Origin of the sequence: Salinicola endophyticus (genome assembly GCF_003206575.1) — a bacterium.
GTDB lineage: Bacteria > Pseudomonadota > Gammaproteobacteria > Pseudomonadales > Halomonadaceae > Salinicola > Salinicola endophyticus.
This window is the reverse complement of sequence record NZ_PZJO01000005.1, coordinates 1-56,836: the sequence shown is the minus strand read 5'-3', so window position 1 is coordinate 56,836 and position 56,836 is coordinate 1. Positions and strand designations below refer to the sequence as shown.

Sequence of the window (56,836 nt, the reverse complement as noted above, 5' to 3'; positions counted from 1 at the left end):
GAGCGCGGTCTCGTGCAACGTGTCATCGCCCCGCGCCAGCGCGGTGGCGATCCGCTGCCGATCTTCGGCGTCGAGTGCCGGCATGGCATCTGCGTGGGTCGTCATCTCCCCTCCTCGTCTTGCCCGGATCGTTACCCGGCCCACGCATCGCCTGGAGCCACGGCGGAAGTGTCCGAGAACGTCCTGGTGGACGTTGTCAGGCATTCCCCTGAAGCCCAGTTTCTGCGTAGGATGAAAAAAACCTGTTCGATCGGTCAGGCGCCCAGCGCGGCAGCGCCACGCCGCCGCTCGCCGTCGATCCCCCCGACAATACAATACGCTTGCGAGGATAACGCATGAGCTTGAACGTTCTGGTGATCGGTGCCGGCATGGGCGGGCTGACGGCCGCGCTGGCGCTCAAGCACCGCGGACACCAGGTGGCCGTGGTCGACCGGGTCGCCGAGCTGCGCCCGGTGGGCGCCGCCATCTCGGTGTGGTCCAACGGGGTCAAGATCCTCAAGGCACTCGGCGTAGGCGAGGCGCTGGAACACGTCAGCGGTGATATGCAGCGCATGAGCTACTACACCCGCGACGGCGCACAACTCACCGACTTCAGCCTCGCCCCGCTGTATGCCGAGGTCGGCCAGCGCGCCTGCCCCGTGGCCCGCGCCGCGCTGCAGCAGCTGCTGCTCGATGCGGTGGGCGCGGAGGCCGTCACCCTGGGCACCGCCTGCACCGACTATCGCCAGGATGCTTCCGGCATCACCGCGCACTTCGACGACGGCAGCGAGCGCCACGCCGATCTGCTGGTAATCGCCGACGGCACCCATTCGCGACTGCGCGAACAGGCGCTGGGCCGGCCGGTGCCGCGGCGCTACTGCGGCTACGTCAACTGGAACGTGCGCGTGCCCGCCAGCGAGGATCTGGCGCCACTGCATGACTGGGTCCAGTACGTCGGCGACCACCAGCGGGTCTCGCTGATGCCGATGAGCGGCGATCCGGCGCACCCGGAGTTCTACTGCTTCTTCGATGTCCCGCTAGCCGCCGGCAGCGACAACGACCCCGCCCGCTACCGCGAGGAGCTGGCGCACCACTTCGCCGGCTGGGCGTCACCGGTGCAGCGGCTGATCGCGCGCTTCGACCCCGCCGCCATGGCGCGGGTGGAGATTCACGACATCGCCCCGCTGGAGACGCTGGTTGCCCCCAGGGTGGCGATACTCGGCGATGCCGCCCACGGCATGGCACCGGATCTGGGTCAGGGCGGCTGCCAGGCGATGGAGGACGCCTGGGTGCTGGCCGAGTCGCTCGAGGCCAGCGGCCACGCCATCGCCGAGGCGCTTGCGCACTACGACGCCGCCAGGGTGGCGCGGGTGGGCGACATCGTCAGCCGCGCGCGCAAGCGGGCCGAGACGACCCATGGCGCCGACCCCGCCGCCACCCGGGCGTGGTACTCAGAACTCGCCGCCGAGGACGGTCGCCATATCATGGGCGGGATGAGCAAGACGATCCTCGGCGGGCCACTCGGCTAAGCCCGCAGCGGCATCGCCCAGACCCGCTGGCGGCGATCACCGGCGGGTGTAGGCGTCTATCGTGGGTCGTGGCTCTCGATCGGGCGCGAAGCGCCAACGGCCGCTCAGGCCTCGCGGGATAGCAGGTCGAGCGCCGCGATTCGCGTCTGCTGACGCTGGCGCTGGCTCTCCTCGAGCCCTTCGAAGTCGAACAGCTCGCGATCGGCCAGCTGCGAGGGAGCAACGTTGGTCACCGCCTTGAACATCGTCTCCAGGCGCCCAGGGTGCTTGGCCTCCCACTCCGCCAGCATCTCCTTGACCACCTGGCGCTGCAGATTGGGCTGCGAGCCGCACAGATTGCAGGGGATGATGGGGAAGGCCATCTGCCGCGCATACTCGGCGATATCCGCCTCACGGCAGTAGGCCAGCGGGCGAATGACGATGTTCTTGCCGTCGTCGGAGAGCAGCTTGGGGGGCATCGACTTGAGCGTGCCGCCGTAGAACATGTTGAGGAACAGCGTCTCGAGCATGTCCTCGCGGTGATGGCCAAGGGCGATCTTGGTCGCGCCGATCTCCTCGGCAAAGCCGTAGAGCGAGCCCCGGCGCAGACGCGAGCAGAGCGCGCAGGTGGTCTTGCCCTCCGGGGTCTTCTCCTTCACCACCGAATAGGTGTCGCGCTCGAGGATATGGTAGGCGACATTCTTGGTGGCGAGATAGTCGGGCAGCACGTGCTCGGGGAAGCCCGGCTGCTTCTGGTCGAGATTGACCGCCACCAGCTCGAACGCCACCGGGGCGTTGCGCTGCAGGTTGAGCAGGATCTCCAGCATGGTGTAGGAGTCCTTGCCGCCGGACAGGCACACCATCACCTTGTCGCCTTCGTGGATCATGCCGTAGTCGATGATCGCATTGCCGACCTGGCGGCGCAGGCGCTTCTGCAGCTTGTTGAATTCGCGTCTGGCCTTGGCAGACGCATCGGCCTCGGCAGTCTCTGCCTGCCGGCTATCGAGGGGATCGCTGGCTCGTTGCATGCTTCGCTCTTTCGCGCCGCTGCCCGCAACACGGCAAGGATCGCCGGTCGCCGCTGGACGCGGGTGTCATTCGTGGGCTCGTGGGGCGCCTATGCTAACACCGCCCCGGGCGGCGGCGAAGCGCTGGCGTACCGATCACCGACGACCAGCGCGAGTGGCGGCAACGGCGCTCAGATCACGTGCATCACGCCCAGATAGCGCACCGTCACCCCCACGAACAGCACCGCGATACCCGCGCGCTGCAGCTTGAACTCGGTCGGCGTGAGCACCATTCGTCGCTGCCAGAACAGCAGCACGCCGCGCAGATCGCGGGTGCGCCGCACGTAGCGCAGGTAGCTCACCCCCACGACCAGCAGCCCGAGCAGCAACAGGCCATTCTCCATCCAGTTCATCGTTGCCTCCTCGTGTTGTTGGCGTACTCATTGTCGGTATCGTCACTGTTGGCATCGTCGACCAACGACACCGCCCCGGTGCGCCGGGGCGGTGTGCGGTCAGACTTCGGTTCAGTGGTCGACCGCGGCGCCGGCACCGCGCGGCACACGGATCTCCTCGACGATCTGCTGGATCTCCGCCGGCGGCGGCGCGGTGAAGCGGCACACCACCAGCGACACCACGAAGTTGAAGATCATGCCCAGGGTGCCGATCCCTTCCGGCGAGATGCCGAACCACCAATGCTCGGGGCTGTTCATTTCCGGCGCTACGAACTTGAAGTAGACGATGTAGCTGAAGGTGAAGACCAGCCCCACCAGCATCCCGGCGATCGCCCCCTCCTTGTTCATGCGCTTGTAGAAGATGCCCATCAGGATCACCGGGAAGAAGCTCGACGCCGCCAGCCCGAAGGCGAACGCCACCACCTGGGCCACGAATCCCGGCGGGTTGATGCCGAAATAGCCGGCGATCACGATCGCCACCGCCGCGGCGAGGCGCGCGGCCAGCAGCTCACCCTTCTCGGAGATGTCCGGCTTGAGCTGCTTCTTGAGCAGGTCGTGGGAGATCGCCGACGAGATCACCAGCAGCAGCCCGGCCGCGGTCGACAACGCCGCCGCCACGCCCCCGGCAGCGACCAAGGCCACCACCCAGGCGGGCAGATTGCCGATCTCGGGGTTGGCCAGCACGATGATGTCGCGGTCGATATAGACCTCACCGGGATTGTCGGTGGGGGCGTTGCTCAACAGCCGCTCGCCGTGGATGCCACGCTCGCCGGTATAGACCGGGGCCCCCTGGAACGGATCGCCGGCGGACATCTGTACCTCGCCGTCAGCGTTCTTGTCGTTCCACGCGATCAGCCCCGAGTTCTCCCAATTGTGGAACCACTGCGGCAGCGACTCGTAGGCGGTGTTGTCGACCGTCTCGATCAGGTTGACCCGGGCGAAGGCGCCCACCGCCGGCGCGCTGGTGTAGAGGATGGCGATGAAGAACAGGGCCCAGCCGGCACTGACCCGCGCATCGCGCACCCGCGGTACGGTGAAGAAGCGCACGATCACGTGGGGCAGCCCGGCGGTGCCGCACATCAGCGCCGCGGTGATGAAGAAGACATCGATGGTCGACTTGGTGCCCGAGGTGTAGGCGCTGAAGCCGAGTTCGGTCACCAGCTGGTCGAGCCGGGTCAGCAGATAGACCCCGGTGTCGTTACCGGCGGCGTCGAGCAGCGTGGCGCCGAAGCCGGTCTGCGGCAGGATATGCCCAGTCATCATCACCGAGAGGAAGATCGCCGGCACGGTGAAGGCGAAGATCAGCACGCAGTACTGCGCGACCTGGGTGTAGGTGATGCCCTTCATGCCGCCGAGCACGGCGTAGAAGAACACGATCACCATGCCGATCGCCACGCCGATGTCGACGTCGACCTCGAGGAAGCGGGCAAAGACGATCCCGGTACCGCGCATCTGCCCTGCCACGTAGGTGAAGGAGACGAAGATGACGCAGATCACCGCCACCGTGCGCGCCACGTTGGAGTAGTAACGGTCACCGATGAAGTCCGGCACCGTGAACTTGCCGAACTTGCGCAGATAAGGCGCGAGCAGCATCGCCAGCAGCACGTAGCCGCCGGTCCAACCCATCAGGTAGACCGAGGCGTCATAGCCCGAGTAGGCGATGATCCCCGCCATCGAGATGAACGACGCCGCCGACATCCAGTCGGCCGCGGTGGCCGCACCGTTGGCGATCGGCGAGACGCCGCCGCCGGCGACGTAGAACTCCTTGGTGGAGCCGACCCGCGAGGCGATCGCGATGCCGATGTAGAGGACGAAAGAGCCCCCCACGAAGAGATAGGTCAGTAATTGAATATCCATCAGGCCTGTCCTGTGTGTTGGTTCTTGTTGGTTGCGATAGATGTCCAATTACTGCTCTTCGACGTCGAACTCCCGGTCGAGCCGGTTCATCTTCCAGGCGTAGACCACGATCAGCACCAGGAAGGCGTAGATCGCGCCCTGCTGGGCGAACCAGAAGCCGAGCTTGAAGCCAAAGACGTGAATCGTATTGAGCGGCTCGACCAGCAGCACGCCGAAGCCATAGGAGACGATGAACCAGATCACCAACAGCGTGGCGATCAAGCGTATGTTGGCCTTCCAGTAGTCCTGTCGGCTCTTTCCCTTCATGAGACTCCCCCTCTCGCTGCTCGAAAGCGCCCCCCGCCCACTGGGCGCACACGGGTGCGTCCTGCCCGATTTGCGTGCCGATCGCCGGGCGCGCTGCTGAGCGCTCGAAAATCAACGGCTTGTCGGGTTCGGCGACACGAGTGCAGCCTATGTCAGAGGGGGCTTGCGGGGGCAGGCTGACTTTAGTCGAGGGGTGACGGGCGGCTCGACGCATTAACGTTTTCTTTATTAATAACAGTCATGTAGAGAATTCGTTCAGACATTGAACCTTGGTCTATCAGGCCAAAGCATGAGCGTCCGAGGCGCGGGCATCGCCCGCGTCTGTCACACTAGACGCCCTGCACGGCGCCAGGGCGCTGGCGAGGCGCGCCGTGGCAGGCGATCATAGCGGGGGGCGACCCAAAGGGAATCACACGGGCGCGGAGGCGCCCGGCGCAAGCGGGGAAACACATGTTCGAAGGCGGCTTACTGATCGTCGTGGCACTGCTCTACGTGGCCACGCTGTTCGCCATTGCCTGGCGCGGCGATCGCCACGCCAGGCGCCACGGGCCGGCCAGCCGGCGGCCGATCGTCTACAGCCTGGCGCTGGCGGTCTATTGCACCTCCTGGACCTTCTACGGTAGCGTCGGCCAGGCCGCCACCTCGGGCTGGTCGTTCGCCAGCGTGTTCATCGGCCCGGTGCTCACCTTCCTGCTGTTCTGGCCGGTGATCACCAAGATGATCCGTGTGGCCAAACGCCAGAACGTCACCTCGATCGCCGACTTCATCGCCTCGCGCTACGGCAAGTCGCAGTCGCTGGCCGCCTTCGCCAGTCTGATCGCGCTGGTCGGCACGCTGCCCTACATCGCACTGCAGCTCAAGGCGGTCTCCACCGCCTTCCGCGTGATGACCAGCGACGGCCACTCGGTCAAGGCGCCGATCGTCGACGACACCGCCTTCTATATCGCCATCGTGATGGCCGTCTTCGCGATCCTGTTCGGCACCCGCGATACCAACGCCACCGAGCACCATGAGGGGCTGATCCAGGCGATCGCCTTCGAGTCGGTGGTCAAGCTGGTGGTGTTTCTGGTGCTCGGGGCCTATGTCACCTGGGGCATGTTCGACGGCCTCGGCGACCTGCTCGGCCGCGCCGACACCTATCTGCAGCTGCAGCAGCAGCTCACCGAGCAGAACTTCGACACCAGCTTCTGGACCCAGACCCTGCTGGCGATGCTGGCGGTGTTCTGTCTGCCACGCCAGTTCCATATCACCGTGGTGGAGAACACCAACACCGACGACGCCAAGCGCGCGCGCTGGTTGTTCCCGCTCTACCTGGTGCTGATCGGGCTTTTCGTGCTGCCATTGGCGGCGGCCGGCCTGTCGCTGTTCCCCGGTGAGAATATCGCCCCCGACAGCTACGTGCTGGCGCTGCCGATCGTCGCCGACCAACCTTGGCTGGCCATGCTCACCTTCGTCGGCGGGCTCTCGGCGGCCACCGGCATGGTGATCATGGCGGCGGTGGCCAATGCGATCATGATCTCCAACGAGATCGTGCTGCCGGCACTCTTCCGCCTGCGCTGGTTCGAGGAGAAATCACGCGACTACGGGCGCCTGGTGCTGCTGGCGCGGCGTATCACCATCGTCGCCATTCTGGCGCTGGCCTACCTGTTCTACCAGCTGGTGGCGGAGTACAGCTCACTGGCCGCCACCGGCCTGCTCTCGCTCTCCGCCGCCGCCCAGTTCGCGCCGGCGCTGCTCGGCGGGCTCTACTGGAAGCGCGGTAACCGCCTCGGCGTGGTCACCGGGCTCAACGTGGGCTTTGCGATCTGGGCCTACACCCTGCTGATGCCGGCACTGATCCGCGCCGGCCTGCTGCCGGAGGCGTGGCTGGCCGGCGGCCCGATGGGTCTGGCGTGGCTGTCGCCGCTGCACCTGTTCGGGCTCAACGTCACCGACAGCTTCGCCCACGGGGTGATGCTGTCGCTCGGCTTCAACCTGTTCTTCTATATCTTCATCTCCCAGCTGACGCCGCAGCGGGTGGTCGAGCGCATTCAGGCATCGCTGTTCGTCGACAGCATCGAGACCCGCCAGACCACGGTCAACCGCCCCTGGACCGGGGCCACCACGGTGGGCGATCTCAAGGTGCTGTGCGAGCGCTTCCTGGGCCAGTCCCAGGTCGAGCGCGCCTTCGATGACTACGGCCGGCGCAACGCCAAGCCGCTGGAGAACAACGCCCGCGCCTCGATCGATGTGATTCAGTTCACCGAGCGCCTGCTGGCGTCGGTGCTCGGCGCCTCGTCGGCGCGCATCGTGGTCAACTCGGCGCTGCAGGGCCGCGGCATCGGAATCTCGGACGTGATCTCGATCGTCGACGAAGCGTCGCAGGTGCTGGAGTTCAACCGCGCCCTGCTGCAGGCGACCATCGAGAACATCAACCAGGGCATCGGCGTGGTCGACCAGAACCTCAATCTGGTGGTGTGGAACCAGCGCTACCTGGAGATCTTCCGCTTCCCCGACAACCTGATCCGCGTCGGCACACCGATGGAGAAGGTGTTCCGCTACAACGCCCACAACGGCGAGTACGGCCCCGGCGACCCGGAGGAGCACGTCGAGCAGCTGATCGAGAACATCAGAAGCGGCCAGCCCCACCGCTACGAGCGCTACCGTCCCGACGGCAGCGTGCTCGAGGTGCTCGGCAATCCCATGCCGGGCGGCGGCTTCGTCTACACCTACCAGGACATCACCCAACAGAAGCGCACCGAAGAGGCGCTGATCCGCTCCGAGAGCAATATCCGTATCTACACCGACAACGTGCCGGCGCTGATCGCCTACTTCGACACTGATTGCCGCTATCTCTTCACCAACCGCGCCTACGAGGCGGCGATGGGCATCGACCGCAACGCGGTGATCGGCGAGCGCGTGCAGAACGTCATGCCAGCGGCCGCGGCGCGCCAGCGCGGCCCCTGGATGCGCCGCGCGCTGGACGGCGAACGGGTCAACTTCGAGATCTCGCTGGATGACGGCGACGGTGGCGTGCGCTACATGCTGGTGACCTACACGCCCCACTTCGGCGAAGGCGGGCGGATACTCGGCTTCTTCGCGCTCTACCAGGACATCACCGAGCGCCGTCTGGCCGAGATCGCCCTGCGCGAGACCAACGAGAATCTCGAGGAGCGCGTGCGCGAGCGCACCCAGGCGCTGTCCAAGGCCAACGCCGCCCTGCGTCAGGAGAACCGGGTGCGCGCCGAGGCGGAGCAGGCCCTGCGTCAGGCCAAGCAGACCGCCGAGGATGCCAACGCCTCCAAGACCCGCTTCCTCGCCGCCGCCAGCCACGATCTACTGCAGCCGCTCAACGCCGCACGGCTGTTCACCTCGGCACTGGGCCAGCAGGTGGCGGACGGCGACCACCGCCGCACCATCGGGCATATCGACAACTCGCTGCAAGCCGCCGAGGAGCTGCTGGGCACCCTGCTCGACATCTCCAAGCTCGATGCCGGGGCGCTGACACCGCGCCGCAGCCAGTTTCCGCTGGCCGACATCCTGCGCCCGCTGCGCGCCGAGTTCGAGGTGATGGCCGACGACCGCGGCCTCGACCTGGACATGGTCACCACCGGCCTGTGGGTCGACAGTGATGCCCAGATGCTGCGACGCATCATCCAGAACTTCCTCTCCAACGCCCTGCGCTACACCCAGCAGGGGCGCGTGCTGCTGGGCTGCCGCCGGCGCCATGACCGGGTGGTGATCGAGGTATGGGATACCGGGCCCGGTATTCCCGACTCCAAGCTCAGCGAGATCTTCCAGGAGTTCCGGCGCCTCGATCAGGCCTCACGCCACAAGGAGAGCGAGCGCGGGCTGGGGCTCGGCCTCTCCATCGCCGAGCGCATGAGCCGGGTGCTCGATCATCCGATCCAGGTCCGCTCCAAGGTCGCCGCCGGCACCGTGTTCTCGGTCTCGGTGCCACTGGTGGCCGGGCGTCGGGGTAGCCCCAAGGTGGAAGAGAGCACGCCGCGCCGCAGCGGCAACAAGCTGATCGGCACACGCATACTGTGTATCGACAACGAGCGCCTGATCCTCGAAGGCATGAAGGCGATGCTCGAGGGCTGGGAGTGCGAAGTGTTCACCGCCACCTCCATCGGCGGCGCCAAGTCGGCGATCCGCAACATGGGCGGGGACCCCGACGCCATCCTGGCCGACTACCACCTCGACAACGAGGTGACCGGGCTGATGGCACTGGAGGCGCTGGAGGAGCTGTGCGAACAGAGCGTGCCGGGGATCGTGATAACCGCCGACCGCACCGAAGAGGTCGCCGACGAGATAAAGCGCGGCGGCTACCAGCTACTGCTCAAGCCGGTACGCCCGGCCGCCCTGCGCGCCCTGCTCACGCGGACGCTGCAGGCCTCGCGGGCGACACGTGCCACGGGTGACGAGAGCCCCTGAGCCAACGGCACGCTGAAACGAAGACGCGCCGCAGATGGCGGCGCGTCGGCATAGCTCGAAAGAATCAGCTCCAAAGAATCAGCGCGAAAGGATCAGATCGACAGAATCAGCTCGAAAGGTTGGCGGTTGAGATACCCGTCTCGCCACCGGGGGTTGCGAGACGGGTTCTCGGGCCTGAGTTCGGGATTAGAAACGGTAGGTCGCCTGCACCCCGAACAGGTTGAGCGAGTTGTCGTACTCGGCCTGGTAGGAGGTGCCGTTGGCTTTCTGCTGGTCGACGTCGGCACGATGTTCCCAGATGTAGCTGTAGGCGGCATCGATGGTCAGGTCGGGAATGGGTGTCCAGCCGGCACCGATCGAGACCAGGTTACGGTCCGCCGTGGGCACGCGCGGGGTGCGATGGGCATCCTTGACCGGTGACTGGTCATAGGCGATACCACCGCGCAGGGTCCAGGCCGGATTGACCTTGTAGGAGAGACCGGCGGCGTACTGCCAGGTGTCGCGATAGTCCTGCTGCTCGTTGATATCCAGCCCCTGGCTGTTGTCGACCACCAGCTGATCGAAGCGACTCCAGCGGATATAGGTCGCCCCGGCCATCACCGTCCAGCGGTCGTCGATCTGGTGGGTGACCGAGAAGTCGATGGTCTCGGGCAGGGTGATGTCGAGTGAGGCATCGCCGGAGCTGTTGAGGAAGACCGCGCCCCCCGGGCCGACCCCGCCGAAGACGTTGGAGGCATCGACATCGCCGGTGAGGTGGTAGTCGACCTTGGAGCGGTAAGTCAGGCCCAGGGTGGTGGACTCCACCGGGCGGTAGATCAGACCGATGTTATAGCCCCAGGCATCGTCGTTACCCTTGACGTTGACGGTGCCGTCACTGGAGGCGGCTGGGTTGAGCGGGTTGGGGGTCTTGCTCTCCAGCTCGCCCTTGATGTGGTTGTAAGTCACCCCGAAGCCGATGGCGAACTTGTCGTTGAAGCGATACGACAGCGTGGGCTGGGCGGTGATGACTTCCAGATCGCTGTAGTTACCGAAGTAGCGTCCCTTGAAGTCGTCGCCGTAGTCGGTGACCAGGCCGAACGGCGCATAGACGCCGAGACCGAAGCTCCAGCGGTCGTTGATCGGTTGTACGTAATAACCGAATGGCACCGCCTTGTGCGGAATCATGTCGCCGTCGGTGCTGCCCTGGGTGCCGACCACGCCTGCAAGTGTCGGCTGGGTGCCGCTGTCATTGCTGATGTCCGAGCTGGCATCGATGTAGTGGGTACCCGCGGTGACCTGAGCGCGGTCGAGGAACGACATGCCCGCCGGGTTGCCGAAGACGATGGAGCCGTCCTGAACGTTGGAGGAGCGTCCGGCCCAGGAGGTGCCCTGGCCGCTGACACTCTGTTCCTGAAGCTGAAAGGCGCCGGCCATGGCCTGACTGGAGGCGGCGGCACTCACCAGCGCGATGGCCAGCGACAAACGGTTATAGCGAAAAGACATGGCTTGTTCCCCTCTCCCAGTGGTCGCCCTTGCGCTTGCGCGTCTGGCGATCATCGCCGAAGGCGCGGTTTTCGCACTCCCTCAGCACTATTTTTCCCATCCCTTTGTCACTCAGCGCCGCATCAGCGTCAATGCGCAAACGGTCGTTTTAATCGCATTTTTGACTTCTCTTTAGTCGTAATACGAATCGCTATGTCGCTTTCGTCCTCCTTGGCCCCTGGCGGCGCCCTCCCCGCCTTGCCGGCACCGACCAGGAGTGATAGAGGCTCGCCTTGACCCATGTGTAAGACCTAGGTTTTACACTGCTGTCGAAAAGCGAGCGAGGAGCCCACGATGAAAGTCACCGAACTGGCGCGAAGCGCCGGGGTCACCGCCGAGACCGTGCGTCACTACACCCGCCAGGGCCTGCTGACGCCGCAGCGTGATCCGGACAACGGCTATCAGCTCTACGACCAGCGCGACCTGGGCCGGCTGCGATTCATCCAGCGCGCGCGCACCCTGGGTTTCAGCCTCAAGGAGATCGCCGAGATTCTCGACCAGGCCGACCAGGGCGATTCGCCATGCCCGCTGGTGCGCGATCTGCTCGCCGCGCGGCTGCCGCGTATCCATGCCCAGATCCGCGAGCTGCAGGCGCTGGCCGAGCGCATGGAGCACGCCCTCGAGGATTGGTCGCAGATGCCCGACGGTGCCCCCGACGGGCACAGCATCTGTCGCCTGATCGAACACACGTCCGACGGCGCCCACGACTGCCAGGCCGCGCCGGGGAGGTCCGTTTGAACCGCTATCGTTATCGCGTCGATGCCATGCACTGCCAGGGCTGCGTCAAGCGGCTGCGCGCGGCAGTCGGCGCCGTCGACGGTGACGCCACCCTCGACGCCGACCCGGCGCAGCGCGAGCTGACCGTCACCACCCAACTCGACGAAGCACACCTGCGCCAACTGCTCGACAGCGCCGGCTATCCAGCCTCACCGCTCGACGAGACCCGCGAAGCAGCGAGCGATACGGCGCTCACCCTGCAGGTGCCGGCGATGCACTGCCAGGGCTGCGTCAAGCGCATGCGCGCGGCGATCCAGCAGGCGGATGCCGCCGCCGAAGTCAGCGGAGAACCGGACCAGCAGCGGCTGCGCGTGGTCTCTGCCCTGCCCGCCGAGCGCGTCGCAGCGCTGCTGACGGAGGCCGGCTATGCGCCGGCGCCCTCCACCGCGCCGGCCCAGGGCCAAGCGACAGCGCAAGACGAGAAAGCGACAGCGCAAGATGAGAAAGCGGCAGCGCAAGATGAGAAAGCGGCAGCGCAAGACGCAACCGCGGTGACCGCGCAGCCCGATACGGCGACCGGCACTCAGACTGCCCAGCCCGCCCCGCAACGGCTGGCGATCGGTGGCATGACCTGCGCCGGCTGCGTCAACGCGGTACAGAAGGCGCTCGCCGCCACCCCTGGGGTGACCCGCGCCCAGGTCAACTTCGCCAGTGAGACCGCGCAGGTCGGCGGCAGCGCCGATCTCGAAGCGCTGATCACTGCGGTGCGCGGCGCCGGCTACACGGCGACGCCGATCGCCGATCTGCGCCAGGCCAGCGCCCAGCGCCAGCGCGACAACCGCCGCCAGTGGCGCCGCCATCTGCGCGAGGCGTGTGTCAGCCTCGCCCTGGGGATACCGATGATGCTGGCGATGTTCGTCCACCAGCCCCGCCTCGAGGGCACCGAGCGCTGGGTCTGGATGGCCCTGGGGCTAGCGACGCTGGGCGTGCTCGCCAGCGCCGGGCGGCGCTTCTTCGAGGGTGCCTGGAAGGCCTTTCGCCACCACCAGGCCAACATGGATACGTTGATCGCCCTCGGCACCGCCGCAGCCTGGCTCTACTCGATGACGGTGGTGCTGTTTCCCGGTCTGATCCCGCCGGCCTCGCGCCATCTCTATTTCGAGGCCTCGCTGATGATCGTGGGTCTGATCGGCATCGGCCAGGCGCTGGAGCTGCGTGCCAAGGGGCGCAGCAGCCAGGCGCTGTCGCGGCTGCTCGATCTGCAGAGCCGCACCGCGCGGGTGATTCGTCAGGGCCAGGAGCGCGAAGTCGCGATCGAGCGTGTGCAGGTGGGCGAGCGCATCCGGGTGCGTCCCGGCGAGCGCCTGCCGGTGGATGGCGAGGTCGAGAGCGGCGAGAGCCATATCGACGAATCGATGCTGACCGGCGAGCCCGACGCGGTGCGCAAGGGCCCCGGCGACAGCGTCAGCGCCGGGACGGTCAACGGCCGCGGCAGCCTGGTCTATCGCGCCACCCAGGTGGGTGACGACACCCGCCTCGGACGTATCGTCGATCAGGTCGCCCAGGCGCAGGAGTCACGCCCACCGATCGGTGCCCTGGCCGACCGTGTCGCCGGCATCTTCGTGCCCAGCGTGATGATCATCGCGGTGCTCACCGCACTCGCCTGGCTCAACCTCGGGCCAGCGCCGCAGCTGGTGCACATGCTGGTGGCCGCGACCACGGTACTGATCATCGCCTGCCCCTGTGCGCTGGGACTGGCGACCCCGATCTCGACCATGCTCGGCATCAGCAAGGCCGCCGAGCACGGCGTGTTGATCCGCGACGGCGAGGCGCTGCAGACCGCCAGCCGCCTGAGCATGCTGGTGGTCGACAAGACCGGAACCCTCACCGAAGGGCGCCCGCGGGTGACCGCCAGCCACTACTGGCAGACGGAGGCGCGCGCCCAGGCGGCCGTGGTCGCGCTCGAGCGCGGTTCGGAGCATCCGCTGGCAAGCGCCCTGCTGGCGCATCTGGGCGACGCGCGCGAGACGCCGGCGGTCAGTGCCTTCGAAAGCCTCACCGGGCGCGGCCTGGTCGCCAACCTGGCGGGCAGCGGTCAGGCACTGCTCGGCAACGCCGCGCTGATGCACGACCACGCCATTGATATCGAAGCGGCGGCGGAGACCGCCGAGAGCTGGCAGCAGCAGGCTGCGAGCGTGGTCTATCTCGCCCTGGACGGCCAGCTGGCGGCGCTCTTCGCAGTCCGCGACGCCCTGCGCGAGGATAGCCGCGCCGCGGTGACACGGCTGCGCCAGGCGGGGCTTAAGGTGGTGATGCTGAGCGGCGACAATACCGCCGCCGCCAGCGCCATCGCCCGCGAAGCGGGGATCGACGAAGTCCACGCCGAGCTGCTGCCGGGAGACAAGCAGGCGGCGGTGGCGGCGCTGCAGCAGCGTGGCGAACGTGTGGGTATGGTCGGCGACGGCATCAACGACGCCCCGGCGCTGGCCCAGGCAGATGTCGGCTTCGCCATCGGCCAGGGCACCGACGTCGCCATCGAGAGTGCCGGCATCACGCTGATGCGCGACTCGCTGCACGGAGTGGCCGATGCCATCGCCATCAGCCGCGCCACGCTCACCAACATCAAGCAGAATCTGTGGGGGGCGTTCGGCTATAACACCCTCGGCATCCCCATTGCCGCCGGCGTGCTCTATCCGCTCACCGGGATGCTGCTGTCGCCGATGCTCGCGGCGCTGGCGATGTCGGCCTCCTCGGTCACGGTGGTCGCCAACGCCAGCCGCCTGCGCCGCTTCACCCCGGGCGGTGGCACGCCCTCCGATCAGGAGCGACACTGATGCTGATACTGCTCAATACGCTGGGCCTGGCGCTCATCGTCTTTATCGTTTGGTGGTTCTGGCTCAAGGGCTGAGCGCCAGCGCCCCGTCGACCCACAGGAGACCCCATGTCCTCCGCGTCCGACACCTCCAGCAACGGCGCACCGCCGCTCGACGGGATCGTCGAGAGCGTGCTCTACACCGCCGACAAGGCCCGCGCCCGGGCGTTCTTCGAGCGCGTACTGGGCCTGGAGCCGCATCTCGCCGACGAGCGCTTTCTCGCCTACCCGGTGGGCGCCAGCATGCTGCTGGTGTTCCAGCGCGGCGAGACCGACACCACGGTGACGCTGCCCGACGGCATGGGTACGATTCCTCCCCACGACGGCGCCGGCCGCCAGCACGTGGCGCTGGCGATCGGCGCCGAGCAGTTGCCCGCCTGGGAGGCGCACCTCGACGCCGAGGGCGTGATCATCGAGGGGCGCACCCGCTGGCCCCCGGGCAGCGAAAGTCTCTACTTCCGCGATCCGGACGGGCATCTGATCGAGCTGGTGACACCGGGGCTATGGCCCTGCTACTGACGCGTACCGCTCAGTTGCGGCTGACCCCGGTATAGCGCCCCGGCCGGTGGTTGAGGGTCAGAATGCCGCTGAGCACCGCCGCCCCCAGAATCGAGTAGAGCACGTTGCTCACCGGTAGCACGGCGAACGCCGCCAGCATCACCAGGCCATCGAGCCCCAGTTGCACCTTGCCCGCGCTCCAGCCGTAGCGGTCATGCAGGTGCAGCGCGAGGATATTGAAGCCACCCAGGCTGCCGCGGTGGCGAAACAGCGAGAGCACCCCCAGTCCGATCAGCGCGCCGCCCATCAGCGCCGCGAACAGTGGCGTCACCGTCCCGATCTCGACCCAGTCACCGATATGCCAGCTGAGCCAGGAGAGCAATGCGATGGCGGCGAAGGTCTTGAGCGTGAACTGGTGCCCGATCCGCTGCCAGGCGAGCCAGTAGAACGGCAGATTGACCACGAAGAACACCGGTCCGAAAGGCCAGCCGGTGGCGTAGCTGATCAACAGCGCGATCCCGGCCGTACTGCCGATCAGAATCTGGGCGTGCTGATAGAGCACCACCCCGAGCGCGGCACAGGCCGAGCCAAGCAGAATGGCGAGTACGTCTTCATGCATCCGATGACGGATCTGTGGGCTGTCCATCGAGGGTTCCCTTGGCGTTGGATGGCCATCGCCGTGGCGCGGTGGCGCCGCCGGCCTGGCGGGGAGCGCGGCGCTTGTGGCGCTGCTGCGTCTCTCGCGGTGCGCGAGGCGGCTCATGATAGCGCCAATGCCGGCGGGGTGGTGGATCTCGTAGGGGCGGAGCAGCGCCATGCAGGTGGGCACGGCGGGCTCGACAGCGATGATCGTGGAGAGACGACGGTGTCAGGCCGCTCAGGCGCTCAAGCGTTCGGCGTGTTCGACCATCAGTTGCAGCGACTCGCGCCCTTTCCAGCGGTTGCGCGAGAGCTTGAAGCCGCAGCGTACACGGTCGCCGACCGCGATCGGATGCGCGGCCCCCGGCGCCAGGGCGCGGAACCAGATGGCGCGGGTGACGCTGGCATCGCGGGAGAGCTCCAGCATCAGGTGGTTGCCCTCCGCCCCCACCGCACGCAGTTGCTCGACGTGAAAGGTCGCCTCGAACAGCGGCGCCTCGAATTCGCGCCCATAGGGTGCCAGCGCCGCCAGCTCGTCGAGGGTGGCCAGTGACAGCTGCGCCGCGTCCAGCTCGCCGTCGGTCCATACCACCGGATAGAGCTCACGCCCGCCCAGCTGCTCGCCCACCGCCTGCAGGAAGGCATCGCGGAAACGCTCGAGTTCACCCAGCGGCACCCCCACACCGGCGGCGCCACGGTGGCCACCGAAGCGCGGTAGGCTCTCCGGCGCCAGCTCGTGAACGCGCTGCAGGGCGTCGCGCAGATGCAGCGCCTCGATCGAGCGCCCCGAGCCGGTGAGCATCTCCGGCGCAGTGGCCGGGGTGAGCACCAGGGTCGGCCGGCCGTAGGTCTGGACCAGGCGCGAGGCGACGATCCCCTGCACCCCGGCATGGCCCTGCGGCAGGTGGATCACCAGCGCCGGCGGGGCCTCGGCCAGCTGCGTCAACGCCAGCCCCCGGGCCTGCTCGACCATGTCCGCTTCCAGCGCCTTGCGCGCCTGGTTGTCGTCGTCGAGCACCTGCAGGTGGCGTCGGGCCAGGTCGTCGTCCGTCGCCAGCATGAAGTGCAGCGCCGCGTAGGGGTCATCGAGACGCGAGCGTGCGTTGATGCGAGGCCCCATCTGGAAGGCCAGGGTCTCGGCGTCGAACGGCACGCTGTCACTCCCCAGGCGCTCCGCCATCACCCGCCAGCACGGCGCCTGCATGCGATTGATCAGACGCAGGCCGTAGGTCACCACCGCACGGTTGGCGGCACTGCCACCCAGCGAGACGCAGTCCGCCACCGTGCCCAGGGCGACGTAGGAGAGCCAGGGGGCGAGCTTGGGCGTCGACCCAGAGAGCACGCCCTGCTCGATCAGTACTGCCCGGGTGAGCGACATCATCAGCCACGCCACCATGCAGCCGGCGATGGTCTTGTCGGGGTAGTCGCAGTCGTCGCGGGTGGGGTTGATGGTGGCGTAGGCCGAGGCCGGCGGCCCCGCCTGCGGCAGCGCATGGTGATCGGTCACTACCACGTCGATGCCGGCGTCACGCAGGCGGGCGATACGCGGCTCGTCGGAGGAGCCGCAGTCGGCGGTGACCACCAGCGTCGGCCGCGGCTTGAGTGCCAGGGTGCGCTCGACCAGCGGCAGACTGATGCCGTAGCCATCGTTGATACGGTGGCCGATCAGACTGTGCAGGCGGTTGGCAGGCACGCCGAACAGCTCGGTCAGCGCGCGCAGGATCACCACATGGGAGGTGATGCCGTCGACGTCGTAATCGGTGAGGATGCCGATGTGCTCGCCTTCGCTCACCGCCCGCGCGATCCGTTCGGCACCGCGGCGCGCATCGGCCAGCCGCTCGGGATGGCTGAGATGGCGCAGGGCCGGATCGATCAGCGCCTCCAGCGGCCCTGCATACCCTGCCAGACGTCCGGCCAGGACCCGCGCCTGCAGCTCGGAGAGCCCGGCATCCTGGGCGCGTCGATAGAGCGCGGCGTCGCGCTCGCGTGGGAGCAGGCGCGGACGGGTGAGTTCATCGAGCGATGACCGGGAAAGATCGGGGTCCAAGCAGCCTCCTGGCATGATTACCCTGACGCGGCACCTCTAGCTCAGGTGAGCGCGATCATGACGTGCTGGCGGTAGGCGGGACGCGACTGCAGCCGCGCGTACCAGGCTGCCAGATGCGGCAGGTCGGGACGCTCGATATCCATTTCGAACCACGCATAGGCAAAGCAGCCCAGCGGGATGTCTCCCATACCCCACGCCGTCCCCGACAAAAAGGGCTGTTCGGACAGCGTCCGATCTACCCTGCCGAGTAGCGTGCCGCAGGCAGCCAGCCCTTCTTCGAGCGCCTTGTCGTCGCGCTGCTCCGCCGACAGGCGCACCGTATTCCAGAACACGGCCTTGAAGGGGGAGGCCAACGACGAGGTCGTCCAGTCCATCCACTTGTCGGCCTCGGCACGCGCCGCGGGATCCGCCTCATGCAGGGAGCCGCGCCCATATTTGGCGCACAGATAGCGCACGATCGCGTTGGATTCCCACAGCACGAGGTCGTCGTCCTGCAGGCAAGGGATCAGACCGTTGGGATTCATGGCCCGGTAGGCGGGTTCGTCGACCACGCCATAGGCGCCGCCCGCATCGATTCGTTCGAAGGGCAGCGCCAGCTCCTCGGCACACCACAGCACCTTCTTGACGTTGGTCGAGTTGGTGCGTCCCCAGATCCTCAGCATGATCCCTATCCTCGCAGGATTGGACCGGGCGCGTCGGGCACCCGCCCCCTCGTTTGCGCCGCTATCAGCGGCGATTGTCGGCGACGAAGCGCTGGACCGCAGCGAGCTCCGCCGGCAGCACGCTGTAGCGCTCTTCCCGCGCCAGCAGGTCATCCATGTGCGGCGGCAGCGGGGCGCCGGTGAAGCCCGCCTTGACCACCGCCTCGGCGAACTTGGCCGGATGCGCGGTGGCCAGGGTGATCATCGGCGTGGCGCGGTCGGCACGCACCCGCTCGACGGCGCGATAGCCGGTGGCGGTGTGCGGATCGAGCAGCTCCTTGGTGCGCTGGTGCGCCTCGCGGATCACCTCGAGGATGGTGTCGTCATCGACGCTGAAGCTCGAGAACTTCTCGCGCAGCCGCGCCAGCGGCGCCTCGGCGAGTGCCGCCGGCTCGCGCTGGAAGCGTTCGAGGAGCTCGCGTACGGCAGTGCCGTCGCGTTCGTAGGCGTCGAACAGCAGCCGCTCGAAGTTCGACGACACCACGATATCCATCGACGGCGCCAGGGTGGCGGCGAGTTCACGCTTGGAGAAGTCGTTGTCGGCGAGCGTGCGGTGCAGGATGTCGTTGGCGTTGGTGGCGATGATGAACTGCTTCACCGGCAGCCCCATCTGACTCGCCATGTAGCCGGCGAAGAGGTTGCCGAAGTTGGCCGAGGGCACGCAGAAGCTCACCTCGCGATGCGGCGCACCGAGGGCGACCGCAGAGGCCACGTAGTAGACGATCTGGGCCATGATACGCGCCCAGTTGATCGAGTTGACCGCCACCAGGCGGGTGCCGTTGAGGAACGCCTGATCGGCGAAGCTCGCCTTGACCATCGCCTGGGCGTCGTCGAAGTTGCCCTCGATGGCGATATTGAAGACGTTGTCGGCGAGCACCGTGGTCATCTGCCGCCGCTGAACCTCGGAGACGCGGTTGTGCGGGTGCAGGATGAAGATGTCGAGATGATCGCAGTGACGGCACCCCTCGATCGCCGCCGAGCCGGTATCGCCGGAGGTCGCACCCATGATCACCGCACGCTCGCCGCGCTTGGCCAGGAAGTGATCGAGGATGCGCCCCAGCAGCTGCAGCGCGACGTCCTTGAACGCCAGCGTGGGGCCGTGGAACAGCTCGAGCAGGAAATGATTGGCGTCGAGCTGGTTGAGCGGCACCACCGCGTCGTGGCTGAAGGTGGCGTAGGCGTCATGGACCAGACCGCGGAAGGTCTCGTCATCGATCTCGCCGCCGACGAAGGGCTGCATCACCTGAAAGGCGATCTCCGCATACGACAGCCCCGCCATCCCCGCCAGCGTCTCCGCCGACAGCTGCGGCACCGTCTCCGGCACGTAGAGCCCGCCATCGCTGGCCAGACCGGTCAACACCACTTCCTCGAAATTCAGCGCCGGCGCCTGCCCGCGCGTACTGATATAACGCATATTGGTTTCCACTCGGTCCTGGGCTGCTAGCCCGTGCTGTCAGTCGCGACTTATTCCTGCTCGTCCAGGGACTCGACCCGAATCCGCGTCACCGGACCGGCGATATCGGCCAGCGACTCGAGCTGGCGAATCGCTTCGTTCATGTGCTGCTCGCGGGTGCGGTGGGTCATCAGAATGATCGGCACCAGCTCACCCTCGGTGGCCTCTTTCTGGATGATCGCTTCGATCGAGATGCCGTGTTCGGAAAGGATGGTGGCGACCCGCGCCAGCACCCCGGGGCGATCCACCGCCAGCAGCCGCAGGTAGTAGGCGGTGACGATATCCTCCATGGGCAGGATCGGCAGCGCGTTGGCCTCGTCGTTGACCCCGCTGAAGGCCAGGTAGGGCACCCGGTAGTGGTGCGCGGTGGTGATGTCGCGGGCCACGTCGAGCAGGTCCGCGACCACCGCCGAGGCGGTCGGCTCGGCCCCGGCACCAGCACCGTAGTAGAGCGTCGGGCCGGTGGCGTCGCCCATCACCGCGATGGCGTTCTTGACCCCATGGACATTGGCCAGCAGGCGCTCCTTGGGGATCAGGGTCGGATGCACGCGCAGCTCGACGCCGCTGTCGCTGCGCCGGGTGATGCCCAGATGCTTGATGGTGTAGCCGAGGTTGTCCGCCTGCTCGACATCGTCCGCGGTGATCCGGGCGATACCCTCGGTGTAGGCGCGGTCGAACTGCAGTGGCACGCCGTAGGCGATCGAGGCGAGGATGGTGAGCTTGTGAGCGGCGTCGATACCCTCGACGTCGAAGGTCGGGTCGGCCTCGGCATAGCCCAGGGCCTGGGCCTCGGCGAGCACGTCCTCGAAGGCCCGGCCCTCGTCGCGCATATGGGTCAGTATGTAGTTGCCGGTGCCGTTGATGATGCCGGCGAGCCACTGGATACGGTTGGCGCCCAACCCCTCGCGCAGCGACTTGATCACCGGGATGCCACCGGCCACCGCCGCTTCGAAGGCGACGATCACGCCCTTCTGGTGAGCGGCACGGAAGATCTCGTTGCCATAGACCGCGATCAGCGCCTTGTTGGCGGTGACCACGTGCTTGCCATGCTCGATGGCGGTCATCACCAGCTCGCGGGCGACGTCGTAGCCGCCGACCAGCTCGACCAGCACGTCGACGTCGGGATTGCGTGCCACGTCGAAAATGTCGCGGGTGAGCTTGATACCGGTGGTGTCGCAGTCAGGGTTGTCGCGGCGCGCGCCCACCTGCTCGATCACGATCGGGCGACCGGCGCGACGCGCGATCTCGTCGGCGTTGCGCGTCAGCACATTGAAGGTGCCCCCGCCCACGGTGCCCAAACCGCAGATACCCACTCTCACCGGTTTCAAGATATCACTCCCCTGTCTCGCGGCGCGGCAAGATTGCCGCCCCGCATGATTGTCTGAAGGCCCACTGCCACGAACCTTGGGTTGGGGTCGGCCATGCCCCCTGGCCGCCCTTCTTGCGCGCCCCTGGCGCCGGCTGCAGCGCCGCGGGGGCCGGTCACGGTAGAAAGCCCCGCCCCCCTTGTCAAGGGAACCACTGCTCAAATGCCTGCACGAGCGAATGACTGCGTTGCGCGGTACTCGAAGGCTCGCCTAACCCCATGTTATGTCTCGCCTTCTGCGTTACGTGCGACTTGCCCTTCATCTCGTTCGGCGATTGATTCAGCGTTTCCCAAGCGGCGGCAGGGCCCGGTTTCAGCTCTCGCCGCTGGGGTCGATGCCGAGCATCGCCGCCAGGCGCTTGGCCGGCAGATAGCCCGGTACCATCTTGCCATCGGGGAAGATGATCGCGGGGGTCCCCTGGATACCGGATTCGACCCCCAACTGGTACTGCTTGGCGATCGGTGCATCACAGCTCGCCGGGGCGTCCACCGCATCGCCGCGGAAGGCGGCACTCATCGCCTCGGAGCGGTTGTCGGAACACCACACCTTGGCCAGCTGGCGCGCGGCGTCGGAGTCAGGGCCCATGCGCGGGAAGGCGAGATAGTCGACTTCGATGCCCATGGCGTTGAGCTGGTTCATCTCGGCGTGCAGCTTATGACAGTAGGGGCAGGTGGTATCGGTGAACACCGTGAGCCTGGCCTTGACCTTGCCTGCCGGCTTGTAGACCACCCGCTGATCCTCGGGCACCTTGTCGATCAGCGCCTGGCGGCGTGCATTGGCTGCCTGCTCGGTCAGGTTGACCATGCCATCCTTGGCGTTCTGGTAGAGGTCGCCGACGATCAGATACTCACCCTTGGCATCCGCGTAGAGCGTGTTACCCCCCTTCAGCCGCACCTCGTAGAGCCCCGGCAGCGGCGAGTCGTCGATCGACTCGATCGGCAGCGGCTGGCCGCTATGGGCATTGAGCTTGGCGGCCAGATCACTGGGCGGCTTGGCGAAGGCAACGGGCGTCAGGCAGAGTCCGGCCAGCGCCAGCGCGGCCAGGGTCGAGCGACTTCTCATGTTCAACCTCTCGGGTGATGTTGGGCGTGCAGGGCTTCCAGGCGGGCCTGGGCCACATGCGTGTAGATCTGCGTGGTGGATAGATCACTATGCCCCAGCAGTAGCTGTACGACACGTAAATTGGCGCCATGATTCAATAGATGCGTGGCAAAGGCGTGGCGCAGGGTGTGCGGCGACAGCGGCTTGTCGATCGCCGCCAGGCGGGCATAGTGCTTGATCCGGTACCAGAAGGTCTGGCGCGTCATGCAGGCGTCTGCGCGCCCGGGGAAGAGCGCGGGCTGGCGACTGTCGCGCATCAGCTCACCGCGCCCCTGGCGCAGATAGCGCTCGAGCCAGGCCAGGGCCTCTTCGCCCAGCGGGACCAGACGCTCCTTGTCGCCCTTGCCCCGCACCAGCACCACGCCCTGACGCAGATTGACCGCCGCGACGCTGAGCCCCACCAGCTCGGAGACGCGCAGGCCGCAGGCGTAGAGCAGTTCGAGCATGGCGCGGTCGCGCAGGCCCAGCGCCGAGTCGACGTCCGGCGCCGCCAGCAGCCGCTCGACGTCGCGCTCGTCGAGGGTCGCCGGTAGACCGGGGCGGATCTTCGGCGGCTCGATCTCCGCCAGCGGGTCCTGGGCGATCAGCCCCTCCCCCAGCGCCCAGCGGTAGAAGCGCCGCAGGCACGACAGCAGCCGCGCCACCGAGCGCGCATGGTAAGTCTCGCGACGGCCATCGACGAAGGCGTTGACGCTATTCGCAGCGGGCGCCAGCAGCCGCTCGTCGCGGCTGTCGAGGAAATCGATCCAGACCGACAGGTCGTGGCGGTAGGCGCTCAGCGTGTTTTCACTGACACCACGCTCGAGCCACAGCGCATCGAGGAAGGCGTCGCGGCGGTCGTGATCGTTCATACGCTCATGGGCCCGTGATCAGCAGCAGGGTGACGCAACCCCGCAGCATAACGCAGAAGACCCCGTGCGNNCGCACGGGGTCTTCTCGATTGGCGATGCCATCGCCCCGGTCATCAGGTGCCGGGGCATCATCGCACTCAGCCCAGCTTTTCCTTGATACGCGCGGATTTGCCGCTGCGCTCACGGAGGTAGTAGAGCTTGGCCTGACGCACGTCACCGCGACGCTTGACGTCGATACCAGCGACCAGCGGGCTGTAGGTCTGGAAGGTACGCTCGACGCCGACACCGTGGGAGATCTTGCGCACGGTGAAGGCGGAGTTCAGACCGCGGCTACGCTTGCCGATGACCACGCCTTCGAAGGCCTGCAGACGCTCGCGGTTACCTTCCACGACCTTAACCTGGACAACCACGGTATCGCCGGGGGCGAAGGCCGGGATTTCCTTGTTCATCTGCTCGTTCTCGAGCGCCTGGATCACCTTGTTCTTGCTGCTCATGTCTTGCTCCTGGTTGAGAGGAGTGCCCCTGGGGGCGGCTCCGTAATCCCGGCGCGAGTTCGCTGAACCGGCGCGGAATCGGACTGTGAGTGACGCATGCAGGCGTCTCGCCTCATGCACCGCCGTCGCGTGCGACGTGTTCCTCGATGAACTCGTCGAGTAGCTGCTGCTGCTCGCGGTCCAACGTTCGGCTCTCCAACAGATCCGGACGCCTGAGCCAGGTGCGTCCGAGAGATTGCTTCAGGCGCCAGCGTCGAATCGCCGCGTGATTGCCACTGAGCAGCACCTCCGGCACCCGGTGACCATCGATCACCTCGGGGCGGGTATAGTGCGGGCAATCGAGCAGGCCGCTGGCGAAGGAGTCCTCGCTCGCCGAGTCGCTGTGGCCGAGCACGCCGGGCACCTCGCGGGACAGGGCGTCGATCAGCACCATCGCCGGCAGCTCGCCGCCGCTGAGCACATAGTCACCGATCGACCACTCTTCGTCGATATCGGCCTCGACCACGCGCTCGTCGATACCTTCGTAGCGCCCGGCGACCACGATCAGACTCTCGCGGGCCGCCAGTTCCCTGGCGCCGGCCTGATCCAGACGCCGGCCCTGCGGCGAGAGGTAGATCACCGTCGGGCGCCGGCCCTCGGCGGCGGCACTGCGGCGGGCATCATCGAGCGCCGCACGCAGTGTCGCCACCTTCATCAGCATGCCGGGACCCCCACCGTAAGGGCGATCGTCGACCGTGCGATGTCTGTCCGTGGCGTAGTCCCGAGGATTCCACAAGGCCATCTCGAGCAGACCTCGCTCCACGGCCCGACCGGTCACACCGTGCCGGGTAATGGCCTCGAACATCTCCGGGAACAGGGAGACGACACCTATCCACACGGTACGCTTCTCCTCCCCTGCCGCGCTCTCGACCCCGCTTGCGCGGGAGACTAGAACGTCGGGTCCCAATCGACCGTCATCTCGCCGGCGGCGAGATCCACCGCGACGATCACGTCGTCGGGCAGAAACGGCAGCAGCCGTTCACGGTCGTCCACGCTGTCGGTACCGGGCTTGACCACCAGCACGTCATTGGCACCGGTCTCGAACAGATGATCGATCCGGCCCAGTCTGACGCCCTCGCGGGTCACCACGTCGAGCCCTTCCAGCTGATGCCAGTAGAACTCGCCGCTCTCCAGCGTCGGTAGTGCCGACTTGGCCACCGACACATCGGCGCCGGCCCACTGCTCGGCCAGCTCGCGGGTATCGACACCTTCCAGTCGCACCACCAGACCCTTGCCCTGCGGCCGCGCCTCGAGCAGCTTGCGCGTCTCGCGCTGGCCGTGCAGCGTCAACACCCACTCGGGGTAGTCGAAGATGCCCTCGGCCGGGCTGGTGTACGAATAGACCTTGAGCCAGCCCTTGACGCCGTGCGGGCTGGTCAGGCGGCCCAGCAGCACCTGCTGCGGGTCGTCGTCATGCGCCGCTGCCGACATCACGCTCGAACTCAGGCCTGGGCCTTGCGTGCTTCTTTGACCAGCTCAGCGACGCGGTCGGAGACCTGCGCGCCCTGGGACTCCCAGTGAGCGACGCGGTCGAGATCGACGCGCAGACGCTCTTCCTGACCGCGCGCGATCGGGTTGAAGAAACCGACGCGCTCGATGAAGCGGCCGTCGCGGGAAACGCGAGAGTCGCTGACGGTCAGGTGATAGAAGGGACGCTTCTTGGCGCCACCACGTGCCAGACGAATGGTAACCATTGCGTTGATAATCCTTCGGTTAAGTGAATCGTTACGCCACGGAATTGAGTCTTCCCGGGCGTAGGCCCGAGACGAAGACGCAGCATTCTACGGAAAAGCCCGCCAATTGGAAACCTTTTGTTGAGGTTCGCCACCGCCAGGCGGGCGCGGGCAGCCGGCTCAGCGCCGGGGGAAACCGCCGCCGCCACCCATGCCGCCCATTCCCCCCATACCGCCGCCGGGCCCACCCGGGCCACCGCCGCCCATCATGCCCGACATGCCACGCATCATCTTCTGCATGCCGCCTTTCTGGCCGGCTTTCTTCATCATCTTCTGCATCTGCTTGTGCTGCTTGAGCAGACGATTGAGATCGGGCACCTGAAGACCGGCGCCGGTGGCGATGCGCCGCTTGCGCGAGCCATTGATGATCTCCGGCTTGCGCCGCTCCTGCGGGGTCATCGAGTTGATCAGCGCCTCGAGCTTGCCGAACTCCTGCTCGGCCCCCTTGTTCTGGGCCATCTCGGCCATCTGCCCCATGCCGGGCAGCTTCGACATCAGACCGCCCATGCCGCCCATCTTCTTGAGCTGCTGCAGCTGATCGCGGAAGTCCTCGAGATCGAAGCCCTGGCCCTTCTTGACCTTCTTGGCGAGCTGCTCGGCCTTGCCCTTGTCGACGTTGCGCTCGGCCTCCTCGATCAGCGACAGCACATCGCCCATGCCGAGAATGCGCGAGGCGACGCGATCGGGGTGGAACGGCTCCAGCGCCTCGACCTTCTCACCCATGCCCATGAACTTGATCGGCTTGCCGGTGATGTGACGCACCGAGAGCGCGGCACCGCCACGCGCATCGCCATCGGCCTTGGTCAGGATGACCCCGGTCAGCGGCAGCGCATCGTGGAACGCCTTGGCAGTGTTGGCGGCATCCTGACCGGTCATGGCGTCGACCACGAACAGGGTTTCCTGCGGCTGGATCGCCCGGTGCAGCGCCTGGATCTCGGCCATCATCGCCTCGTCCACGGCCAGGCGACCGGCGGTGTCGACCAGCACCACGTCGTGGAACTGGATCTTGGCGTGCTTGATCGCCGCCTCGGCGATCGCCACCGGCTGCTCGGCGCTGGTCGACGGGAAGAAGTCGACCTCGACCTCCCGCGCCAGGGTCTCGAGCTGGTCGATGGCGGCCGGGCGGTAGACGTCGGCGGAGACCACCAGCACCTTCTTCTTCTCGCGCTCGCGCAGGTACTTGGCCAGCTTGGCCACCGAGGTGGTCTTACCCGCCCCCTGCAGGCCCGCCATCAGCACCACCGCCGGTGTGCCCTTGAGGCTCAGCGCCTCATTGGCCTGGCCCATGATCGCTTCCAGCTCCTGCTGCACGATCTTGACGAACTGCTGGCCAGGGGAGAGGCTCTTGGAGACCTCCTGGCCCACCGCGCGCTCACGCACACGATCGACGAAATCCTTGACCACCGGCAGCGCGACGTCGGCCTCGAGCAGGGCGCGACGCACTTCGCGCAGGGTGTCCTTGATGTTGTCTTCGGTCAGGCGCGCCTGGCCGGTGATCGACTTCAGCGTCTGCGACAGGCGATTGGAGAGACTTTCGAACATGGAACGCTCCGGGCGGCGATGCCGGGCACCGCAGGGTTCGACCAGGGGATCGCGGCGCCGCTGAAAAAGAATGTGGCCGACCATTATACGCGTGAGCGCCACGTCTCTCCACGTGCCGATGCGGGATGGGCGGCCCATCCCCTGCAGCGAGGGTCACGGCTGGGCGCAGCGACGTCGATTGGGTATAGTGGCCGACGCTATGCACAGGATTGATTTCGATACTCCTTCACCGTTCGGGCGGACGCCTCGCGGCCGCTCCATGAGGCTTTGACACCGATGCCGGCGCTTCCCTTCGCCCTGGTCGCTATCGTCTGCTATCTCGCCGCCGGACTCTGGCAGAGCCTGAGCCTGGCCCGGCGCGTCGCCGAGCGCCCGCGCTGGGTGCGCACCGCCGGGGTGATCGCGCTGCTCTGCCATGGCGTGGTGGTCGGCCTGACCCTGCTCGGCGCCCGCGGGCTGCACATGGGGCTGACCCAGAGTGCGACGCTGATCGGCTGGGTGGTGGTGGCACTGCTGCTGCTGTTCAGCCTGTTCAAGCCGGTGCTCAATGCCGGCGTCTGCGTCTTCCCGGTGGCCGCCGTCACCATCGTCGGCGCCATCGGCATGCCCAGCACCATGACCGAATCGGGGATCTCCCCCGGCCTCTACTTCCATATCCTCAGCTCGATCGCGGCGTTTTCGTTCTTCGCCATCGCCGCGGTACAGGCGGTGCTCCTGGCGTTCCAGCACCATGCGCTGAAGCGGCGCCAGACCCTGGGCATCGTCCAGGTACTGCCTCCGCTCACACGCATGGAGCAGCTGCTGTTCGAACTGATCTGGTGCGGCATGCTGCTGCTGACGGTGGCCATCGTCAGCGGCTTCGTGTTCGTCGATAACCTGTTCGCCCAGCACCTGGCCCACAAGACCATCCTGTCGATGCTCGCCTGGCTGATCTTCGCCGCTCTGCTCGCCGGTCATCACTACCTCGGCTGGCGCGGACCCAAGGCGGTACGCTGGACGCTGGCCGGCGTCGGCGTACTGGTGCTGGCCTTCTTCGGCACCAAGTTCGTACTCGAGTACATTTTCCACTACAACGCCTGATGCCACGTTCACGCCGGGCCATCGACGCTTGGCGGTTGCGCGCGCGCCGCTCTCGGGCCAAGCTCGAACGAGCGACCGGCTCGCGGCCGTGATGCCGACCCCGTCTCGATGCCCCTGCCGGCGTCTCGGCGAGGCCGGGTGCGTCTCAACGAACAAGAGGAAAGCGCCGTCTTGAACGACGACATACCCTTGGGCCTGATGCTGGGCCTGCTCTTCGTGCTGGTCTGCCTGTCGGCTTTCTTCTCCAGCTCCGAAACCGGCATGATGTCGATCAACCGCTACCGCCTGAATCACCAGGCCAACAGCGGCGGCCGCGCAGCCAAACGCGTGGTCGAGCTGCTCAAGCGCCCCGACCGCCTGCTCGGGGTGATCCTGATCGGCAACAACCTGGTCAACAACCTGGCCGCCTCCATCGCCACCATCGTCGCCATCCACTTCTTCGGCGATGTCTCCGGCCCCGCCATTGCCACCCTGGCGCTGACCATCGTGGTGCTGATCTTCGGCGAGGTGACCCCCAAGACCTATGCCGCGATCAAGCCCGACCGTATCGCCCTGCCCGCCTCGCTGGTGCTGGCACCGCTGCTGCGCCTGTTCTACCCGCTGGTGTGGCTGGTCAACGCGATCTCCAACAATCTGCTGCGTCTGCTCGGGGTCAAGCAGCTCGAGGCGGGCAAGGACAACCTCACCCGCGATGAGCTACGCAGCGTAGTCCACGAGGCAGGGCCACTGATCCCCAGCCGTCACCAGGCCATGCTGCTGTCGATCCTCGACCTAGAGAACGTCACCGTGAACGACATCATGGTGCCGCGCCATGAAGTGGTCGGGCTCGATCTCGACGACGACCTCGATGCCCTGCTCGCCCAGATGCGCCAGAGCCAGCACACCCGCCTGCCGATCTACAAGGGCGACATCAACGACATCGTCGGCATCCTGCATCTGCGCAACGCCTCTCGCTTCTTGACCAAGCCCGACCTCACCAAGGCGGCGATCGTGCAGGAGGCGCGCGAGCCCTACTTCATCCCCGAATCCACCCCACTGCACACCCAACTGCTCAACTTCCAGCAGCAGAAGCGGCGGATCGGCGTGGTCGTGGACGAGTATGGGGACGTGCAGGGACTGGCGACGCTGGAGGACATCCTCGAGGAGATCGTCGGCGAGTTCACCACCGACGTGGCCGGCACCTATCGCGATATCCATCCGCAGACCGACGGCGCCTACGTGATCGAAGGCACGGCGAATATTCGCGAACTCAACAAGGCACTGGGGTGGCAGCTACCCACCGACGGCCCCAAGACCCTCAACGGGCTGATTCTGGAACAGCTCGAATCCTTCCCCGACGCCGCGGCCTGCCTGCAGATCGGCACCACCCGACTGGAGATTCTGGAGATCAAGGAGAATCTGATCACCTCGGTACGCTGCTGGCAGCAGGGGGTCAGGCGGCGCAGCGGCGAGTAGCCCTCAGGGCCGTCGCCAGCGCCGGGACCGGCGAAGGGATCAGATCAGACCACCGCGACGCTGGGCCAGCTCTTCATCGGCGCGCTGCTTGAGCTCCCGCACCCGTGCCTCGAGCAGCCCCCGGGTCGCCTCACGGGCATTGACCGGCTCGTCGAAGGCGAGGACCACCCGGGCGCGCACCCGGCGTGGCCACTTGCTCAACGCCTTGCCGCCGCAGTTGGAGGTCCATGACCCCCACAGCCCGCCCAGCGCCGCCGGCACCACCGGCACCGGATTGCGCGCCAGCACCAGTTCCAGACCGCGACGGAAGGCGTGCACTTCACCATCCGGCGTCAATCGCCCCTCGGGAAAGATCATCACTACCTCATCGTGGCACAGCGCCCGGCTGACCTCGTCGAGGGCGCGGCGCACGCCGCCCGGATCGCGACGATCGGAGTCCACCGGGATGGCGCCGGCGATACGGAAGAACCAGTTGAGCCAGGGCGACTCGTAGATCGGCCGGTCCATCATGAAGCGCAGCGGCCGTGGGCAGGCACCGCCGAGGACCAGCGCATCCATGAAGCTGACGTGGTTGCACACCACCAGCGCCGGGCCGGTGGCGGGGATATGGTGGCGACCGCGAAAGCGCAGCCGATAGAGCAGGCGCACCAGCACGAAGATCGACAAGCGCAGCGCCGGGCGCGGGTTGCAGATCAGCAGGCCGATACCCACCAGCAGCGCGACCCAACCCAGGCAGTAGAACAGCGTCGCCAGCGAGAGTGACAGCAGGCTGAGCACGACGATCCCGAACAGCGCCGAGCCGATCATGAACAGCGCGTTGAGAATGTTGTTGGCAGCAATCATGCGCGCCCGGTGCGCCTCGGGGCTGGCCAGCTGCATCAAGGTGTAGAGCGGCACGCTGTAGAGCCCGCCACCCAGGCCGACCAGTGCCAGCAGCGTGCTCATGCGCCAGAACTCGGTATTGCCCAGGAGCGTGACCAGCGGCAGTGGCGCCTGGGCCGACACCGCCGTTCCCGCCAGCTCGATTCCCGCGACCCCGATCACCAGCACCCCGACCGGCACCAGCCCCAGCTCCAGGCGCCCGGCCGAGAGCCGCGCGCACAGCAGCGCGCCAGCGCCCACCCCGAGTGCGAAGGCGCCGAGCAGGAAGCTGACCGCGCCCTCCTCGCCGTGGGCGACATCGCGTACCCAGGCTGGCAGTTGGGTCAGATAGCAGGCGCCCAGGAACCAGAAGAAGCTGATGCCGATCAGCGCCAGACGCAGACGGCGCCCGCGCAGCCCGTCGCGCATCACCTCGAGGGTGCCCGAGAGCGGACGCCAGGCGACCCGGCCGGTGGCGCTGGGCGGCGCCGGTGGCACTCCGAAACTGGCCACCAGCCCGGCCAGCGCCACCGCGACCAGGGCCAGCGCGATCGCCGCACGGCCCAGGGCGCCATCGAGGGACGCCAGCACCCCCGCCAGCAGCGTGCCGAGCAGAATCGAGACGAAGGTGCCCAGGTTGACCCAGGCATTGCCCTTGACCAGCTCGGTCGCCGCCAGATGCTGCGGCAGGATGGCGTACTTGACTGGCCCGAACAGCGCCGACTGGGTGCCCATCATGAACAGCAACGCCAGCAGCAGCGCGAATAGCTCGAACCACACCGCCGCGGCCGCGGCGAGCATGGTCACCAGCTCGAGCAGCTTGAGCCGGCGCACTAGGCGCTGCTTGTCGAGATGATCGGCGAGGGTGCCGCCCCAGGCGGAGAACAGGAAGAACGGCAGGATGAACAGCCCCGCCGCCAGATTGGTGAGCAGACCCGTGTCCCAGCCGTAGCGCGGCACGGCGACGAAGGTCAGCAGCAGCAGCAGGACGTTCTTGAACAGGTTGTCATTGAAGGCGCCGAGCGCCTGGGTCCAGAAGAAGGGCGCGAAGCGGCGTCGCGCGAGCAGCGCACGGCTCACGTTGCGTCCGGCAGGTGCCGCAGGCCGCGCAGGGTGGTCGAGAGCAGTTGGTCGAGCAGTTCGCCGACCTCCATCGGCTGACCCTGCCAGTAGCCGAGGCGGTCATTGAGCCCCAGCTGTACCAGGCCGTGCACGCTGCCCCACAGGGTGCGCGCCATACGCCGCGCCTCGACCGCGGAGAGCGCCGGCTGGTGCCGCCGCAGCGCCGCCTCGACGCGCACGAACAGCGCCTCGATGATATGGTTCTGGCGTTCGTCGAGTTCACCCTCTTCCGCCAGCGGATACTCGAACAGCATCTGCCAGCGATAGGGCTCGTGATGGGCGTACTGCCAGTAGGCGGTGGCCAGCGCCTTGAGCTGCGGCTCCGGCTCGGCCTCCTCGAGCCCGGCAACCGCCGCGCCCATACGATCGAGGGTCTCGATGTTGACGTACTGCAGCAGATTGCTGAAGCTGCCGTAGAGCTTGAGCAGTGTGCTCGGCGCGCAGCCCACGTCCCGCGCCAGCGAACGCAGCGACAGCGTATGCACCGAATTGCCCTGCAACCAGGCATCACATGCCGCCATCACCTGGGCATGAAGCGCCTCGGGCGCGTGCTGTCGGGGTCGAGCCATCGAATCCCTCGCTCGGAAAATCATGAGTCGCTGTTACGCCCCGCCGGGTGCGGGAATGTTGTTGTCGATTTAAAATCGAACAGCGTTTCCCAGCATATCGGTAATCTCTGCAAACGCAAGCGTCCATACGGCTAACACATCGATTTCGCGAGGCTTTTGCCAGCGCCGTCGGCATCGCGACGAGGCCCCGCCAGGGCCGGCGTGCTAGACTCCGCCCAACGCTGGCAACGCCCTCGATTCAACGCACTCGATTCATCACCCCGGGAGAGATCATGGCCGGTCGCCTACATATCGACGACTGGACGCGCCATCCGTCGCTGGCGACGGTGGGCCACCTCCAGCGGCCGCGTCTGAGCCCCAACGTGGCACCGCGGCAGTGGACCTCCATCCTGCGCCGGGAAGCCGACAGCACGCGGCTGTGCGACGCTTTCTGGGGCCTGACGCCCGAGTGGCTGGAAGTGCTCGACAATGCCCCGCACTGCGCCCGTGCGGAATCGCTGGAGAGCCGCCCGATGTTCCGCGAGGCGTTCGCCACCCGGCGCTGCGTGGTCCCGGTGACCGGGGTCTTCGTGTGGCAGCAGAGCGTGCGCGGCAAGCAGCCCTATCTGGTGACCCAGACCGAGCGCGCGCCGCTGTTGCTGGCCGGCCTGTGGACCCGCTACCGCCAGGACCACGGCCCCGAGCGTGACTCCTTCGCCCTGATCACGGTGCCCACCTCGACCTTCCTCGGCGCGCTCACCGACCGCCTGCCGGCGATCATCCCCCTGGCAGCCCTGGACACCTGGCTGGCCGAGGCGACGTCGGCGGCCCAGGCGCGGGAGTGGCTGACCCCGGCGCCGCCGGAACTTCTAGGCGCCTTTCCGGTCTCCAAGCGGATCAACGATCCGGCTCGCCAGGATTGGGCGTGCGCCTATCCCACCGGCCCGATGCAGGTGTGGTCCGCCTAGCGCGCACGTGGTTGTTTGGCACATCGTGTTCGACTCATTTCCGATTGCACCCACTTAGGGAAACGCTGAATACATCGACGAGCGAGATGAAGCGCAAGGCGCATGGAACGCAGACTCGAAGCAACGCGTCGCACGAGACATAACATGGGGTTAGGCGAGTGTTCGACCGGGCTGGCGCACCACTACCCTGCAATACAGCGATTCGTTGGGGACGCCGAGTCCGCGCAAACCTTTTGTGAACACCCTCTTAGACAGACAGGGAGCATTCATGCCTCACCCCCGGATATCGCGCGCGTCCGCCTGCGCCTGGCTGGCCGGACTCGGCCTCATGACCCTGCTCGGCGTCTGCCAGGCCGCCGCGACGCCAACGCCCGAGACAGCCACCGCCGAGGCGCCGCCAGCGACCGGCGACGCGCCGATCCAGAGCCCCAACGACAGCCGCGCCTACCGCGCCTTCACCCTCGCCAACGGGCTCGAGGTGCTGCTGATCAGCGATCCCCAGGCCGACAAGGCGGCGGCGGCCATGGATGTCTCGGTGGGCAGCGACAACGACCCCGCCGACATGCCGGGGCTGGCGCACTTCCTCGAGCACATGCTGTTTCTGGGCACCGCGGGCTATCCTGACCCCGACGGCTACCAGAGCTTCATCCAGCGCAACGGCGGCTCGCACAACGCCTTCACCGCGGCCCAGGACACCAATTTCTATTTCGATGTCGACCCTCAGGCCTTCCCCGAGGCGCTGGATCGCTTCGCCCAGTTCTTCGTCTCGCCCCAGTTCAATCCGGACTACGTCGACCGTGAACGCCACGCGGTGAACTCGGAGTACCAGGCGCGCCGCGCCGACGATGCCCGCGGCATCGCCGAGGCGCTGGGCAAGGCGCTCAACCCCGAGCATCCGATCAACCACTTCTCGGTCGGCAACCTCGACACCCTCAACAGCGACCAGCGCCCGCTGCGCCAGGCGCTGGTCGACTTCTACCGTGCCCACTACGATGCCAACGTGATGCACCTGGCGGTGCTCGCCCCCGCCTCGCTGGACACGCTGGAACAGGAGGTGCGCAGCCGCTTCGCGGCGATCGCCGATCACGACCTCTCGCGCCCCGAGATCGACACCCCGCTGGCGCTGCCCGGCCAGCTGCCTGCGCGCCTGCGGGTCAAGACCCACGAGAGCCGTCAGCGCGTCGAGTTCCTGTTCCCGATCGCCGACCCCATCGACGATTATGCCGACAAGCCCGATGCCTACGTCGCCAACCTCCTCGGCCACGAGGGCGAGGGCAGCCTGCTCGCCGCGCTGCGTCGCCAGGGCTGGGCCGACGGGCTCTCCGCCGGCACCCGCGAGGCCGACGGCCGCCACGCCCTGTTCGACGTCTCGATCAGCCTCACCGCCGAAGGTGTCGCACATCTCGACCAGATCCAGGCCAGCCTGTTCGATCAGATCCAGCGTCTGCGTGACCAGGGCGTGGACGCATGGCGCTATCGCGAGCAGGCCGACCTGGCGCAGCAGTCGTTCCGTTTCCAGCAGCGCCAGGAGCCGATCCAGACGGTGAGCAACCTGGCCATGAGCCTCGCCTACTATCCCCTCGCCGACGTGCAGTATGCGCCCTATCGCATGGATCGCTTCGACCCTGCGGCCATCACCGCGCTGCTCGACCGGCTCACCCCGGACAACCTGCTGCGGGTCTATAGCGGCCCCGAGGTCGAGGGCGACCACACCACGCCCTACTTTGGCGCGCCCTATACCCTGACGCGGGTCTCGCAGTGGCCTGAGGCGCAACCCCTCGACGGCCTCGGGCTGCCCGAGCCCAATCCCTATATTGCCGACGACCTGAGCGTCGAGACCTTTCCCGCCGCCGCCCCCGAGCGCCTCGTCGACACCCCGAGTGTCGAGCTCTGGCACCAGGCGGACAGCGATTTCGGCGCCCCCCGGGTCGAGTGGCGCTTCAGTCTGCAGTCCCCGCAGGCCGCCAGCGATGCGCGCCATGCCGTGCTCACGCGGCTGTTGGCGGGCTGGCTCAACGATGGGCTCAACGAGCGCTTCTACCCCGCCTCGCTGGCGGGCCAGGAGTTCGTCGCCTATGCCCACGGCCGTGGCATCACCCTGGCCTTTTCCGGCTGGCGCGACCACCAGGCGCGTCTGATGCAGACCGTGATCGAGCAGCTCCAGCACGGCGAGATCAGCGCCGACAGCCTCGCCCGGGTCAAGCAGGGGCTGGCGCGCAGCTGGCGCAACGCGCCCCAGGATGCACTCTACCAGCAGATGCAGCGCACCCTGGGCGAGGCGCTGATGCGCCCGCAGATCAGCACCCGCAACATGCTCGCGGCGCTCGACGAGATCGACCTGCAGGATGTGCGCGACTATCGCACACGCTTCCTCAGCCAGATCTACCTGCAGGGCCTGGCGGTGGGTAACCTGGATGCCGAGCTGGCGCAACGCGAAGGCCTGCTGGTGGCCAACGCGCTGCAGCCGCGGCTGCACGCCGACGACATTCCGCCGCTCACCGCGCTCGAGGTCCCGGCCGATGCCCCGGTGCTGCATCCCAACACGGCCCGCGACGATTCGGCGGTATTGCGCTATCTCCAGGGCCCTGACCGCTCGCTGGCCAGCCAGGCGCGCCTGGCCGTGCTCGGTCAACTGATCGGCCCGCCCTTCTTCGCCCAGTTGCGCACCGACGAGCAGCTCGGCTATATCGTCAACGCCGGCTACGCACCGCTGCTCGATGCTCCCGGGCTGAGCCTGCTGGTGCAGTCCCCGAGTGCCGACAGCACCAAGATCGACGCGCGCATGGACGCCTTCCTGACACACTTCGATCAGCGCATCCGCGCGCTCGATGCGAGTGAGCTAGCGCCCTACCGCGAGGCAGTACGCCAACAGTTGCTGACCCGCGATCAGTCGCTGGAGGAGCGCGCCAACCGCCTGTGGCAGAACCTGGCCTACCCGGAGGTCGACTTCGAGCGTCGCCGCCATCTCGCCGCGGCGGTCGCCGAGGTCACCCCACAGGCGCTCGAGCAGGCGTGGCAGGCGCTGCGCCAGCATCCGGCCCTGCGCATCACCGCCGATCCCGGCGACCAGGCCAGCGACGTGGATGCGTTGACCCGCGGCTTCACCCCGCTGCCGCGCTGAGCGGCGACCCACCCACGACGACGCAGCGCCCCGGCCATGGCCGGGGCGCTGTGCATCGTGTGATGGTGATCGCTATCGTGCGGGCAGGCAGTACGCGGACGTCTTCATCGGCTGCTGCGACGATGGATGGCAGCGCCCGCCATCAATAAGCGTCGAAGGCCTGCTCCGGCATGATCGACTCGACGTACATCACCAGCTCTTCGAGCACCTGACGCTCGCGCGCGTCGAGCGCGGTCTGGTTGAGCCGTTCGATCTCACGCGCGAACTCCTTGAGGGTAAAGGCGCCGCTCTGCGGATCGTTCATCCGCGACCAGCGGAAGGCCTCCCACTGCGCCTTCTCCTCGCTCTCCAGCGTCTCTGGATAGCTGCGTGCACGCATGCGGAACAGCATCTCCTCCAGCCGCGGATCCTGGAAGGCGAAGCCGGTCTGGCCCAGCGCCTCCGGCGGCGTGGCGTGGACCCGCTCCATCGCCTGACGGTCATGCGGCGAGAAGAAACCGCCGGAGTAGAGCATCAGGTCGGGGTCTCGCGGCGGCTCGGCGGGCCCATCGGCAAAGGCCGCAGCCGCCTTGCTGGCGGCCTCCGGGTTCTGCAGCAGGGTCTGCCAGTGACGCTCGCACAGGGCGCGATCGATGCTCAGGCGCTCGGCCACCGTGGCGTCCACCGCGGCGATCGGCAGCAGCACCGGGCTGCGGTTGAGATGCACCACCTTGAGCGGAATGCGCGACTCGCCCTCGGCCAGTTCGCTCTCGCTGACGAACAGTCGCGCCTTGATCTCCTCCAGCGACAGCGACGCCAGCGGCGCCGGGTCCACCGCCAGATCGTAGACGATCACCCCGTTGGGATTGCTGGGATGCTTGGCCAGCGGCACCACCAGCGCGCTGCAGCCGCGGCTCGCCGGGTAGCGCCGCGACACGTGCAGCATCGGCTTGCGCGCCTCGACATCGAGCAGCGTCGCGACCCGGCGCTTGTCGCGCAGCGACAGCAGATGCTCGAAGAACTTGGGATTGGCCGCGCGCAGCCGTTGCGCCAGGGCGATGGTCGCGCGCACGTCGGCCAGCGCATCGTGGGCCCCGGCGTGCTCGATACCATTGGCGGCGGTGAGGTGCTCGAGCTTGAAACTGGGCGCGCCATCCTCGCGCTGCGGCCACTCGATGCCGTCCGGGCGCAGCGCGTAGAAGGCGCGCACCGCGTCGATCAGGTCCCAGCGCGAGTTGCCGTTCTGCCACTCGCGGGCGTAAGGGTCGAAGAGGTTGCGGTAGAACAGATGACGACTCACCTCGTCGTCGAAGCGCAGGCTGTTGTAGCCCAGCGAGCAGGTGCCCGGCACGCTCATCTCGGCCAGGATGCGTGCGGCGAATTCCGCCTCGGGCAGGCCCCGGCGCAGCGCCGCCTGGGGCGTGATGCCGGTGATCAGACAGGCCTGGGGGTGCGGCAGGTCGTCATCCGCGGGGCGCGCATAGAGGGTCAGCGGCTCGCCGATCGGATTGAAGTCGGCGTCGGTGCGAATGGCCGCGAACTGCGAGGCGCGGTGACGCCGGGGGTCGGCGCCGAAGGTCTCGTAGTCGTGCCACAGAAAAGTCAGTGCCGCCTTGGCCTTGGCCATACCGCTCTCCGCCTGCGCAAAAGCGCAAGCCTAGCACACGCCCGGGCGCGACTCATGCCCCCGGGGCGCGATTCGGTGGCGGCTCAATCGCGGTTGGGCAGGGTCACGTTGAGTTCGAGCACCGAGCAGTCGTTGTCGCTGTCGAGGCTGATGCTGATCGCATCCTGGTCGACCTGGACATAGCGCCGGATCACCTCCAGCAGCTCCTGCTCCAGCATCGGCATGTAGTCGGGCTGGCCGCGCTGGCCGCGCTGGTGCGCGACGATGATCTGCAGTCGCTCCTTGGCGACCGACGCGGACTTCTTGCGTTCACCCTTGAGAAAGTCGAGTAGTCTCACCGGCGGCCCCCTCCTCCGAACATGCGCGAGATCAGGCTCCGCTTCTGCGCCGCATGGAAACGCAGCGGCACCTCTTCACCCATCAGCCGCGCGACCGTGTCCAGATACGCCTGACCGGCGTCGCTGTTGTCGTCGTGGACCACCGGCACACCCTGGTTGGAGGCGCGCAGCACCGCTTCCGACTCGGGGATCAGGCCGATCAGCTCGATCGCCAGGATCTCGCGGATATCCTCCAGGTTGAGCATGTCGCCGTCGTCGACCCGGTTGGCGTTGTAGCGCGTGATCAGCAGGTGCTCCTTGACCGGCTCACGATTCTGCTCGGCGCGCCGCGACTTCGACGACAAGAGCCCGAGGATACGGTCGGAGTCGCGCACCGAGGAGACCTCGGGGTTGGTCACCACCACCGCCTCGTCGGCGAAGTACATCGCCAACTGGGCGCCACGCTCGATCCCCGCCGGGGAGTCGCAGATGATGTAGTCGAAATCCTCGGCGAGATCGTTGAGCACCTTCTCGACACCCTCGAGGGTCAGCGCATCCTTGTCGCGGGTCTGAGAGGCGGGAAGGATATGCAGGTTCTCGGTGCGCTTGTCGCGGATCAACGCCTGGTTGAGGCCCGCCTCGCCCTGGATGACATTGACCAGGTCATAGACCACGCGCCGCTCGCAACCCATGATCAGATCGAGGTTACGCAGCCCCACGTCGAAGTCGATGACCACGGTCTTGTTGCCGCGCAAGGCCAGTCCCGTGGCAATGGCCGCTGCGCTGGTCGTCTTGCCGACGCCACCCTTACCGGAGGTTACAACGATGATCTTGGCCAAGATGAACTTCCTGTTACCCGATAGATTGTTGATCACGCCCGCCCGCAGCGGGGAGACACCTTATCGTTTTCGGCGCCGCTCGGCCCTGCCGCTTCAGGTCAGGGCCGAGATGCGCAGCTGATCTTCCCTGAGCTGCACCTGGACGCTCGCCCCCAGCATGCGCGGGTCGATGTCCTCGAGACGCTTGTAGGTGCCCGCCACCGAGAGCAGCTCCGCATGCAGGTCATGGCAGAAGATGCCCGCCTCGCGATCACCATGGATACCTGCCAGGGCACGCCCGCGCAGCGGCCCGTAGACGTGCACGCTACCCGCGGCGAGCACCTCTGCCCCCGGATTGACCGCGCCGATCACCACCAGATCGCCCTCTGGCGCCGATACCTGCTGGCCCGAGCGGACCGTGCCGCGATGGATGCGCCCGCCGGTCTGCCCTCCCTCGGCAACCGGCAGCGGCAGCTCGGTCTCGACCTCCACCACCGGCTCGGCCGGGCTGGCCTCGACCGCCTTGGGGCGGCTCTCCTGCGGCGGAAACCAGCCCAGGCCAAGCGCCCAGGCGGACTGCTTGACGGGATCGGGACCGCCGCGCACCGCCACCGGCAGCAGCTTGTGTGCGCGGCACACGGCGCAGATACGTTCCAGCGCCAGGTGCGGCTCGTCGAGCCGCTCGACGCTGAGCACCACCGGCGTGTGCTGGAAGAAGGCGGGGGCCTGGCTGACCTTGCCGGCCAGCTGGGCGCGTACGCGCTCCGGGTCGCCGCTGGTCAACTCCATGACCGTCATGGGCAGCATGCCACCTTTGAACGTGAAGGCAGTCTCTGCCCGATCCCTGTTGAGACTCATGACCGAACTCCGCAGCGGGGAAATAGGGGTTACGCTATGCGAGGGCGTCTACCGCTGCAACCGATCATAAGGCCAGCTAGACCTTTTGTCAGGTGTCGCCGACGGCCGACGCCCATAGCCCAACACTCTTTTACCGCGGGCCGTCAAATGGTTAGATAGGCGGCTGCCGCCGATGCCACGCCGCCCGCCGCATCGGCCACCGCCAGCCCGTCGTTTTTCAGGATGCCAAACCTGCCATGCCAGGACTCTTTCAACGCCTACTGTCTCCCCGTCGGCGGCGCCCGCGTTGGGACCACCAGGACCCCAGCGTGCGCGCCCACGCCGCGCTGCAGCTCGATGCCGGCGACCACGCCGCGCTCAAGACGCTATCCCGAGACAGCGATGCCAGCGTACGTCAAGCCGCGCTGTCGCGCCTGAGCGATCCCGATACGCTGCTCGCGTGGCACCGGGAAGCCGCCTCGCCCGAATCGCTGGCGCGCCTGATCGATGTGATCGGCGGGCGCGAGATGCCCGCCCTCGACCTCTCCCGCCGCCTCACCCTGGTAGATAGCGTGGACGAGCACGCGCTGCTCGATGCGCTGGTCGAACAGGGCGACAACCAGACGCTACGGCTGACCGCCCTGGCCAGAATCGAGGATGAGACGCGGCTGATCCACCACGCCAGTGACAACGGTATCGCCGCTGTGCGCCTGGCGGCGGCCGAGCGGGTGTCGAGCCCGGCCGGGCTGAGCACCCTGGTCAAGCAGGCCAAGCGCGACAAGCAGGTGGCACGGCTGGCCCGTGAACGGCTGGCGCGTCAGCGCGCCGATGCCGAGCAGCAGGCCGCCGCCAGCGCCGAGCGTGAGCGGCTGCTGGAAGCCCTCGAAGCCCACGCCCACCGCCCCTGGGAGCCGACCTACGACACACGCCTGAAGCACTGGGTGAAGGCCTGGGAAGCCCTCGCCGACGGCGCCGGCCAGCCCCAGCACCAGCGTTTCGACATTGCCGTCGCGCGCTGCCGTCAGCGCATCGCCGAACACGAGCACCATCACCGCGAACTGGAACGGGTCAAGCGCGAGAAAGCTGCGGCCCAGGCTACCCGCGAGGGCATCCTCGAGGCCCTGGAACAGGCGCTCAATACCGTCAGCGCAAGTGAACCGCTGACCGCCGAAGCGATGGAAGCGCTGGCCTCGCGCTGGCAGCTGCAGAGCGAGCGCTGGCAGTCGGTCTCCGACGACTACGGCGTCAGTGATGCCTACGCTGCACGCCATGCCGAACTGGAGCACCGGGTACAGACGCTGTGGCAGGCGTGGGAGCGCCTGGCACAGCTCGACCTCGAGCTGCGCCAGGCGCTGGAACAGGGTGACGACACCACGCCGATCCTGGCCCGCCTCGACTGGCCGAAGACCCTCCCACCGACGGCACTGGTCGAAGATGCGCGGCGCCAGGCGGCGACCGCCGTCGCCCCCCAGGAGGCGGCGCGCGACAGCAGCGCGCCGGCGTGGGACGAACAGGTACTCGGCACCCAGCTCGACCAGCTCGAAGCCGAACTCGACAGTGGCCGCTACCGCCCCGCGGCGCAGATTCAGCGCCAGCTGCGCCAGCAGCTCGACGCCAGTAATGCCACGCTGCCCGCCGCACTCGAGCAGCGCTGGAAGCAACTCACCGCCAGGCTCGCCGAGCTGCGCGACTGGCGCGGCTTCGTCGCCGCGCCCAAGCGTGAAGAGCTGCTGACAGCGATCGAGGCGCTGGCCGAGGCGCACGAGCAGAGCGATGCCGAACGCCATCGCCGGCATCAACAGCTGATCCGCGAGTGGCGCCAACTCGGCGATGCCGCCGCCAACCGCGAGCTGGCGCAGCGCTTTCGCGCCGCCTCCGACGCCCTGCACACCCAGCTGGCTGCCTGGGAGAGCGAGCTCGCCAATCGCGAGCGCGACAATCTCGCGCGCCGTGAAGCACTCTGCGAGCAGTTGGAGACGCTGCTCGACAATCCCGCCGAGGATGCCGACCCCGACGCCCTGAGACGTATCCGAGATGCCGCCCAGGAGCAGTGGGATCAGCACTGGCCGGTGCCCAAGCGCCGCGCCGCTGCCCTGGGCCGGCGCTTCGCGCGGCTGCGCCAGCGCCTGCAGACGCTGATCGACGCCCGCGCCGGAGATAACGCCAGCCACAAGCGCGAACTGGTGGCCGAGGCCCAGCGCCTCGCCGAACAGGAGGGGCCGGCGCAGCAGCGCGCCGATCAGGCCAAGCAGCTGCAGCAGCGCTGGCGTGAGCTGGGCCGCGCACCCAAGGGGGTCGAGCAGACCCTGTGGCGCCAGTTCCGCAGCCACTGCGACACCATCTTCGCCGCGCGCGATGCGCTGCGCGGCGAGCAGCAGGCACGCCAGCAGCAGCGCTTCGATGCCATGCAGGCGCTGATCGACAAGCTCGATGCCTGGCAGCCGACCCACGCCGGCGAGCGCGACGTGCTGGATGCCGCCCTGGCGGAAGCTCAGCGCCTCTCGCCGCTGCCGCACAGCCGTCGTAGCGAGGGCATGGAGCGGCGCTGGCAGGGCATCGTGCATGCCCGCGAAGTGACCCTGGAGCGGCTCGAGCTGGTCGCTCAGGCGCGCACCTGGCCCGACTATCGCCGCTGGCTGGAACAGATGATCGCCGGCGAAGCGCTCGATCCCGAGCCGCCAGCCGCGCTGCGCCAGCGCCTGCAACAGCGGCAGATGCAGACACCACTGAGCGCAGACGACGCCGAAGAGGGGCTACAGCGCTGCCTGGTCCAGTTGAGCCTGCTCGCCGGCGAGCCGATCCCCGAGACCCTCGAGCCACTGCGTCTGGAGGTCCAGGTGGCACGCCTCAACGACGCCCTGGGGCGCCCGCCGACACCGCCGGAGGAGCTCGAGCAGACGCTGCTGCGGCTGTTCACCATCGCCCCGCTGGAGGCCTCGCTCTGGGCACGTTACGCCTCTTCGTTCGACGCCCTGTTGGGCAGGCTGAGTCGTGCAGGTCACGAAGGTGTTGACACGCGCTAAGACTTACGTATAATTCGCCCCACGTTGATGCGGGGTGGAGCAGTCTGGTAGCTCGTCGGGCTCATAACCCGAAGGTCGTCGGTTCAAATCCGGCCCCCGCTACCAAATTATTAGGCCGGTGCCTTTCGAGGCACCGGCCTTTTTTTGTGTCCACCTTCCCTGGCGGCCACCCTTCGGGACGTCGGCGGAGCCGACGTCAAAAACCGCTCCCGGCGGTTTTTTTGTGTCCTCGATTCCCGCGTCCTGGCTTTGATGTCCGAAATCCAGGTCGCACCCCTCTGGTGTCAGCCTCGATGTCAGCCCCTGGCGAGCCTCTTCGACGTCTTCACTCTTCTCCGCGCAGCGGTGGCTGGGCCATTCCCAGGCGTCCGATGCCGGGCAGCCGCAGTGCCGGCGGATCGAGATCGACACCGACGCCGAGCCCCAGCAGATTGAACTCGATCCCCTCCTCCCGCGCCGCGGTCACACCCAAAAGCCCACCCAGCGAGAGCTGATAGCCGGTATGCGACGGCGCCCGGGCCAGTATGCCGTCGAGCAGATAATCCTTGCCGATGGCGTTGGCCGGAAAATCCACCGTCAGTTCCGGCACCCGACGCACCACCCAGGCGACGAAGGTATTGCTGTTGGGCCCAGGCCAGATGCGATAGCGCCCGGCCTCGGGATAGGTCGGCACCAGTTGCTCGATGGTGGTGATGGCTCGCGCCGCCGGCGCCCCGCGCAGCTGTGCCAGCAGCTCGGGGGGATTGCCGTACCAGGCCCGGTCCGGCTGCGCCACGGCGACCTCCACCGTGGGCCGGCGCCAGCTCACCACCTGATAGACCCGATAGTGCGCGGCGTTCTCGGCCTTGGTCGCGATCCAGGTATGCACGCCGAAGGCACCCCGCCAGGCGAAGGCGCGCGCCGCATAGACCTGCACCAGCGCCGTCGGCGCGGTGGCGGGGTCCGGCGCCAGCCCGCTGACGCTGCGCGAGGCGCGCTGCCAGTCGCCGCGCCAGTCCACCTGCTGCGACAGCAGCAGCCAGACCGGCCCGAGCAGGAGACACAGGAGCAGCAACAGCCCGCCGCAGAGCAGTTTGAGAACGACGCGCAGGCTGCGGATGGCACTCGACATGAGACGCTCCCCCGTTCGAAATGGTCCGCCGGGGGTTGAATCACCGGCCGCTGACCCGCATAACACTCGCCAATCCCGTACCGCACATCAAGGGCACTTCTTCATGGCAATCGTCGATCCCCGAACAGGCCAACCGCTCACCAGCCCCGACGGCCAGGACAGCACCGCCGCGGCGCAAGCCCCGGCGGAGGACGTCATCGTCGACGTCACCCTGGACAACTTCCAGCAGGTGGTGCTGGAGGGCTCGATGCAGCGCCCGGTGCTGCTGCAGAGCTGGGCAGACTGGTGCGAGCCGTGCAAGAACCTCAAACCGATTCTGGAGAAGCTGGCGCACGAGTATGCCGGCGCCTTCGTGCTCGCCAAGCTCGATATCGAGGCCTATCCGCAGATCGCCTCGCAGCTGGGGGTGCGCTCGGTACCCGACGTCAAGCTGATCGCGCAAGGCCAGCTCTACGACCAGTTCCAGGGCGCGCTGCCGGAGAAGCAGGTGCGCGAGTGGCTGGGCAAGTATATCGAAGCACCGGCCGACGCCGCCGAGAGCCCTGAGGAGATGGCCCAGGCGGCACTCGCCAGCGGCGACACCCAGACCGCCCAGGCGATCTACCAGGAGCTGATCCAGCAGTATCCGGACTATCACGACTATCAGGTCGACCTCGCCGGCGTGCTGGTGGCTGCCGGCCAGAGCCAGGATGCCAAGCAGATACTCGACAATCTGCCGCCGGAGCACCGTGACTCACCCAAGGCGCGCGGCGTGCGTGCGCGTATCGAATTCGGCGAAGAGGCGCCGAGTGCAGCCGAGATCGAAGCCCTGGGCGAGCGCGAGGATAGCGAGGCGCGCTTCCAGCGGGCGCTGCGCGCGGTGGCCGACGGTGACTACGAACGTGCCCTGGAGGGCCTGCTGGCGCTGATGAAGGCCGACCGTGACTACGCCGACGACGCCGCTCGCAAGACCCTGCTGCGGGTCTTCGATGCCCTCGGCGCAGAACACCCGCTGACGGTCACCTACCGCCGCCGGCTGTTCGCCATGCTCTACTGAGCCACCGCTACCGAGCCTTTGCGCTGGCACGGCAACCTGCCCGCGCGCCCCATGCTGTCTCCCGCGACACCCGGCCTACGCCGGGTGTCGCGCGTCAGGGAGCTGACACGGGTCAGCCCAGGACCCGATCCAGTCGTGCCAATGCCGCTTCCAATGTCTCGCTCGGGGTGCCGAAGTTGAGCCGCACGAATCCCGGCCAGCCGAAGTCGGCGCCGTCGGAGAGCGCCACCCGCGCCTCCTCGAGCAGGCGCTGCTGGGGTGACTCGGCGAGCGCGCTGCCACGCAGATCCAGCCACGCCAGATAGGTCGACTGCGGCGGTGACAGCATCACCCCAGGCCAGCCGGCGACATGCCGCTCGAGTCGGGCCAGATTGTCGCGCAGTTGGGTGAGCAGCGCCTGGCGCCAGGCTTCACCCTCGGCGTAGGCGACCTCGGCGGCGTGCAGCCCGAGCACGTTGACGCCCGGCAGCAGGCCCGCGGCGGTACGCTGGAAGCGTTCGCGCAGAGTGTCATCGGCGATCACCGCGCAGGCCGCCGAGAGCCCGGCGGTGTTGAAGGTCTTGGAGGGCGCCCAGAGGGTGATCAACCGCTCGGCGAGCTCGGGGCACAGCAGACCCAGCGGCTGGTGCGGCCGCTCCGGATCGAGGATCAGGTCGCAGTGCAGCTCGTCGGAGACCACGATCAGCGCGTGCCGCCGCGCCAGCTCGGCCAATCCACGCAGCTCGTCGACATCCCACACCCGCCCGGTGGGGTTGTGCGGATGACACCACAGCAGCACCCGGGTATTGGGCCGAATGGCCGCCTCCATGGCATCCAGATCGAGCCGCCAGTCGCCATCAGGAGTGGCTGGCGGGTCCAGCTCGAAGGTCTGCGCTTCGCGCCCGGTATGGCGCGCCACGCTCAGGAACGGCGGATAGATCGGCGTCGCCGTGAGCACGCCCTCACCGGGCTCGCTGAACGCCAGCGCCGCCAGGTGCAGCGCCGGCACCACGCCCGGCACCCAGCACTGCCAGGCGGCGTCGATCTGCCAGCCGTAGTGGCTCTCGCTCCAGCGGCAGAGGGTGTCGCGCAGCGCCGGCGTGGCATCGGCATAGCCGAATACGCCGTGGTCGACACGTTGCTTCAGCGCCTCGATCACCGCAGGCGGCGAATGGAAGTCCATGTCGGCGACCCACAGCGGCAGCACATTCTCGGCGTACTGCTGCCATTTCTTGGTCGGGTACTGCCGTCGATCGATCGGCGTGGCAAAATCGAAACTCACGGTAACGTTCTCATCCGGTTGATGATTGTCGGCCAGCCGTCGTCTTCTCAGGGAGACGCCGGCTGGCAGTGAAGGAGCGCCAATGACAGATACTCTCTGCCGCGACAGTGCCGCACGTCCGTTCTACACACGGGTGATCGCGGGCAGCTCGGCGCTGGTCGGCCACTGGCTGCTGCTGGGGCAGGCCGACCCCGACCGCCTGGCGATGATTCTGGCCGATACCGCGCGCCTGGCCAAACTTGGCGATCCCGACGGCACGCCGGACGGTGCCACCCTGACCGCCTGGAGCGGCGATGCCGCACCGCCGCGCTGGGCCGCACGCACGGCGCTGTTCCTGCTGGTGCAGATGCCCGCCAGGCCCACGCCGCGGGACACCGACGAGGCCTGCGCCTGGGCCTACTGCTGGTTGCGCAACCGCGACTTCCCCTCGCTGGAAGCGGCCCGCGACGCGCTGCCGGCGCACTTGCAGGCGCCACTGCACGAGGTGCTGGAGGACGCGTGGCAGGACCACCACGGCCAGCGCCTGATCTGAGGCTCATGGCACCAGCGTCGCTGCGCTCAGCGCTTGGGCACGAAACCGTCCGACTTGTCCGCCAGCCAGGTGACGAAAGCGCGGATATCGGGGTGGGACATCAGCGCCTCACGGCTGGCGTAGTGGTCCGCCAGCTCGCGTTCGCTGAGCATGCGATGGAGATGCGAGTGGCACGGCCGACAGATCCAGAGCACGCGGGTCTGCATCTGCTCGCGCCCGTAACGCTTGCGGTAGCGCGGCTTGCGGTGCAGCGCGCGGGGAATCAGATGGTGGCGGGTCAGCGGCGCCCGGCGTCCGCACAGACCACAGCGGTCATGGCTCATCGGTTGGCGTTCACGCGATGCTTGAAGAGGGCGGCCCGCGCCGGCCGCGTCTCTCTCCAGATTAGGGGGGAGGCCCGTGGCACGCCAGTGTCGTTGCCACGCGTCTCGCTTGCCGTTGACTCGTTTTCCATCACCCCGTTTCTCTTGCATCAGGAGTACTGCGCATGACACCGGCCGTCCGTCTGCTCGAATCCCGCGGCGTCGCCCATCGGGTCACCGCCTACTCGGTCGAGACCGCCTCGGAGAGCTACGGTCTGGACGCCGCCCGCGCCCTGGCGCTGCCACCGGCGACGATCTTCAAGACGCTGCTGGCGCGGCTCGACGACGGGCGCCTGGTGGTCGCCCTGGTGCCCGTCGATGCCAGCCTCGACCTCAAGGCGCTGGCCAAGGCCGCAGGTGCGCGCAAGGCGCAGATGGCCACCCCGGCCGAGGCCGAGCGTGCCACCGGCTATCTGGTCGGCGGCATCAGCCCGCTGGGACAGAAGCGCCGTCTGGCGAGCTTCATCGACGACAGCGCCCTCGCCCTCGACGAGATCCACGTCAGCGCCGGCAAGCGCGGGCTGGAGCTGTCACTGGCCCCCCGTGACCTGATCACGCTGCTGGAAGCCACGCCAGTGGCGCTGGCACGGCACTGAGACGTCACCGGCCCGGGGATGGTCGATTGCCCGGCCCCACCCGGGCCGACTATCATGCGCGCTCTCCGCAGTCATGCGCGCTCCCGGCGATAACGCGCCGCCACCGCTGCCACACGCTCACACGGGATATCCAGCATGGTGATTCGCACCGATCAGACTCCGACCGAGGCCCAGCTGGCGATCATCGCCGAACAGCTCGGCCGCCCGCCGCGCGGGCTCGAAGCGGTCGCCGCCACCGATAGCCAGGGGCGCCCGCTGGTCCTGCGCATGGCGCCGATCGTCGACGACGCGCCCTTCCCCACGCTCTACTGGCTCTCCTGCGAACGCCTCAAGGTCGTGCTCTCGCGGCTCGAGGCGAGCGGCGTGATCAAGGAGCTGGAGGCACGCCTGCAGCAGGACCCGGCATGGCTTTCCAGTTACCACGCCAGCCATGCCGACTATGTTGCCCAGCGCTGGTCCTACATGAGTGACGCCCAGCGCGAGGAGATCGAGCGCCGCGGCTTCGCGCCGCTGATGCGCGAGCGTGGCGTCGGCGGGATCACCAACTGGGATCAGGTGCGCTGCCTGCACACCCAGTACGCCCACCACCTGTGCGGTGACAACGCCATCGGACGCTGGCTCGACGCGACCTACGACGTCGCCGCCACCATCCCCTGACGGCCGTCTCACCCGATCGCTGAAGGAGCGACAACGTGCATATCTGTGTCTATCTGGGTTCCCGCGAGGGCAAGCATCCGCAGTTCGCCGCCGCGACCGAGGCGCTTGGCCGGGCCATTGCCGCCCGCGGCTGGGGGCTGGTCTACGGCGGGGCGCGCAACGGTCTGATGGGGCGGCTGGCCGATGCCTGCCTCGCCGCCGGAGGAGAGGTGATCGGGGTCATGCCCGAGCATCTGGTCCAGCGCGAGGTGTCGCACCAGGGCCTGACGCGGCTGATTCGCGTCGCCAACATGCACGAACGCAAGGCGACCATGGCCGCCCACGCCGATGCCTTCGTCGCCCTGCCCGGCGGTATCGGTACGCTGGAGGAGCTGTTCGAGATCTGGACCTGGCGCTATCTGCAACTGCACCACAAACCGGTGGGCGTGCTCGACGTGGGCGGTTTCTACACCGGGCTGCTGAATTTCCTCGATACCACCGTGGAGCACGGTTTCCTGGACGCCAGCACCCGCCGCGAGCTGATCGCCGACACGGATATCGAGCAGTTGCTGGACCGGCTGGCGGCGGATCGCGATCCGGCCGCCTGACCTCCGGCTCAGTCCGCGCTCAGCGCCGGCGTCACCGCGTCGGCGCCGACATAGCGGCGCCGCTTGTCGGGCCTGAGCCGGGTGACGTCGACCACCACCAGGCCATCCACGCAGAAGCCGAAATCGGTATCCACGCCGAACCCCAGAAAGCGTACTGCCCCGGGTTCGGCGACCTCGCAGTACTGCTTGTAGAGCACCGGCACGCTCACCCCCATCGCCTCCAGCTGCTCGCGCAGGCGGCGGAAGTCCTCGTCACGATCGCCGCCGTCGAACAGCCGCTCCGCCTCCAGTCGCCCGGCGTCGGAGAGCACGAACGGAGCCCGCGGACGCACGCCCTCCTCGGGGTCACCGTAGTAGTGGCGATAGTAGCTGATCACCAGCTCACGGGCGCGCAGCGGCAGCGCGGCCGATAGCGAGACGGGGCCGAACAGCCAGCGCACCTGCGGATGGTGACGCAGATAGGCGCCCAGCCCCTGCCACAGATAGTCCAGGCTGCGGCGCCCCCAGTAGCGCGGCTGGACGAAGCTGCGGCCGAGCTCGAGCCCGTGACGCAGCTCGTCCCAGGGTGCCGTCTCGAGGTGGAACAGGGTCGCGGCGTAGAAGCCGCTGGGGCCGTGGGCGTCGAGAATCGCCCCCGCCTCGCCCAGGCGATAGGCGCCGGCGATCTCCAGATCACGATCGTCCCACACCAGCAGGTGGCGGTAGTAGTCGTCGAAGGCGTCGAGATCGCGCCGCCGGCCGGTGCCCTCGCCGACCCGGCGGAAGGCGATCTCGCGCAGCCGACCGATCTCGCGCAGCACCACCCCGTGGGGCGGCCCCTCGACCAATAGAATCTGCTTGCCATCCTTGGTCTCGCCCAGCCTGCGCGCCTCACGCAGCGCTTCACGCAGCGCCTGCCGGCTCTCCGGATGGGCGATCGCCGCCTCGCCGCGGAACAGCCCCTTGCGCCCCTGCCCCAGCCGGTAGACGTGCTTACGCAGCAGCTTGAGCGTCGCCTCCGAGCGCAGGCCGCCGCGGGCCAGTTGCTCCAGCGGCAGCAGGTCACCGATGCGCACGCGGAGCTGGCGATCGCGCTGGCGGAACATCTCGTGCGGCAGCAGCAGGGTCCCGATCTCGTCGCGCACTGCCGCCAGGGCGTAGAACAGCCAGGAGTTGCGTCCGCCCACATGCAGCGGCAGCAGTGGCGCGTTGGTGCGTCGCGCCAGATGGAGGACCCCGGCCTGCCAGCGGCGGTCGCGAATACCCCGCGGCCCGGCCCGAGAGACCTCACCGGCGGGAAACACGATCACCGCTTCCTCGCGATCCAGCGCCGCCTCGATCGCGGCCAGACTGCGCCGATAGCCGCGCCGGTTCAGGTTGTCCAGTGGCAGCAGACAGGGCGCCAGCGGCTCGATCTGGGCCAGGATCGAGCTCGCCACGATTCGTACGTCACTGCGCACATCGGCCACCAGGCGCAGCAGCGCCAGCCCATCGAGCGCGCCCAGCGGGTGGTTGGCGACGATCAGCACGCGTCCGAACACCGGGATATTCTCACGCTCCCGCGAGGAGACGGCGTAACCGAGACGGAAGTAGTCGAGTACCTGCTCGACGAAGGCCAGGCCACGGGTCTCGCGGTGGCGTGTCAGGAAGTCGTTGATCTCACGCTCGTGGATCAGGCGACGCATCAGCGCCGTGGTGCAGTGCCGCAACCAGCCAGGCAGGCGACGAAAGCCGCCGAGGTGTCGTTCGAGCAGCGTGCCGGTGTCGATCATGAGCCATCCCCTCTCTCACTTGGGAGGCTGCCAGCATGGCGCTGACATATGACAACGGCGTGGCCATCGCCGGGCTGCTAGAGTGTGGTGATCACGTCATGGAGGAGCACACCGATGCACGCGATCGCCATCGAATCGCAGCGCCTGGTCTGGCGCGAACATGAAGCACCCGGCCCGGTAGGGGCTGGAGAGGTGCGTATCGAGGTGGCCTGGGCCGGGGTCAACCGCGCCGATCTGATGCAGCGCGCCGGCAAGTACCCGCCGCCGCCGGGCGCCCCGGACATTCCCGGGCTGGAGGTCAGCGGCACCATCGTCGAGGTCGGGCCCAGGGTCGAACGCTTCCGCCGCGGCGACGCGGTCTGCGCGCTGCTGGCCGGCGGCGGCTATGCCGAGCAGGTGGTGGTGGACGAGGCACAGGTGTTGCCGATTCCCGCCAATCTGGGCCTGCGTGAGGCGGCGGCACTGCCGGAGGTATTCGCCACCGCCTGGCTCAATCTCTACATGGAAGGCGCAGCCCAGACCGGCCAGCGGATCCTGCTGCATGCCGCTGCGAGCGGGGTGGGCACCGCGGCGATCCAGCTCTGCCGCGCCTTCGGCAACCCCTGTTTCGTCACCGCGGGGAGTCAGGAGAAGCTAGACGCCTGCAGTCGCCTGGGCGCCGACGCCGGCTGGAATCGTCACGACGGCAGCTTCGTGGAAGCGGTCAAGGCCTGGGGCGGTGCCGACATGATCCTCGACCCGGTCGGTGGCGATTACGTGGAGCAGGATCTGGCGGTGCTGAACGCCGATGGCCGGCTGGTGCTGATCGGACTGATGGGCGGCATGGACGCGAAGCTCGATCTCGGACGCATGCTGATGAAGCGCCAGCGCGTGATCGGCTCGACCCTGCGCTCGCGTTCACCCAAGGCCAAGGGAGCGATTCTGGACGCCCTGCACGCCCAGGTGTGGCCCAAGCTCGCGAGCGGTGAGATCAAGCCCTTGATCGCCGAGAGCTGGCCGATCCAGGAAGCGGATAGCGCTCTCCAGCATCTCGATGACAACGCCAATATCGGCAAGGTACTGCTGCGGGTCAGCGCTTAGGCCGGGTTTGACAAGGAGTCATGCCTGAAAAGGCGTCATGTCTGAAAGGTACGGCGTTCGCCCAGACGCGAACCCGGCCCCACCGCGCCGCCGGGTGGCTCACTCGGCGGCGAGTCTGAGGGTCTCGCTGTAGGTCAATTGAAGCAGCCTGGCATCGTCTCCCGCGCGGTGGCGACGAATGTCGTAGTCGTGCACTACCTGCTCCTTGGTCTCGCGCCAGAGCATCATCTGCGCCTCGGAGAGCAGCCGGCGCAGCGCCTCCAGGCGGAAGCGCGGCAGCATGCCGGCCTGGTCGAAGAGCAGCGCCAGCCAGGTGTTGTCGTAACCCCAGCTGTCGCTGTAGGCAACGCCGATCTCGGCCAGCTCGTCATTGAGCCAGCGCGCCACCTCGACTGCCGGATAGCCCTCACGGATCAGCCGCGCCCGCGAGATGCCATGCAGCAGCTCGGCCTTGGCGTCCCAGTGGGTCCAGGTGTCCGCGGGTTGAATCAGGAAAGCACAGCGCGTGCCGTCGGCCCTGGCCAGGCCAACCTCGATGGGGTAGCTGCCACGGCCAAAGCCCGAAGCTTCGATGTCTAAAAGGACAGGCAGCGACACGGGGTGGACTCCCTCTTCATGATGCCGTCGCATCTGGCGACGCCGGTGTGGCGTCATCATGACAGTGTTGGCGCGGGAGTTCACCCCGACCGGACGCGGCACCGGCAGGCGCCGCCGGGGGTCAATGCGTCAGCGGCGCGGCCTGCGGCGCTTCGAGCAGAGTCTGGCCGGCGAGATGATCGGCATATTGGGCCCAGGCCTCGGCCCGTGCCGGATCCTGCGCCAGCCCCAGCTCACCGCCGAGATACGCCTGCGCCAGCCGCTCGGCAGCCTGGTGATGGCCGTTCTCGCCGGCCCGCGCATACCAGGTCACCGCGTGGTGTTCGTTGGGCTGGTACTGATTGCAGCCGTATTCGTAGAGACATCCGGCCTGGAACTGAGCGTGGCTGTCGCCCTCCTGCGCGGCCTGCAGCACATAGCGTGCGCCGGTGGACTTGTCCTGGGGCGAGACGCCGCGCGCCAGCAACACGCGACCGTAGAGCGAACGCGCCGGCAGATGGCCGGCATCGGCACAGCGCTTGAACCACTTGAGCATCAGCCGCTGCTTGCCGGGTGAGCGGGTCATCCAGCGCGTGTGGCACAGTCCGGAGGCGAGACGAAACTCGAAGCGCGTCAGGAAAGAGAACGTCTGTGGCATAACTGACAGTGACCTTGATGACGAAGACCGTTAGCGGCTCGGTAAACCTGTCGATCTGGACGCATCTTTGTTCTGCGACAACACGGTTGTTAACGACGTCGGAATCGACTTGCTGCAGGCCTGCCCGGGGGGTGCCAGGCGGCGAAAGGCCGCAAGCATACGCCTCCCCGATGGCCGACTCAACCCCCGCCGACAGGGTGGCGTTTGCCGCCCCCGAAAGGCCCCAGTAACATACGATTTTCAGTCGTCTTTTCGGCCCTCGTCCGAGGGCCCTGATGGGAGCGCAACATGCAACGACGCCCACTCGGCAAGACCGATATGCAGGTCTCGCGCCTGTGCCTCGGCACCATGACCTTCGGCGAGCAGAACAGCGAGCAGGAGGCCCACCAGCAGCTCGATCGCGCCATCGATGCCGGGATCAACTTCATCGATACCGCGGAGATGTACCCGGTACCGCCCAAGGCGGAGACCCAGGGACGCACCGAAGCCTATATCGGCAGCTGGCTCCAGCAGCGCGGTCGACGTGACGACCTGATCATCGCCAGTAAGGCCGCCGGCGCCGGCCGCGGCATGGAGCATCTGCGTGGTGGCCCGCGCCATACCCGCGAGCAGATTCATCAGGCACTCGATGCCAGCCTGGCGCGCCTGCAGACTGACTATCTAGACCTTTATCAGCTGCACTGGCCCGATCGCCACGTCAACTGCTTCGGGCAGCTAGGCTATGTGCCGGGTGACGACAGCGAGGCCACTCCGCTGGAGGAGACCCTGGGGGCGCTCAAGGAGGCACTCGACGCCGGCAAGATTCGCGCCGTGGGGCTCTCCAACGACACCCCCTGGGGTGTGATGCGCTGCCTCCACCTCGCCGATACCCTGGGGCTGCCGCGCGTTGCCAGCGTGCAGAATCCCTACAATCTGCTCAACCGCAGCTTCGAGGTCGGCCTGTCCGAAATCTCCCATCGCGAAGCGGTCGGCCTGCTGGCCTATTCACCGCTGGCCTTCGGCGTGCTCTCGGGCAAGTACCTGGATGGACAACGCCCGGCCGATGGCCGCCTGACGCTGTTCGAGCGCTTCTCGCGCTACACCTCCGATATTGCAAAGGAGGCGACCCAAGCCTACGTCGAGATCGCCCGCCGCCACGCCCTCGACCCGGCGCAGATGGCGCTGGCCTTCGTCACCGCGCAGCCCTTCGTCACCAGCAATATCATCGGCGCCACCACGCTGACCCAGCTGGAGTCCAATCTCGCCAGTGATCAGCTGACGCTCTCTGCCGAGGTCATGGAGGAGATCGAAGCGGTGCACCGTCGGATCTCCAACCCCTGCCCCTGAATGCTCACCGGGGCGCTGACGCGGATCGTACTTGGGCGGATATACAGTTCAGTGCGGCCCGCGTCGCCCCCGTCATCGCCTCGGCGACCCTGCCGCTCGACAAGGAACCTATGCCATGCTCAGCATCATCTCTCCGGCCAAGACGCTGGATTTCGAGACCCCGGCGACCACCAGCGAGGTCACGCGCCCCGACTATCTCGAGCAGAGCCGCGAGCTCATCGAGATTCTCCGCGGCTACTCGCCCCAGCAGCTCTCCGAGCTGATGGGCATCAGCGACAAGCTGGCCGGGCTCAATGCAGCACGCTACGCCGAGTGGCAGACGCCATTCACCCCGGACAACGCCAAGCCTGCCGCCCAGGCGTTCCAGGGCGATGTCTACGTGGGTCTGGAAGCGGCCAGCTTCAGCGCCGCCGACAACGCCTTCGCCCAGTCGCATCTGCGCATCCTCTCCGGCCTCTACGGGCTGCTGCGACCGCTGGATCTGATTCAGCCCTATCGCCTGGAGATGGGTATCCGACTCGAGAATCCGGCCGGCAGGGATCTCTACACCTATTGGCGTGATCGGCTGACCCGCGACCTCGACGCGGCGATCGCCGAGAGCGGCAGCGCCACCCTGGTCAACCTCGCCTCCAACGAGTACAGCAAGGCGATCGATCTCAAGCGGCTCGCGGCGGATGTCGTCTCGCCGGTGTTCAAGGATGAGAAGAGCGGTCAGTTCAAGATCATCAGCTTCTATGCCAAGAAGGCGCGTGGCCTGATGGCCGCCTGGCTGATTCGCGAACGCGTCGACTCACCCGCCGCGCTGACCGACTTCGATGTCGCCGGCTATCGCTATGCGGCCGAGGAATCCAAGCCGGGCCAGCCGGTCTTCCTGCGCCGCGAGCAGGATCGCGATTGAGTCGACGCTTCACCCCGGATGCAGCATCCGTTCAGCTCCCATTCATGCAATGTTGAGACAATAGGGGCAGTGACCGGGCCTCCAGGCTTTGTCTGAAAAGTCGACGAGATCCGCTTTCCCCCTCAGGAGATATGCCATGCGCAACCTCTTCATCATGCTGCTGGTCGGCATGCTCGGCATGACAGCCGCCGTGGAACACGCCGAGGCCAAGCGCTTCGGCGGCGCCAAGAGCTTCGGCTCCTACTCGCGCTCGGCCCAGCAGCCAGCCACCGCCCCCGCCCGTGGTAGCGCCACGACGCCGCCACGACAGCCGAGCCCGGGGCTGTCGCGCTTCGCAGGCCCCCTGGCCGGCCTGCTCGCCGGCGGCCTGCTCGCCTCGCTCTTCTTCGGCGGCGCCTTCGACGGCATTCGTATGCTCGATCTGCTGCTGATCGCCGTGGTGCTGTTCATCGCCTTCCGCTTCCTGGCGGCGCGGCGACGGCACGCCCATGCCAATGCCGGTGAGGGTCACGCTGCCCAGCGCGACGCGCATACGGCGCAGCCGATGCCTTTCTCCACCGGCGGATCGACCGGCGGTGCAGGTATCGCCAGCGAGCCGGCGTGGTTCGATCGCGAACGTTTCCTGGCGGGTGCCAAGGAGCACTTCATGACCCTGCAGCGGGCCTGGGACAACAACGATCTGGAGCGCATCCAGGAGTACGTGACGCCCGAGCTCTACAACCTGCTCAAGGCGGAGCGCATGGCGCAGCCGGCCAACAACCGCACCGAGATCGTGCGCCTGTTCGTCGAGCTGGGCAGCGTGCAGGAACTCCAGGGCGATGCCGAAGCCACGGTACTGTTCCACGGCGTGCTGGAGGAGAACGGCGAAGAGACCGAGTTCAACGAAACCTGGCACCTCAAGCGCGCGCTGCGTGATGGTGCTCCCTGGTATGTTCAGGGTATCGAACAGAACGCCGCCGTCTAACGACACCGATTCTGCACAACACAAAACCGGGCCCTGGGGCCCGGTTTTTTATTTACCGCTTTTTTGCTCACCACCATGTCAGCGCTTTATGACAATCAGGGGTGCTTTCCTGTTTTCTCGACTTCAGCGCTGACGCGTGACGTCAATTCTTGGCGTCTTCCGCCTTGTCCTGGATGTTTTCACCGGTGTTTTCCACTGCCTGCCCGGCGTCATCCATCGCATTGTCCACTGATTCACCCGCTTTTTCGGCCGGACCATCATCGTTGTCGCAGGCTACGACGCCGAACGCCATCATGCCCAGCATCATCGCCATGGCCATCTTTTTCAGTAGATCAGAACGCATATCAACACTCCTTTGGATACGACTCCATGTATGACCCTCACAAGATAGTCGCTAACGTCTGCCTCATCCAGCATGAGGAGACGCCTTCCCCATTTCCTCCGCGATAAGCGAAAAGATGCAGATCACTGTCGGCAAATGGCGTCAGCGCCGATTCTGGTGGGATCGGGTCAAACACGATCCGGCCAGCACCAGCCAACTATCCACAGGCGGTCGCCACCAAATCTCGATAACAGGGGTGGGGA

At 67.3% G+C, this 56,836-nt stretch carries 50 protein-coding genes and 1 tRNA gene (1 of these 51 cut by a window edge); 20 read left to right on the top strand and 31 right to left on the bottom strand.

What is annotated here, in order from left to right:
• Positions 1-105, bottom strand: partial view of an alpha/beta family hydrolase gene (locus tag DOM66_RS12510; protein WP_245392433.1) — the beginning only. The gene continues 633 nt to the left of window position 1, outside the view; only the first 105 of its 738 coding nucleotides appear in the window; it begins with the start codon at positions 103-105; the stop codon falls past the left edge of the window.
• 230 nt (positions 106-335) lie between these two features.
• Between DOM66_RS12510 and hpxO the strand changes: the two genes are divergently transcribed.
• Complete coding sequence (gene hpxO / locus DOM66_RS12505) at positions 336-1,508, top strand: FAD-dependent urate hydroxylase HpxO (protein WP_110690362.1); 1,173 nt, start codon at positions 336-338, stop codon at positions 1,506-1,508.
• A gap of 104 nt (positions 1,509-1,612) precedes the next feature.
• Here hpxO and ttcA read toward each other — a convergent pair whose 3' ends face one another.
• The 4 genes from ttcA to DOM66_RS12485 all read right to left on the bottom strand — a co-directional run bounded on the left by ttcA (position 1,613) and on the right by DOM66_RS12485 (position 5,109).
• On the bottom strand, positions 1,613-2,515 hold the full coding sequence (gene ttcA / locus DOM66_RS12500) for a tRNA 2-thiocytidine(32) synthetase TtcA (RefSeq protein WP_110690360.1): 903 nt from the start codon (positions 2,513-2,515) through the stop codon (positions 1,613-1,615).
• A gap of 170 nt (positions 2,516-2,685) precedes the next feature.
• Positions 2,686-2,907, bottom strand: coding sequence for a hypothetical protein (locus DOM66_RS12495; RefSeq protein WP_245392432.1), 222 nt, complete (start codon positions 2,905-2,907; stop codon positions 2,686-2,688).
• 111 nt (positions 2,908-3,018) lie between these two features.
• Positions 3,019-4,803 (bottom strand): sodium:solute symporter family protein, encoded by a 1,785-nt coding sequence (locus DOM66_RS12490; RefSeq protein WP_110690359.1) that lies wholly within the window; start codon positions 4,801-4,803, stop codon positions 3,019-3,021.
• A 48-nt stretch (positions 4,804-4,851) separates the two neighbouring features.
• A complete protein-coding gene (locus DOM66_RS12485; RefSeq protein ID WP_110674728.1) occupies positions 4,852-5,109 on the bottom strand; it encodes a DUF4212 domain-containing protein in 258 nt (85 codons plus the stop codon).
• 450 nt (positions 5,110-5,559) lie between these two features.
• On the opposite strand from DOM66_RS12485, the gene DOM66_RS12480 reads away from it, so the two are divergent.
• Positions 5,560-9,525, top strand: a complete 3,966-nt coding sequence (locus DOM66_RS12480) for a hybrid sensor histidine kinase/response regulator (protein ID WP_110690357.1) — start codon at positions 5,560-5,562, stop codon at positions 9,523-9,525.
• A gap of 186 nt (positions 9,526-9,711) precedes the next feature.
• On the opposite strand, the gene DOM66_RS12475 is transcribed toward DOM66_RS12480, so the two are convergent.
• Positions 9,712-11,007, bottom strand: a complete 1,296-nt coding sequence (locus tag DOM66_RS12475) for an OmpP1/FadL family transporter (RefSeq protein ID WP_110674730.1) — start codon at positions 11,005-11,007, stop codon at positions 9,712-9,714.
• Positions 11,008-11,340: 333 nt separating this feature from the next.
• On the opposite strand from DOM66_RS12475, the gene DOM66_RS12470 reads away from it, so the two are divergent.
• The 3 genes from DOM66_RS12470 to DOM66_RS12460 all read left to right on the top strand — a co-directional run bounded on the left by DOM66_RS12470 (position 11,341) and on the right by DOM66_RS12460 (position 15,154).
• Positions 11,341-11,784 carry a MerR family transcriptional regulator gene (locus tag DOM66_RS12470; protein WP_110674731.1) on the top strand — a complete coding sequence of 148 codons (444 nt, stop codon included), beginning with the start codon at positions 11,341-11,343 and terminating at the stop codon, positions 11,782-11,784.
• A complete protein-coding gene (locus DOM66_RS12465; protein ID WP_280951265.1) occupies positions 11,781-14,597 on the top strand; it encodes a heavy metal translocating P-type ATPase in 2,817 nt (938 codons plus the stop codon). The genes DOM66_RS12470 and DOM66_RS12465 overlap by 4 nt, the downstream gene beginning before the upstream one ends.
• A 107-nt stretch (positions 14,598-14,704) precedes the next feature.
• Positions 14,705-15,154: a VOC family protein gene (locus DOM66_RS12460; RefSeq protein ID WP_110674732.1), complete on the top strand. Its 450-nt coding sequence runs from the start codon at positions 14,705-14,707 to the stop codon at positions 15,152-15,154.
• Positions 15,155-15,164: 10 nt separating this feature from the next.
• On the opposite strand, the gene DOM66_RS12455 is transcribed toward DOM66_RS12460, so the two are convergent.
• The 12 genes from DOM66_RS12455 to ffh form a co-directional block, all read right to left on the bottom strand.
• On the bottom strand, positions 15,165-15,779 hold the full coding sequence (locus DOM66_RS12455) for a YitT family protein (protein ID WP_110674733.1): 615 nt from the start codon (positions 15,777-15,779) through the stop codon (positions 15,165-15,167).
• Between the two features lie 231 nt (positions 15,780-16,010).
• Positions 16,011-17,819: a single-stranded-DNA-specific exonuclease RecJ gene (locus tag DOM66_RS12450; protein WP_245392431.1), complete on the bottom strand. Its 1,809-nt coding sequence runs from the start codon at positions 17,817-17,819 to the stop codon at positions 16,011-16,013.
• A gap of 41 nt (positions 17,820-17,860) precedes the next feature.
• A complete protein-coding gene (locus DOM66_RS12445) occupies positions 17,861-18,481 on the bottom strand; it encodes a glutathione S-transferase family protein (RefSeq protein WP_106418574.1) in 621 nt (206 codons plus the stop codon).
• A 64-nt stretch (positions 18,482-18,545) separates the two neighbouring features.
• Complete coding sequence (thrC, locus tag DOM66_RS12440) at positions 18,546-19,934, bottom strand: threonine synthase (protein ID WP_110690354.1); 1,389 nt, start codon at positions 19,932-19,934, stop codon at positions 18,546-18,548.
• 50 nt (positions 19,935-19,984) lie between these two features.
• Entirely contained in the window at positions 19,985-21,301 is a 1,317-nt protein-coding gene (locus tag DOM66_RS12435) for a homoserine dehydrogenase (RefSeq protein WP_110674736.1), read from the bottom strand.
• Positions 21,302-21,652: 351 nt separating this feature from the next.
• Positions 21,653-22,402, bottom strand: coding sequence for a DsbC family protein (locus DOM66_RS12430; protein WP_110674737.1), 750 nt, complete (start codon positions 22,400-22,402; stop codon positions 21,653-21,655).
• Between the two features lie 2 nt (positions 22,403-22,404).
• Entirely contained in the window at positions 22,405-23,292 is an 888-nt protein-coding gene (xerD, locus tag DOM66_RS12425; protein WP_110674738.1) for a site-specific tyrosine recombinase XerD, read from the bottom strand.
• Between the two features lie 137 nt (positions 23,293-23,429).
• Complete coding sequence (rplS, locus tag DOM66_RS12420) at positions 23,430-23,786, bottom strand: 50S ribosomal protein L19 (protein ID WP_110674739.1); 357 nt, start codon at positions 23,784-23,786, stop codon at positions 23,430-23,432.
• 112 nt (positions 23,787-23,898) lie between these two features.
• The gene (gene trmD / locus DOM66_RS12415; RefSeq protein ID WP_110674740.1) at positions 23,899-24,663 is read right to left on the bottom strand and encodes a tRNA (guanosine(37)-N1)-methyltransferase TrmD; all 765 of its coding nucleotides are present in this window, start codon (positions 24,661-24,663) and stop codon (positions 23,899-23,901) included.
• Between the two features lie 50 nt (positions 24,664-24,713).
• Positions 24,714-25,256 carry a ribosome maturation factor RimM gene (gene rimM / locus DOM66_RS12410; RefSeq protein WP_110674741.1) on the bottom strand — a complete coding sequence of 181 codons (543 nt, stop codon included), beginning with the start codon at positions 25,254-25,256 and terminating at the stop codon, positions 24,714-24,716.
• Between the two features lie 11 nt (positions 25,257-25,267).
• Complete coding sequence (rpsP, locus tag DOM66_RS12405; RefSeq protein WP_110674742.1) at positions 25,268-25,519, bottom strand: 30S ribosomal protein S16; 252 nt, start codon at positions 25,517-25,519, stop codon at positions 25,268-25,270.
• A gap of 159 nt (positions 25,520-25,678) precedes the next feature.
• Positions 25,679-27,100: a signal recognition particle protein gene (gene ffh / locus DOM66_RS12400; protein WP_110674778.1), complete on the bottom strand. Its 1,422-nt coding sequence runs from the start codon at positions 27,098-27,100 to the stop codon at positions 25,679-25,681.
• A 276-nt stretch (positions 27,101-27,376) separates the two neighbouring features.
• Between ffh and DOM66_RS12395 the strand changes: the two genes are divergently transcribed.
• Positions 27,377-28,180 carry a cytochrome C assembly family protein gene (locus tag DOM66_RS12395; RefSeq protein ID WP_110690353.1) on the top strand — a complete coding sequence of 268 codons (804 nt, stop codon included), beginning with the start codon at positions 27,377-27,379 and terminating at the stop codon, positions 28,178-28,180.
• A 171-nt stretch (positions 28,181-28,351) separates the two neighbouring features.
• Complete coding sequence (locus DOM66_RS12390; RefSeq protein WP_110674744.1) at positions 28,352-29,635, top strand: HlyC/CorC family transporter; 1,284 nt, start codon at positions 28,352-28,354, stop codon at positions 29,633-29,635.
• 39 nt (positions 29,636-29,674) lie between these two features.
• On the opposite strand, the gene DOM66_RS12385 is transcribed toward DOM66_RS12390, so the two are convergent.
• Both DOM66_RS12385 and DOM66_RS12380 read right to left on the bottom strand, forming a co-directional pair.
• Complete coding sequence (locus DOM66_RS12385; protein ID WP_245392430.1) at positions 29,675-31,576, bottom strand: MFS transporter; 1,902 nt, start codon at positions 31,574-31,576, stop codon at positions 29,675-29,677.
• Entirely contained in the window at positions 31,573-32,187 is a 615-nt protein-coding gene (locus DOM66_RS12380) for a TetR/AcrR family transcriptional regulator (RefSeq protein WP_110674745.1), read from the bottom strand. Before DOM66_RS12380 ends, DOM66_RS12385 begins: the two co-directional genes overlap by 4 nt.
• A gap of 272 nt (positions 32,188-32,459) precedes the next feature.
• Here DOM66_RS12380 and DOM66_RS12375 point away from each other — a divergent pair, with 272 nt between their 5' ends.
• A complete protein-coding gene (locus DOM66_RS12375; protein ID WP_110674746.1) occupies positions 32,460-33,134 on the top strand; it encodes an SOS response-associated peptidase in 675 nt (224 codons plus the stop codon).
• A 268-nt stretch (positions 33,135-33,402) separates the two neighbouring features.
• Positions 33,403-36,255: an insulinase family protein gene (locus tag DOM66_RS12370; RefSeq protein ID WP_110690351.1), complete on the top strand. Its 2,853-nt coding sequence runs from the start codon at positions 33,403-33,405 to the stop codon at positions 36,253-36,255.
• Between the two features lie 142 nt (positions 36,256-36,397).
• Here the strand turns inward: DOM66_RS12370 and sbcB are convergent, their stop codons facing one another.
• From sbcB to minC, 4 genes are all read right to left on the bottom strand, one after another.
• Positions 36,398-37,861, bottom strand: a complete 1,464-nt coding sequence (sbcB, locus tag DOM66_RS12365; RefSeq protein WP_110674748.1) for an exodeoxyribonuclease I — start codon at positions 37,859-37,861, stop codon at positions 36,398-36,400.
• A gap of 83 nt (positions 37,862-37,944) precedes the next feature.
• Complete coding sequence (gene minE / locus DOM66_RS12360) at positions 37,945-38,199, bottom strand: cell division topological specificity factor MinE (RefSeq protein WP_035475350.1); 255 nt, start codon at positions 38,197-38,199, stop codon at positions 37,945-37,947.
• Complete coding sequence (gene minD, locus DOM66_RS12355) at positions 38,196-39,017, bottom strand: septum site-determining protein MinD (protein ID WP_110674749.1); 822 nt, start codon at positions 39,015-39,017, stop codon at positions 38,196-38,198. Before minD ends, minE begins: the two co-directional genes overlap by 4 nt.
• Positions 39,018-39,110: 93 nt before the next feature.
• Positions 39,111-39,854 (bottom strand): septum site-determining protein MinC, encoded by a 744-nt coding sequence (gene minC / locus DOM66_RS12350; RefSeq protein ID WP_110674750.1) that lies wholly within the window; start codon positions 39,852-39,854, stop codon positions 39,111-39,113.
• Between the two features lie 308 nt (positions 39,855-40,162).
• Between minC and DOM66_RS12345 the strand changes: the two genes are divergently transcribed.
• Positions 40,163-42,856, top strand: a complete 2,694-nt coding sequence (locus tag DOM66_RS12345; protein ID WP_245392429.1) for a DUF349 domain-containing protein — start codon at positions 40,163-40,165, stop codon at positions 42,854-42,856.
• Between the two features lie 28 nt (positions 42,857-42,884).
• Positions 42,885-42,961: transfer RNA gene (locus tag DOM66_RS12340), tRNA-Met, on the top strand.
• A 220-nt stretch (positions 42,962-43,181) separates the two neighbouring features.
• Here DOM66_RS12340 and DOM66_RS12335 read toward each other — a convergent pair.
• Positions 43,182-43,967 (bottom strand): DUF3750 domain-containing protein, encoded by a 786-nt coding sequence (locus tag DOM66_RS12335; RefSeq protein ID WP_110690349.1) that lies wholly within the window; start codon positions 43,965-43,967, stop codon positions 43,182-43,184.
• A 103-nt stretch (positions 43,968-44,070) separates the two neighbouring features.
• Between DOM66_RS12335 and DOM66_RS12330 the strand changes: the two genes are divergently transcribed.
• Complete coding sequence (locus tag DOM66_RS12330) at positions 44,071-45,003, top strand: tetratricopeptide repeat protein (protein WP_110690347.1); 933 nt, start codon at positions 44,071-44,073, stop codon at positions 45,001-45,003.
• Between the two features lie 112 nt (positions 45,004-45,115).
• On the opposite strand, the gene DOM66_RS12325 is transcribed toward DOM66_RS12330, so the two are convergent.
• Positions 45,116-46,264, bottom strand: a complete 1,149-nt coding sequence (locus tag DOM66_RS12325) for a MalY/PatB family protein (RefSeq protein ID WP_110690345.1) — start codon at positions 46,262-46,264, stop codon at positions 45,116-45,118.
• 82 nt (positions 46,265-46,346) lie between these two features.
• Here DOM66_RS12325 and DOM66_RS12320 point away from each other — a divergent pair, with 82 nt between their 5' ends.
• A complete protein-coding gene (locus DOM66_RS12320; protein ID WP_110690342.1) occupies positions 46,347-46,796 on the top strand; it encodes a hypothetical protein in 450 nt (149 codons plus the stop codon).
• 26 nt (positions 46,797-46,822) lie between these two features.
• Here the strand turns inward: DOM66_RS12320 and DOM66_RS12315 are convergent, their stop codons facing one another.
• Entirely contained in the window at positions 46,823-47,119 is a 297-nt protein-coding gene (locus DOM66_RS12315) for a hypothetical protein (RefSeq protein ID WP_110674756.1), read from the bottom strand.
• A 164-nt stretch (positions 47,120-47,283) separates the two neighbouring features.
• Here DOM66_RS12315 and ybaK point away from each other — a divergent pair, with 164 nt between their 5' ends.
• The 3 genes from ybaK to DOM66_RS12300 all read left to right on the top strand — a co-directional run bounded on the left by ybaK (position 47,284) and on the right by DOM66_RS12300 (position 48,998).
• A complete protein-coding gene (ybaK, locus tag DOM66_RS12310; RefSeq protein WP_110690340.1) occupies positions 47,284-47,754 on the top strand; it encodes a Cys-tRNA(Pro) deacylase in 471 nt (156 codons plus the stop codon).
• Positions 47,755-47,889: 135 nt separating this feature from the next.
• The gene (locus tag DOM66_RS12305; RefSeq protein WP_110674758.1) at positions 47,890-48,411 is read left to right on the top strand and encodes a DUF501 domain-containing protein; all 522 of its coding nucleotides are present in this window, start codon (positions 47,890-47,892) and stop codon (positions 48,409-48,411) included.
• A gap of 35 nt (positions 48,412-48,446) precedes the next feature.
• Positions 48,447-48,998, top strand: a complete 552-nt coding sequence (locus DOM66_RS12300; RefSeq protein WP_157958798.1) for an LOG family protein — start codon at positions 48,447-48,449, stop codon at positions 48,996-48,998.
• Between the two features lie 8 nt (positions 48,999-49,006).
• On the opposite strand, the gene DOM66_RS12295 is transcribed toward DOM66_RS12300, so the two are convergent.
• Positions 49,007-50,749, bottom strand: a complete 1,743-nt coding sequence (locus DOM66_RS12295; protein ID WP_110690338.1) for a lysophospholipid acyltransferase family protein — start codon at positions 50,747-50,749, stop codon at positions 49,007-49,009.
• Between the two features lie 114 nt (positions 50,750-50,863).
• Here DOM66_RS12295 and DOM66_RS12290 point away from each other — a divergent pair, with 114 nt between their 5' ends.
• Positions 50,864-51,829, top strand: a complete 966-nt coding sequence (locus tag DOM66_RS12290) for an NAD(P)H-quinone oxidoreductase (RefSeq protein WP_110674760.1) — start codon at positions 50,864-50,866, stop codon at positions 51,827-51,829.
• Between the two features lie 99 nt (positions 51,830-51,928).
• On the opposite strand, the gene DOM66_RS12285 is transcribed toward DOM66_RS12290, so the two are convergent.
• Together DOM66_RS12285 and DOM66_RS12280 are read right to left on the bottom strand one after the other, a co-directional pair.
• On the bottom strand, positions 51,929-52,426 hold the full coding sequence (locus DOM66_RS12285; RefSeq protein WP_232825155.1) for a hypothetical protein: 498 nt from the start codon (positions 52,424-52,426) through the stop codon (positions 51,929-51,931).
• 121 nt (positions 52,427-52,547) lie between these two features.
• Complete coding sequence (locus DOM66_RS12280) at positions 52,548-53,063, bottom strand: tetratricopeptide repeat protein (RefSeq protein WP_110674762.1); 516 nt, start codon at positions 53,061-53,063, stop codon at positions 52,548-52,550.
• A 288-nt stretch (positions 53,064-53,351) separates the two neighbouring features.
• Here DOM66_RS12280 and DOM66_RS12275 point away from each other — a divergent pair, with 288 nt between their 5' ends.
• The 3 genes from DOM66_RS12275 (at position 53,352) to DOM66_RS12265 (ending at position 56,251) form a co-directional block, all read left to right on the top strand.
• The gene (locus DOM66_RS12275) at positions 53,352-54,389 is read left to right on the top strand and encodes an NADP(H)-dependent aldo-keto reductase (RefSeq protein ID WP_110690336.1); all 1,038 of its coding nucleotides are present in this window, start codon (positions 53,352-53,354) and stop codon (positions 54,387-54,389) included.
• A 115-nt stretch (positions 54,390-54,504) separates the two neighbouring features.
• Positions 54,505-55,287, top strand: a complete 783-nt coding sequence (yaaA, locus tag DOM66_RS12270; RefSeq protein WP_110690335.1) for a peroxide stress protein YaaA — start codon at positions 54,505-54,507, stop codon at positions 55,285-55,287.
• Between the two features lie 136 nt (positions 55,288-55,423).
• On the top strand, positions 55,424-56,251 hold the full coding sequence (locus DOM66_RS12265; RefSeq protein WP_110674765.1) for a Tim44 domain-containing protein: 828 nt from the start codon (positions 55,424-55,426) through the stop codon (positions 56,249-56,251).
• A 142-nt stretch (positions 56,252-56,393) separates the two neighbouring features.
• Here the strand turns inward: DOM66_RS12265 and DOM66_RS12260 are convergent, their stop codons facing one another.
• Positions 56,394-56,594 (bottom strand): hypothetical protein, encoded by a 201-nt coding sequence (locus DOM66_RS12260; RefSeq protein WP_110674766.1) that lies wholly within the window; start codon positions 56,592-56,594, stop codon positions 56,394-56,396.
• Between the last annotated feature and the right edge of the window lie 242 nt (positions 56,595-56,836).

What these genes read in the sequence shown, in the direction of transcription:
- hpxO (WP_110690362.1), top strand. Translation starts at nt 336, where the DNA reads ATGAGCTTGAACGTTCTGGTGATCGGTGCCGGCATGGGCGGGCTGACG.
- ttcA (WP_110690360.1), bottom strand. Translation starts at nt 2,515, where the DNA reads ATGCAACGAGCCAGCGATCCCCTCGATAGCCGGCAGGCAGAGACTGCC.
- DOM66_RS12495 (WP_245392432.1), bottom strand. Translation starts at nt 2,907, where the DNA reads ATGAACTGGATGGAGAATGGCCTGTTGCTGCTCGGGCTGCTGGTCGTG.
- DOM66_RS12490 (WP_110690359.1), bottom strand. Translation starts at nt 4,803, where the DNA reads ATGGATATTCAATTACTGACCTATCTCTTCGTGGGGGGCTCTTTCGTC.
- DOM66_RS12485 (WP_110674728.1), bottom strand. Translation starts at nt 5,109, where the DNA reads ATGAAGGGAAAGAGCCGACAGGACTACTGGAAGGCCAACATACGCTTG.
- DOM66_RS12480 (WP_110690357.1), top strand. Translation starts at nt 5,560, where the DNA reads ATGTTCGAAGGCGGCTTACTGATCGTCGTGGCACTGCTCTACGTGGCC.
- DOM66_RS12475 (WP_110674730.1), bottom strand. Translation starts at nt 11,007, where the DNA reads ATGTCTTTTCGCTATAACCGTTTGTCGCTGGCCATCGCGCTGGTGAGT.
- DOM66_RS12470 (WP_110674731.1), top strand. Translation starts at nt 11,341, where the DNA reads ATGAAAGTCACCGAACTGGCGCGAAGCGCCGGGGTCACCGCCGAGACC.
- DOM66_RS12460 (WP_110674732.1), top strand. Translation starts at nt 14,705, where the DNA reads ATGTCCTCCGCGTCCGACACCTCCAGCAACGGCGCACCGCCGCTCGAC.
- DOM66_RS12455 (WP_110674733.1), bottom strand. Translation starts at nt 15,779, where the DNA reads ATGGACAGCCCACAGATCCGTCATCGGATGCATGAAGACGTACTCGCC.
- DOM66_RS12445 (WP_106418574.1), bottom strand. Translation starts at nt 18,481, where the DNA reads ATGCTGAGGATCTGGGGACGCACCAACTCGACCAACGTCAAGAAGGTG.
- thrC (WP_110690354.1), bottom strand. Translation starts at nt 19,934, where the DNA reads ATGCGTTATATCAGTACGCGCGGGCAGGCGCCGGCGCTGAATTTCGAG.
- DOM66_RS12430 (WP_110674737.1), bottom strand. Translation starts at nt 22,402, where the DNA reads ATGAGAAGTCGCTCGACCCTGGCCGCGCTGGCGCTGGCCGGACTCTGC.
- xerD (WP_110674738.1), bottom strand. Translation starts at nt 23,292, where the DNA reads ATGAACGATCACGACCGCCGCGACGCCTTCCTCGATGCGCTGTGGCTC.
- rplS (WP_110674739.1), bottom strand. Translation starts at nt 23,786, where the DNA reads ATGAGCAGCAAGAACAAGGTGATCCAGGCGCTCGAGAACGAGCAGATG.
- rimM (WP_110674741.1), bottom strand. Translation starts at nt 25,256, where the DNA reads ATGTCGGCAGCGGCGCATGACGACGACCCGCAGCAGGTGCTGCTGGGC.
- rpsP (WP_110674742.1), bottom strand. Translation starts at nt 25,519, where the DNA reads ATGGTTACCATTCGTCTGGCACGTGGTGGCGCCAAGAAGCGTCCCTTC.
- ffh (WP_110674778.1), bottom strand. Translation starts at nt 27,100, where the DNA reads ATGTTCGAAAGTCTCTCCAATCGCCTGTCGCAGACGCTGAAGTCGATC.
- DOM66_RS12395 (WP_110690353.1), top strand. Translation starts at nt 27,377, where the DNA reads ATGCCGGCGCTTCCCTTCGCCCTGGTCGCTATCGTCTGCTATCTCGCC.
- DOM66_RS12380 (WP_110674745.1), bottom strand. Translation starts at nt 32,187, where the DNA reads ATGGCTCGACCCCGACAGCACGCGCCCGAGGCGCTTCATGCCCAGGTG.
- DOM66_RS12375 (WP_110674746.1), top strand. Translation starts at nt 32,460, where the DNA reads ATGGCCGGTCGCCTACATATCGACGACTGGACGCGCCATCCGTCGCTG.
- DOM66_RS12370 (WP_110690351.1), top strand. Translation starts at nt 33,403, where the DNA reads ATGCCTCACCCCCGGATATCGCGCGCGTCCGCCTGCGCCTGGCTGGCC.
- sbcB (WP_110674748.1), bottom strand. Translation starts at nt 37,861, where the DNA reads ATGGCCAAGGCCAAGGCGGCACTGACTTTTCTGTGGCACGACTACGAG.
- minC (WP_110674750.1), bottom strand. Translation starts at nt 39,854, where the DNA reads ATGAGTCTCAACAGGGATCGGGCAGAGACTGCCTTCACGTTCAAAGGT.
- DOM66_RS12335 (WP_110690349.1), bottom strand. Translation starts at nt 43,967, where the DNA reads ATGTCGAGTGCCATCCGCAGCCTGCGCGTCGTTCTCAAACTGCTCTGC.
- DOM66_RS12330 (WP_110690347.1), top strand. Translation starts at nt 44,071, where the DNA reads ATGGCAATCGTCGATCCCCGAACAGGCCAACCGCTCACCAGCCCCGAC.
- DOM66_RS12320 (WP_110690342.1), top strand. Translation starts at nt 46,347, where the DNA reads ATGACAGATACTCTCTGCCGCGACAGTGCCGCACGTCCGTTCTACACA.
- DOM66_RS12315 (WP_110674756.1), bottom strand. Translation starts at nt 47,119, where the DNA reads ATGAGCCATGACCGCTGTGGTCTGTGCGGACGCCGGGCGCCGCTGACC.
- ybaK (WP_110690340.1), top strand. Translation starts at nt 47,284, where the DNA reads ATGACACCGGCCGTCCGTCTGCTCGAATCCCGCGGCGTCGCCCATCGG.
- DOM66_RS12305 (WP_110674758.1), top strand. Translation starts at nt 47,890, where the DNA reads ATGGTGATTCGCACCGATCAGACTCCGACCGAGGCCCAGCTGGCGATC.
- DOM66_RS12295 (WP_110690338.1), bottom strand. Translation starts at nt 50,749, where the DNA reads ATGATCGACACCGGCACGCTGCTCGAACGACACCTCGGCGGCTTTCGT.
- DOM66_RS12290 (WP_110674760.1), top strand. Translation starts at nt 50,864, where the DNA reads ATGCACGCGATCGCCATCGAATCGCAGCGCCTGGTCTGGCGCGAACAT.
- DOM66_RS12280 (WP_110674762.1), bottom strand. Translation starts at nt 53,063, where the DNA reads ATGCCACAGACGTTCTCTTTCCTGACGCGCTTCGAGTTTCGTCTCGCC.
- DOM66_RS12275 (WP_110690336.1), top strand. Translation starts at nt 53,352, where the DNA reads ATGCAACGACGCCCACTCGGCAAGACCGATATGCAGGTCTCGCGCCTG.
- yaaA (WP_110690335.1), top strand. Translation starts at nt 54,505, where the DNA reads ATGCTCAGCATCATCTCTCCGGCCAAGACGCTGGATTTCGAGACCCCG.
- DOM66_RS12265 (WP_110674765.1), top strand. Translation starts at nt 55,424, where the DNA reads ATGCGCAACCTCTTCATCATGCTGCTGGTCGGCATGCTCGGCATGACA.
- DOM66_RS12260 (WP_110674766.1), bottom strand. Translation starts at nt 56,594, where the DNA reads ATGCGTTCTGATCTACTGAAAAAGATGGCCATGGCGATGATGCTGGGC.